General features: G+C 70.1%; 43 protein-coding genes, 12 pseudogenes and 1 riboswitch (2 of these 56 running past the window's edge). Of the genes and pseudogenes, 26 read left to right on the plus strand and 29 right to left on the minus strand.

Going from position 1 to position 57,671, the window contains the following annotated elements; all coding sequences use genetic code 11:
- The 4 genes from ACFXAE_RS05415 to ACFXAE_RS05430 form a co-directional block, all read left to right on the plus strand.
- Positions 1–968: the 3' portion of a 3-deoxy-7-phosphoheptulonate synthase gene (locus tag ACFXAE_RS05415; RefSeq protein WP_384708339.1), read on the plus strand. It extends 271 nt beyond the left edge of the window; the window shows 968 of its 1,239 coding nt (coding positions 272–1,239); its start codon lies off the left edge, out of view; the stop codon is at positions 966–968.
- A 62-nt stretch (positions 969–1,030) separates the two neighbouring features.
- Positions 1,031–1,378, plus strand: a complete 348-nt coding sequence (locus tag ACFXAE_RS05420; protein WP_384708342.1) for a hypothetical protein — start codon at positions 1,031–1,033, stop codon at positions 1,376–1,378.
- 131 nt (positions 1,379–1,509) lie between these two features.
- Positions 1,510–2,607 (plus strand): AMP-binding protein, encoded by a 1,098-nt coding sequence (locus tag ACFXAE_RS05425; RefSeq protein WP_384708345.1) that lies wholly within the window; start codon positions 1,510–1,512, stop codon positions 2,605–2,607.
- A 1-nt stretch (position 2,608) separates the two neighbouring features.
- Positions 2,609–3,976 carry an aldehyde dehydrogenase family protein gene (locus ACFXAE_RS05430; RefSeq protein WP_384708348.1) on the plus strand — a complete coding sequence of 456 codons (1,368 nt, stop codon included), beginning with the start codon at positions 2,609–2,611 and terminating at the stop codon, positions 3,974–3,976.
- Here the strand turns inward: ACFXAE_RS05430 and ACFXAE_RS05435 are convergent.
- Positions 3,963–4,922: a helix-turn-helix transcriptional regulator gene (locus ACFXAE_RS05435; RefSeq protein WP_384708351.1), complete on the minus strand. Its 960-nt coding sequence runs from the start codon at positions 4,920–4,922 to the stop codon at positions 3,963–3,965. The genes ACFXAE_RS05430 and ACFXAE_RS05435 overlap by 14 nt on opposite strands.
- 73 nt (positions 4,923–4,995) lie before the next feature.
- On the opposite strand from ACFXAE_RS05435, the gene ACFXAE_RS05440 reads away from it, so the two are divergent.
- The 7 genes from ACFXAE_RS05440 to ACFXAE_RS05470 all read left to right on the plus strand — a co-directional run bounded on the left by ACFXAE_RS05440 (position 4,996) and on the right by ACFXAE_RS05470 (position 13,409).
- Positions 4,996–6,384, plus strand: coding sequence for an FAD-binding oxidoreductase (locus ACFXAE_RS05440; protein WP_384708354.1), 1,389 nt, complete (start codon positions 4,996–4,998; stop codon positions 6,382–6,384).
- A 217-nt stretch (positions 6,385–6,601) separates the two neighbouring features.
- A complete protein-coding gene (locus ACFXAE_RS05445) occupies positions 6,602–7,042 on the plus strand; it encodes a phosphopantetheine-binding protein (protein ID WP_384708357.1) in 441 nt (146 codons plus the stop codon).
- Entirely contained in the window at positions 7,035–9,620 is a 2,586-nt protein-coding gene (locus ACFXAE_RS05450) for a type I polyketide synthase (RefSeq protein WP_384708360.1), read from the plus strand. The genes ACFXAE_RS05445 and ACFXAE_RS05450 overlap by 8 nt, the downstream gene beginning before the upstream one ends.
- On the plus strand, positions 9,617–10,387 hold the full coding sequence (locus ACFXAE_RS05455; RefSeq protein WP_384708363.1) for a thioesterase II family protein: 771 nt from the start codon (positions 9,617–9,619) through the stop codon (positions 10,385–10,387). The genes ACFXAE_RS05450 and ACFXAE_RS05455 overlap by 4 nt, the downstream gene beginning before the upstream one ends.
- A gap of 217 nt (positions 10,388–10,604) precedes the next feature.
- Entirely contained in the window at positions 10,605–11,651 is a 1,047-nt protein-coding gene (locus tag ACFXAE_RS05460; protein ID WP_384708366.1) for an aldo/keto reductase, read from the plus strand.
- A gap of 5 nt (positions 11,652–11,656) precedes the next feature.
- Positions 11,657–12,028, plus strand: coding sequence for a lipocalin-like domain-containing protein (locus tag ACFXAE_RS05465; RefSeq protein ID WP_384708369.1), 372 nt, complete (start codon positions 11,657–11,659; stop codon positions 12,026–12,028).
- A 34-nt stretch (positions 12,029–12,062) separates the two neighbouring features.
- Positions 12,063–13,409 (plus strand): FAD-binding oxidoreductase, encoded by a 1,347-nt coding sequence (locus tag ACFXAE_RS05470; protein ID WP_384708372.1) that lies wholly within the window; start codon positions 12,063–12,065, stop codon positions 13,407–13,409.
- A gap of 65 nt (positions 13,410–13,474) precedes the next feature.
- Here ACFXAE_RS05470 and ACFXAE_RS05475 read toward each other — a convergent pair whose 3' ends face one another.
- The 4 genes from ACFXAE_RS05475 to ACFXAE_RS05490 all read right to left on the minus strand — a co-directional run bounded on the left by ACFXAE_RS05475 (position 13,475) and on the right by ACFXAE_RS05490 (position 18,348).
- The gene (locus ACFXAE_RS05475; RefSeq protein ID WP_384708375.1) at positions 13,475–15,052 is read right to left on the minus strand and encodes an FAD-binding oxidoreductase; all 1,578 of its coding nucleotides are present in this window, start codon (positions 15,050–15,052) and stop codon (positions 13,475–13,477) included.
- Positions 15,053–15,110: 58 nt separating this feature from the next.
- Positions 15,111–16,034, minus strand: a complete 924-nt coding sequence (locus ACFXAE_RS05480) for an LLM class F420-dependent oxidoreductase (protein WP_384708378.1) — start codon at positions 16,032–16,034, stop codon at positions 15,111–15,113.
- 983 nt (positions 16,035–17,017) lie between these two features.
- Entirely contained in the window at positions 17,018–17,899 is an 882-nt protein-coding gene (locus ACFXAE_RS05485; protein WP_384708506.1) for an IS5 family transposase, read from the minus strand.
- A 44-nt stretch (positions 17,900–17,943) separates the two neighbouring features.
- On the minus strand, positions 17,944–18,348 hold the full coding sequence (locus ACFXAE_RS05490) for a type II toxin-antitoxin system PemK/MazF family toxin (RefSeq protein ID WP_384708381.1): 405 nt from the start codon (positions 18,346–18,348) through the stop codon (positions 17,944–17,946).
- A gap of 140 nt (positions 18,349–18,488) precedes the next feature.
- On the opposite strand from ACFXAE_RS05490, the pseudogene ACFXAE_RS05495 reads away from it, so the two are divergent.
- Positions 18,489–19,049, plus strand: a pseudogene (locus tag ACFXAE_RS05495) (IS701 family transposase); the annotation flags it as partial.
- 74 nt (positions 19,050–19,123) lie between these two features.
- Complete coding sequence (locus ACFXAE_RS05500) at positions 19,124–19,585, plus strand: pyridoxamine 5'-phosphate oxidase family protein (RefSeq protein ID WP_384006124.1); 462 nt, start codon at positions 19,124–19,126, stop codon at positions 19,583–19,585.
- A 76-nt stretch (positions 19,586–19,661) separates the two neighbouring features.
- Here ACFXAE_RS05500 and ACFXAE_RS05505 read toward each other — a convergent pair.
- Positions 19,662–20,496 (minus strand): IS5 family transposase gene (locus tag ACFXAE_RS05505; protein ID WP_384708509.1). Its coding sequence is split into 2 segments (ribosomal slippage): positions 19,662–19,980 and positions 19,979–20,496, totalling 837 coding nucleotides; the frame shifts between segments, so codons are not numbered across the junction.
- A 111-nt stretch (positions 20,497–20,607) separates the two neighbouring features.
- Here ACFXAE_RS05505 and ACFXAE_RS05510 point away from each other — a divergent pair.
- From ACFXAE_RS05510 to ACFXAE_RS05520, 3 genes and pseudogenes are all read left to right on the plus strand, one after another.
- Positions 20,608–20,846, plus strand: a pseudogene (locus ACFXAE_RS05510) (hemolysin III family protein); the annotation flags it as partial.
- 198 nt (positions 20,847–21,044) lie between these two features.
- Positions 21,045–22,268, plus strand: a pseudogene (locus ACFXAE_RS05515) (PP2C family protein-serine/threonine phosphatase); the annotation flags it as partial.
- A 270-nt stretch (positions 22,269–22,538) separates the two neighbouring features.
- On the plus strand, positions 22,539–23,120 hold the full coding sequence (locus ACFXAE_RS05520) for a hypothetical protein (protein ID WP_384708384.1): 582 nt from the start codon (positions 22,539–22,541) through the stop codon (positions 23,118–23,120).
- A gap of 201 nt (positions 23,121–23,321) precedes the next feature.
- On the opposite strand, the gene ACFXAE_RS05525 is transcribed toward ACFXAE_RS05520, so the two are convergent.
- Positions 23,322–23,477, minus strand: coding sequence for a hypothetical protein (locus tag ACFXAE_RS05525; RefSeq protein WP_093436216.1), 156 nt, complete (start codon positions 23,475–23,477; stop codon positions 23,322–23,324).
- Between the two features lie 172 nt (positions 23,478–23,649).
- Between ACFXAE_RS05525 and ACFXAE_RS05530 the strand changes: the two are divergent.
- Positions 23,650–24,065: pseudogene (locus ACFXAE_RS05530) on the plus strand (GTP-binding protein); the annotation flags it as partial.
- 112 nt (positions 24,066–24,177) lie between these two features.
- On the opposite strand, the gene ACFXAE_RS05535 reads toward ACFXAE_RS05530, so the two are convergent.
- The 5 genes from ACFXAE_RS05535 to ACFXAE_RS05555 all read right to left on the minus strand — a co-directional run bounded on the left by ACFXAE_RS05535 (position 24,178) and on the right by ACFXAE_RS05555 (position 31,375).
- Complete coding sequence (locus tag ACFXAE_RS05535) at positions 24,178–24,468, minus strand: transposase family protein (RefSeq protein ID WP_384708387.1); 291 nt, start codon at positions 24,466–24,468, stop codon at positions 24,178–24,180.
- Positions 24,469–24,670: 202 nt separating this feature from the next.
- Positions 24,671–25,366, minus strand: coding sequence for a response regulator (locus ACFXAE_RS05540; RefSeq protein ID WP_384708390.1), 696 nt, complete (start codon positions 25,364–25,366; stop codon positions 24,671–24,673).
- On the minus strand, positions 25,363–26,604 hold the full coding sequence (locus tag ACFXAE_RS05545) for a sensor histidine kinase (protein WP_384708393.1): 1,242 nt from the start codon (positions 26,602–26,604) through the stop codon (positions 25,363–25,365). The genes ACFXAE_RS05540 and ACFXAE_RS05545 overlap by 4 nt, the downstream gene beginning before the upstream one ends.
- Positions 26,605–26,700: 96 nt before the next feature.
- Entirely contained in the window at positions 26,701–28,914 is a 2,214-nt protein-coding gene (locus tag ACFXAE_RS05550) for an MMPL family transporter (RefSeq protein WP_384708396.1), read from the minus strand.
- An 814-nt stretch (positions 28,915–29,728) separates the two neighbouring features.
- Complete coding sequence (locus tag ACFXAE_RS05555; protein ID WP_384708399.1) at positions 29,729–31,375, minus strand: glycoside hydrolase family 27 protein; 1,647 nt, start codon at positions 31,373–31,375, stop codon at positions 29,729–29,731.
- 350 nt (positions 31,376–31,725) lie between these two features.
- On the opposite strand from ACFXAE_RS05555, the gene ACFXAE_RS05560 reads away from it, so the two are divergent.
- The gene (locus tag ACFXAE_RS05560; RefSeq protein ID WP_384708402.1) at positions 31,726–33,336 is read left to right on the plus strand and encodes a glycoside hydrolase 43 family protein; all 1,611 of its coding nucleotides are present in this window, start codon (positions 31,726–31,728) and stop codon (positions 33,334–33,336) included.
- Between the two features lie 337 nt (positions 33,337–33,673).
- Here the strand turns inward: ACFXAE_RS05560 and ACFXAE_RS05565 are convergent, their stop codons facing one another.
- A complete protein-coding gene (locus tag ACFXAE_RS05565; protein ID WP_384708405.1) occupies positions 33,674–34,687 on the minus strand; it encodes a LacI family DNA-binding transcriptional regulator in 1,014 nt (337 codons plus the stop codon).
- 208 nt (positions 34,688–34,895) lie between these two features.
- Between ACFXAE_RS05565 and ACFXAE_RS05570 the strand changes: the two genes are divergently transcribed.
- The gene (locus ACFXAE_RS05570; RefSeq protein ID WP_384708408.1) at positions 34,896–35,861 is read left to right on the plus strand and encodes a glycoside hydrolase family 6 protein; all 966 of its coding nucleotides are present in this window, start codon (positions 34,896–34,898) and stop codon (positions 35,859–35,861) included.
- A gap of 70 nt (positions 35,862–35,931) precedes the next feature.
- Here the strand turns inward: ACFXAE_RS05570 and ACFXAE_RS05575 are convergent.
- Positions 35,932–36,297, minus strand: a pseudogene (locus ACFXAE_RS05575) (transposase); the annotation flags it as partial.
- A 62-nt stretch (positions 36,298–36,359) separates the two neighbouring features.
- Here ACFXAE_RS05575 and ACFXAE_RS05580 point away from each other — a divergent pair.
- Positions 36,360–36,734 (plus strand): hypothetical protein, encoded by a 375-nt coding sequence (locus ACFXAE_RS05580; RefSeq protein ID WP_384708411.1) that lies wholly within the window; start codon positions 36,360–36,362, stop codon positions 36,732–36,734.
- A gap of 90 nt (positions 36,735–36,824) precedes the next feature.
- On the opposite strand, the pseudogene ACFXAE_RS05585 reads toward ACFXAE_RS05580, so the two are convergent.
- A pseudogene (locus tag ACFXAE_RS05585) lies at positions 36,825–36,995 on the minus strand (flavoprotein); the annotation flags it as partial.
- Between the two features lie 35 nt (positions 36,996–37,030).
- On the opposite strand from ACFXAE_RS05585, the pseudogene ACFXAE_RS05590 reads away from it, so the two are divergent.
- Positions 37,031–37,138, plus strand: a pseudogene (locus ACFXAE_RS05590) (NAD-binding protein); the annotation flags it as partial.
- Here the strand turns inward: ACFXAE_RS05590 and ACFXAE_RS05595 are convergent.
- Positions 37,133–37,240 (minus strand): annotated as a pseudogene (locus ACFXAE_RS05595) (Fe-Mn family superoxide dismutase); the annotation flags it as partial. The pseudogenes ACFXAE_RS05590 and ACFXAE_RS05595 sit on opposite strands and share 6 nt — an antisense overlap.
- Before the next feature lie 65 nt (positions 37,241–37,305).
- Complete coding sequence (locus ACFXAE_RS05600; protein WP_384708414.1) at positions 37,306–38,286, minus strand: ferric reductase-like transmembrane domain-containing protein; 981 nt, start codon at positions 38,284–38,286, stop codon at positions 37,306–37,308.
- Between the two features lie 528 nt (positions 38,287–38,814).
- Positions 38,815–38,936, plus strand: a riboswitch (cobalamin riboswitch).
- Between the two features lie 48 nt (positions 38,937–38,984).
- On the opposite strand from ACFXAE_RS05600, the gene ACFXAE_RS05605 reads away from it, so the two are divergent.
- The 3 genes from ACFXAE_RS05605 to ACFXAE_RS05615 are packed head-to-tail and all read left to right on the plus strand — an operon-like array spanning position 38,985 to position 41,904.
- Positions 38,985–40,010, plus strand: coding sequence for an ABC transporter substrate-binding protein (locus ACFXAE_RS05605; RefSeq protein ID WP_384708417.1), 1,026 nt, complete (start codon positions 38,985–38,987; stop codon positions 40,008–40,010).
- Positions 40,007–41,122, plus strand: a complete 1,116-nt coding sequence (locus tag ACFXAE_RS05610; protein ID WP_384708420.1) for a FecCD family ABC transporter permease — start codon at positions 40,007–40,009, stop codon at positions 41,120–41,122. The genes ACFXAE_RS05605 and ACFXAE_RS05610 overlap by 4 nt, the downstream gene beginning before the upstream one ends.
- Positions 41,119–41,904 carry an ABC transporter ATP-binding protein gene (locus ACFXAE_RS05615; RefSeq protein WP_384708423.1) on the plus strand — a complete coding sequence of 262 codons (786 nt, stop codon included), beginning with the start codon at positions 41,119–41,121 and terminating at the stop codon, positions 41,902–41,904. Before ACFXAE_RS05610 ends, ACFXAE_RS05615 begins: the two co-directional genes overlap by 4 nt.
- A gap of 588 nt (positions 41,905–42,492) precedes the next feature.
- Here ACFXAE_RS05615 and ACFXAE_RS05620 read toward each other — a convergent pair.
- From ACFXAE_RS05620 to ACFXAE_RS05675, 12 genes and pseudogenes are all read right to left on the minus strand, one after another.
- A complete protein-coding gene (locus ACFXAE_RS05620) occupies positions 42,493–43,485 on the minus strand; it encodes an Acg family FMN-binding oxidoreductase (RefSeq protein ID WP_384708426.1) in 993 nt (330 codons plus the stop codon).
- Between the two features lie 386 nt (positions 43,486–43,871).
- Positions 43,872–44,387: pseudogene (locus tag ACFXAE_RS05625) on the minus strand (radical SAM protein); the annotation flags it as partial.
- A gap of 5 nt (positions 44,388–44,392) precedes the next feature.
- Positions 44,393–44,653, minus strand: a pseudogene (locus ACFXAE_RS05630) (hypothetical protein); the annotation flags it as partial.
- Positions 44,654–44,793: 140 nt separating this feature from the next.
- Positions 44,794–45,114 (minus strand): universal stress protein, encoded by a 321-nt coding sequence (locus tag ACFXAE_RS05635; protein ID WP_384708429.1) that lies wholly within the window; start codon positions 45,112–45,114, stop codon positions 44,794–44,796.
- Positions 45,065–45,505: a pyridoxamine 5'-phosphate oxidase family protein gene (locus ACFXAE_RS05640; protein WP_384708432.1), complete on the minus strand. Its 441-nt coding sequence runs from the start codon at positions 45,503–45,505 to the stop codon at positions 45,065–45,067. The genes ACFXAE_RS05635 and ACFXAE_RS05640 overlap by 50 nt, the downstream gene beginning before the upstream one ends.
- Before the next feature lie 167 nt (positions 45,506–45,672).
- A pseudogene (locus tag ACFXAE_RS05645) lies at positions 45,673–46,014 on the minus strand (type I glyceraldehyde-3-phosphate dehydrogenase); the annotation flags it as partial.
- A 38-nt stretch (positions 46,015–46,052) separates the two neighbouring features.
- Entirely contained in the window at positions 46,053–46,748 is a 696-nt protein-coding gene (locus tag ACFXAE_RS05650; protein ID WP_384708435.1) for a response regulator, read from the minus strand.
- Positions 46,749–46,832: 84 nt separating this feature from the next.
- A pseudogene (locus tag ACFXAE_RS05655) lies at positions 46,833–47,075 on the minus strand (pyruvate formate-lyase 1-activating enzyme); the annotation flags it as partial.
- Positions 47,076–47,107: 32 nt separating this feature from the next.
- A complete protein-coding gene (locus tag ACFXAE_RS05660; protein WP_384708438.1) occupies positions 47,108–48,286 on the minus strand; it encodes a hypothetical protein in 1,179 nt (392 codons plus the stop codon).
- 62 nt (positions 48,287–48,348) lie between these two features.
- On the minus strand, positions 48,349–48,564 hold the full coding sequence (locus ACFXAE_RS05665) for a hypothetical protein (RefSeq protein ID WP_384708440.1): 216 nt from the start codon (positions 48,562–48,564) through the stop codon (positions 48,349–48,351).
- Positions 48,565–48,695: 131 nt separating this feature from the next.
- Complete coding sequence (locus tag ACFXAE_RS05670) at positions 48,696–49,781, minus strand: hypothetical protein (protein WP_384708443.1); 1,086 nt, start codon at positions 49,779–49,781, stop codon at positions 48,696–48,698.
- A complete protein-coding gene (locus ACFXAE_RS05675; protein ID WP_384708446.1) occupies positions 49,781–53,965 on the minus strand; it encodes a DEAD/DEAH box helicase in 4,185 nt (1,394 codons plus the stop codon). The genes ACFXAE_RS05670 and ACFXAE_RS05675 overlap by 1 nt, the downstream gene beginning before the upstream one ends.
- Positions 53,966–54,336: 371 nt before the next feature.
- On the opposite strand from ACFXAE_RS05675, the gene ACFXAE_RS05680 reads away from it, so the two are divergent.
- Entirely contained in the window at positions 54,337–56,163 is a 1,827-nt protein-coding gene (locus ACFXAE_RS05680; protein ID WP_384708449.1) for a glycoside hydrolase family 3 protein, read from the plus strand.
- A 260-nt stretch (positions 56,164–56,423) separates the two neighbouring features.
- Positions 56,424–57,671 carry the 5' portion of a sensor histidine kinase gene (locus ACFXAE_RS05685; protein WP_384708452.1) on the plus strand. The gene runs 414 nt beyond the window's last position, so 1,248 of the gene's 1,662 nt are visible here — the first part of the coding sequence; the start codon lies at positions 56,424–56,426; its stop codon lies off the right edge, out of view.

A 57,671-nucleotide genomic window follows, 5' to 3' on the forward strand; every position in this document is an offset into this window, starting at 1 on the left:
TGCTGGCGCGCGTCTCCTCCTTTCCCGTCGTCACAGTCGGCAGGCTCGCCGGGCAGTACGCCAAGCCGCGCTCGCGGCCGACCGAGGAACGTGACGGTGTGGTCCTGCCGGTCTACCGTGGTGACGCCGTGAACGGAGCGGTGTTCAACGCCGTGGAGCGCTCCCCGGATCCGCGGCGCATGCTGCGGGCGTACGACGAATCCGCCGCGGTGCTGCGCGGGCTGGGCGCGGACGGGGCGTCGGCCACCTGCTACACGAGCCACGAGGCACTGCTCCTCGATTACGAGAACGCCCTGGTCCGCACGGATCCCCGCACCGGGCGCACGCTGGCCGGCTCCGGGCACATGCTGTGGATCGGTGAACGCACCCGGCACGTCGACGGGGCGCACGTCCACTTCGCAAGGCGGGTCGACAATCCGTTCGCGGTCAAGATCGGCCCTTCGGCCACGGCCGACGACCTGCTGGAACTCATCGCCAGGACGAACCAGGAGCACACTCCGGGAAAGCTGACGCTGATCACCCGTCTCGGCGCGGACCGCATCGACGACATCCTCCCGGAACTCGTCGAGAAGGTCAGGCTCTGCGGGGCTCCCGTGCTATGGGTCTGCGATCCCATGCACGGCAACACGCGTACGGCCGGCGCGCTCAAGATCCGTCTGATGTCGGAGATCAAGGCTGAGATCCGTTCCTTCGTCGAGATTCACCGTCGGCTGGGGACGCATCCCGGAGGACTCCACCTGGAGATGACGGGGGATTACGTCACCGAGTGTGTGGACGGTACCGGCACGGTGGACGACATGGACCTGATGGAGCGTTACACGACCGCCTGCGACCCCCGCCTCAACCGGGATCAGGCCCTGGAGATCGCTTCGTTCGCCGCAGCGCTGTGGGCGTCGGTTCCCGAGCGGGGTCACTCGCCCGGCGCCCTTGGGGAGCGCTTTGCTCCGGGCGGCCCCGCGAACCGGTGAACTCGGCCGGTGCCAGTCACCCGGCGCACGTCACCCGTGACGAGAACGAAAGGTGTTTCCGTATGAGGGCCACGGTCGCCCACTGGGATCTCAGCAGGTCGGAACAGACCATCGACTCATTGCGTGCGTCCCTGCGGGAGGAGGGCGTGGCCGATTGGGCGAGCGTGCGCGGACTGCTCGTCAAGTTCTGGTTCTCCGACCGGAAGAACAACGTCTGGGGCGCGGTCATGCTGTGGGAGCCCGGTGCCGACCGCGATCAGTCGTTGCCCCCGAACCGGGCCGGCGCGCTCATCGGGTATCCGGCCACGCACCGGCTGGACGTCGAGGTCGAGGCCACCGTCGAAGGACTGCACCGCATCGAGGAACTGACCGGGCTCGGTGCGGTCTGGGAGCCGCCAGCGAACGGCTGAACGGCAGCCGCCTCCGCCGATTGGCGGCGCAGATCCCGTGGACGTGCGGGCGGCGGGTTCTTCCCCGCTTCCGCCCGGTCAACCTCCGCCCTCAGCCCCTGACCGGTCAATTCAGACGACGAAGGAAGCACATGCCGACGACACACCCCGTCCTTGATCTGCCAGCCCACGTCCAGCCCGATCCGGACGAGTTCATCCAGGCCGCCATGGAATGGCACTTCGGTCCGGAGACCGGGTCTCCCTTCTGGCTGCGCCGTGCGAAGAGTCTGGATTTTGATCCCCGCAAGGACGTCGAGACCCATGACGACCTCCGGCTCTTTCCCAATATCGTCAACGAACTGCGGGACGTTCCGGTCACCGACCTCATACCCCGTGGCTACGGTGCGCGGCCGGACATCGTCGGTGTCTTCGAGAGCGGTGGCACCACCGGGGTGCCCAAACGCGTCGTGTGCCTCGGCGACTGGCTGGAGCGTTTCGTGCACTGGTGCAACGCGAATCTCGACGCGCACGGCTTCCCCCGGAACGCACAGTGGCTCGGCGTCACGCCGTCGGGCCCGCACATCGTCGGCAAGCTCTTCGAGCGGTCCGCGTTCACCCACGGTTCCTTCGGCATGTTCGTCGATCTTGATCCGCGGTATGTGAAGAAGCTCATCGCGGCGGGGAAGACCGAGGAGGCCAGGGCCTACGGCGACCATGTGCTCGACCAGATGACGGATGTCCTGCGCGTCCAGGACATCCGCGTCATGGCGATCACACCCGCCCTGCTGGACCGTCTCCTCGAACGCGACGAGCTCGTGCAGCTGGTCAACGAGAAGGTGCGTGCGATCCGCTGGGGAGGTACCCACATGGACCCGGCGAGCCGGCGGTTGTACCGCACCGAGGTGTTCCCCGACAGCGTCCTGTACGGGCACTACGGCAGCACCATGGTGCTGGGAGTGGCCGGTGAGCGGCTGGGGCTCGCGGACGACGCGGACTGTGTGTTCGACCCTTTCTCCCCCTACAACACCTTCTCCGTCGTCGACCCGACGACGGGACACAGCGTCCGGTACGGGGAACGGGGACAGGTCGTCATGCACCACGTCACCAAGTCGCTCCTGCTGCCCAACAACCTGGAGCGCGACACGGCGGTCAGGACGGAACCGCCGAAGGGCACGGTCGGTGACGCGGTCGCCGACATCGCCCCGGTCGACGTCTTCGAGGACAGCACCGTGATCGAAGGGGTGTACTGAGATGGCCGACGTGATCCGGTTGCCCGCCCTGGGCCCCAGGGGCGCGTACGAGTCGGGAACACAGATCGCGGTACACGACGTCTCCGGGAACCGTGTCGCGGAGCTGGGACTGGTCCCCACCGCATTCGTCGCCCGCGCGTTGAGCAGCCTCCGCAAGGCCAGTCCGCTGCCGCTCGACGAGCGGCTCGGCGCGATCGCCGAGGCCGGCGAGCTCTTCGCCACGTCCACCGTCGCTGGGCTGTCACCCGGCGAGTACGAGCACGCGGTGTGCCGGGTGTCCGGGTTGCCGATCTCCGTGATCCGCGCGGCGACCGCGGCGACCGCGCACCGCGCGCTGCACCTGCGGCGGGCCGTCGACGCGGCCCGCCCGAAGGATGCCGTGCCCAGCTGGCGCGACCCTCTGACGCGGTTCGGCCGGGCGGTGTGGGCGCGCAAGGGGGAGGTGTTCGCCGTGCACGCCTCCGGGCTCCACCCCGGCGGCCACAGTCTCTGGCTGGAAGCGCTGGCGCTCGGCTACCGCGTGGCGGTCCGGCCGAACCCTCGCGAGCCCTTCACCGCCCACCGGCTCGTCGCCGCCCTTCGCATGGCGGGTCTTGGTGCCGACCACGTCGTGTGGTTGCCGACCGAGCACGAGGCGGGCTCGGCGCTCCTGCACGGCGCCGACCTCGCCTACGGAGGCGACGACGTGATCAGGCGGTTCAGCCCGTCGTCGAAGATCCTCGCCCAGGAGCCGGGGCGTTCGAAAATCCTCGTCACCGCCGACCACGACTGGCGTGAGCACCTAGACACGATCGTCGATTCGGTGAGCCACCACGGCGGAGCAGGGTGCGTGAACGCGACGGCCGTGTTCGTCGAGGGGGACGCCGGACCGCTGGCGTCGGCCCTCGCGGAGCGCCTCACGGCGCTGCCCTCGGCGAGGCCCGAGGACGACACCGCCGTCCTGCCGGTACAGGCCACCCGTTCCGCGCGGGCGCTGGAAAAGTTCCTGCAGGTGAAGGCAGGCAACGCCAAGCCGTGGCTGGGAGCCCAGCAGGTCGTCGACGACCTGGGCGACGGCAGCGCCGTGCTGCGTCCCGCCGTGCACGAGGTCGACCGGCCGGACGCGCCCCAGTTGGACGTGGAACTGCCCTTTCCCTGCGTGTGGGTCGCGCCCTGGTCGCGCCGGGGCGGGAGGGCGGCACTGCGGGACACGCTGACGCTGACGGTGTTGACGGGGGACGACGAGTTGTTCGACGACCTGGTCGGCGAGCCCACAATCGCCAACCTGCACCGCGGTGACTGGCCGACCTACTGGACGGACATCGGCCTGCCCCACGAGGACCACCTGGTCAGCTTCCTCATGCGCTGCAAGACCGTCATACGGAGCTGAGCCTCTCCCCCAGCGCCCGCATCCGCGCGTGGATCGCCTCGGAGGCGTCCAGCTCGAACGTCGGGGTCAGTGCGCCGACCGCGGCGACGTACTGGGCGACGACCTCGTCGCTCTCGGCGCTGATCCGCACGATGCACGCGTGCGGACCGTCGCTGGTGATCTCACCGGGGAGCGGGGCGAAAAGCTTGGCGCGCAACGTCTCGGCGGGCAACGGCACCGTGACCAGGGCGGTGTAACGGTAGGGAGCGTTCCGCAGCGATCGGGTGACGTATGTTTCGGGCCGTCCGGGCAGGTCCCGGGAGACGAACCGGTGACCCGTGGGCGCGAGGCGGTCGATCCGGTCGACCCGGAAGATGCGCCAGTCCTGCCGGTGGACGTCGAACCCCAGCAGGTACCACAGGCCCTCCAGCGTGATCAGGCTCTGCGGCTCGACGCGGCGCGCGCTGGTGTCACCGGCCCGGTTGCAGTAGTCGAAGGTGACACGCTCCTGTTCACCGCAGCAGATGGCGAGGCTGGCGATGACGGCCGGGTCGGTGCGGGCCGCCCCCTGAGCGGAGACGACCGCGGTGGCGCTGGTGATGGTGGCGAGCCGGGTACGCAGGCGGGTGGGGAGCAGCCGCGTCAGCTTCTCCAGCGCCCGCAGGGAACTGTCCTCCGCGATGGAGCCGCCCGCCCCGGTGACCAGCCCGGCCACCACCGCGAGGGCCTCCTCGTGGTCCAGCAGCAGGGGTGGCAACGTCTGCCCGGACACCAGGCGGTAGCCGCCCGAAACACCTCTGCTCGTCTCGACGGCGTAGTCGAGTCCTCTGAGCCGGTCGATGTCGCGGCGCACGGTGCGGGTGGTGACGCCGAGCTTCGCCGCCAGTTCGGGGCCCGGCCACTCGGGTCTGCTCTGAAGCAATGACAACAGCCGTAACAGCCGAGCGGGCATGTCCTGGGATGTCATTTTCCCACCACGCGTCCGACACCCTCCCTATTGCGGACAGCCCATGTCCGCTTTGCGTCCTACGGTGCTCAGCATGGCATACAACCGTAATTCAAGCTCTGCCGGGCAGGCACTGGACGACGTCATCAAGGGCAGCGTGAGCCGGCCGGGCACGAGTGGCTACGACGAGGAGCGCGGGGGGTTCCAACTGCTCGCGCAGCACCGACCGGAGGCGGTCGTCGCGGTCAAGAACAGTGAGGACGTCGTCGCGGCCGTGCAGCACGCCGCCGCGACGGGAGCGCCGCTCGCGGTGCAGGCGACCGGGCACGGACTGAACACGCCCCTGGACGGCTCCGGCATCCTGATCAGCACCCGCCAGATGAACGCGGTCCGGGTGGAGCCGGAGCGGGGCACGGCGTGGGTGGAGGCCGGCGCGCGGTGGCGGGACGTCATCGACGCCGCCGCGCCGCACGGGCTCGCCCCCTTGTCGGGGAGTCTGCCCGGGGTCGGTGCTGTCTCGTACGCGCTGGGCGGGGGCGTCGGTCTCATGGGGAGGCGGTACGGCTTCGCCGCCGACCACGTCCACCGTATCGACATCGTGACCGCCGACGGCCGGCTCCGCCACGTGACCCCCGACAGCGAGCCGGACCTCTTCTGGGCCCTGCGGGGCGGGGGCGGCAACTTCGGTGTCGTCACCGGAATCGAGATCGGCCTGATGCCGGTCGAGAGCCTCTACGGAGGTGGGCTGGTCTTCGACCTCGCGCAGGTTCCCGACCTGGCGGCGGCGTGGTACCGATGGACGGCGGACGTGCCGGAGGAGATGACCTCCGCGGTGTCCATGATGACCTTCCCGGACATCCCCGGGATGCCCGAGCCGATGCGGGGCCGTCACATCGGTTCGGTGCAGATCGCCTTCCTCGGCTCCGCGGCCGAGGGCGAGGAACTGGTGGCACCGCTGCGGGCGCTCGAACCCATGACGGACGGGCTCCAGGAGATCGCCTACGCCCGGTCGGAGGTCGTGTTCAACGACCCCGACCAGCCGCACGCCTATCAGGGGGACAACCTCCTCCTGCGGGACGTCGACCCCGGCAAACTGTCCGAACTCTTCGAACTGTCCTCTCCCGCCAACCCGACGATGTGCGTGGTCGGGGTGCGTCACCTCGGCGGCGCTCTCTCGCGTCCGCCGGAGATCCCGAACGCGCTCGGGCTCCGCTCCGCCGCCTACTCCCTGGGCGTGCTGTCCCCCACGGAGCCCGGCCAGGTGGAGGCGGTACGGACCATGCACGCACGGGCCCTGGAGTCCTGGTCCGAGCTGGCGGTCGGGCGTCTGCTCAACTTCACCTTCGGGCCCCTGTCGCAGGACGAGATCCGGACGGCGTTCACCGAAGAGGACCTCCAGCGGCTCACCAGGATCAAGGCCGAGGTCGACCCGGACGCGTTGATCCGGTCGAACTTCCCCCTTCCCGCGGGGACGGGCGCCTGAGCAACCCCGGGGGCAGCGCCCTCCCGCTCCCGCCCCGCCAGGTCCGGCCCCGGTGCCCAGCGCGCCGGGGCCGGACCCGCGGGAACGCCCGGGACGAGAACCCGGACCGCCGGAACGGCTCCCCCAAGGGCACCGCCGCCGGTGGACACTGTTCCTGTGTGCGGCGGGCTGGTAGAACCGAGATTGACATCCCGTGAAGCGCGCACAGGGGGGACTTGTGTCCACACCCGAACGAATATCCAATTCTCCAGGATTATCCGCCGCGGGCGAATTCCTTGCCGGTTCCGGAACGGAAACCGAACGCCGACTCGCCGCACTCTGGGCCGACGTTCTGCAACTTCCGGAAGTGGGAGTCGAGCAGAATTTCTTTGACCTCGGCGGGCATTCGTTACTGCTGCACGTGGTGCACGAACGCATCACCACCGAGTGGCACGCGACTCTGCCCCTCATGGACCTCTTCCGTTGTCCCACCGTACGTTCTCTGGCTCAACGCATCGACGAACTCGGCAGTCCGGCCGAGGCCGCCGACACGGAAGGGACCGCAGGAACACCACCGTCAGGACAGCAGGCCGAACACCGGACAGGACGACTGGCTCAGCGGCGTCGTTCTCAGCTCGGCCGCCGCAGGGAACGGACACGGGGGGACGAGCATGCATGAGCTTGCCCGTCGCGGGGACGGCCCCGCGACTTCGGGGGCGGCGAACGACGAGACCGACGAGAACGCCATCGCGGTGATCGGCATGGCCTGCCGCTTTCCGGGCGCCCGGAACCTGGAGGAGTACTGGGCCAACCTGGTGGGCGGCGTCGACTCCGTCACGAGGTCGGCCGAACGCACCGTCACGGGCGGACAGGACAGGTACGTTCCCGCCCGCGGGCTGCTCACCGATCCCGAGTGGTTCGACGCCGAGCACTTCGGCCTGTCGCCCCGCGAGGCGCGTCTCATCAGCCCGCAGCACCGCGTCTTCCTCGAGTGCGCCGCAGAGGCACTGGAGCACGCCAACTGTGACCCGCAACGCTATCCGGGGCCCATCGGCGTGTTCGGTGGCGGGGCGCACACCGGGTACGGGGAGGTACTGCGCGCGCAAAGAGCGCAGCTGCCCGGTGTCACGGAGTGGGAGATCCTGCTCGGCAGTGCGCAGGACTTCATGATCGCCCGGACCGCCTACAAACTGGGCCTGACCGGTCCCGCCGTGAACGTGCAAGCGGCGTGCGCGACGTCTCTGGTCGCCGTGCACACCGCGGTCCAGGCCCTGCTGGCGGGGGACTGCGATGCCGCGCTCGCCGGGGCGGCCTGCGTGCACCACCCCGAGAAGCACACTCCGTACACCCCGGGCGGGATCATCGCCAAGGACGGTGTCTGCCGGGCCTTCGACGCCCGGGCCAACGGGACCGTCGGCAGTGACGGGGCCGGTCTCGTGGTGCTGAAACGGCTCTCCGACGCCCTGGCCGACGGGGACACCGTGCACGCCGTGGTCAGGGGCACGGCCGTCAACAACGACGGCTCCCTGCGTCCCGGCTTCACCGCCCCCAGTGTCCAGGGGCAGACCGAGGTGATCCGGGCCGCTCATCACGTCTCGCAGATCGATCCCGGCACCGTGGGCTACGTCGAAGCGCACGGCACCGGCACACCGCTCGGCGACCCCATCGAGATCGAGGCGCTCACACAGGCGTTCCGCGAGGGCACCGACAGCACCGGCTTCTGCCACATCGGCTCGGTCAAGACCAACATCGGCCACACGGATGTCGCTGCCGGGATCGCTGGCCTCATCAAGTCGGTCCTCGCGCTGAGCCGCGGAGTCATCCCGCCCAGCATTCATTTCGAGACGCCGAATCCACACATCGACTTCGACAACGGCCCGTTCCGGGTGGTGACGGAGGCGCTGGAGTGGAAGACCGACGGCTCACCGCGCCGGGCGGGCGTCAGCTCCTTCGGGATCGGCGGCACGAACTCCCACGTGGTACTGGAGGAGGCCACCTCGCCGATGTCCACGGACGCGGGCCGGGCCGTCCACCTGCTGCCGGTCTCCGCCCGGACCCGTGCCGCGCTCGACGTGCTCACCCGTGACCTCACCGAGCACCTGCGCGAGCATCCTGCCGCGTCCCTCGCGGACATCGCCTGGACCCTCCAGACCGGCCGCGGAGAGATGCCCTGGCGCCGGTTCGCGCTCGTGCGCGAGGGAGAGGATCCGCAACAGGTGCTCGGCGGAGGCGACGGGCGGCGTCTTGTGTCGTCACAGCACGCGGCCGACCGTACGCCAGTGGCCTTCGCCTTCTCCGGCCGGCCGCCCAGTGAGGAGTCGGTGGCCCGGCTGCTCCGCGACGAGCCGGCCTTCCGCTGTGCCCTGGGCGAGGTCGCCGACGCCGCGTCACCCGGACTGGGCGCACTCGTGCGTACGGCCGAAGCACCCGCAGGCGACGGCCGGGTGGCCACGCTGCTGACGCTCGCGAACGGGGTGGGAGAAGCCCGCGTACTGGCCGCGCGGGGGCTCCAGCCCGCCGCGGTGACCGGCCACGGGGCCGGCGCCCTCGCCGCCGGGGTGGTGGCAGGAACGCTCCGGCTTACGGACGCGTGCGCGCTGGCCGAGCACCTCGGTGACGGCGAGGACCGTGTCGTGGAGCGGCTGGAGCGCATCGTCCTGTCCCCTCCCTCCGTCGAGATCGTGCGGAGTCCGGACGGCCGGACCATGACGGCCGAGGCGCGCGATCCCCGCACCTGGGCGGCTCTGCTGGCGAGCGTGACGCCCGAGGAACCGCTCACGGAGTACGACGGGCGTGTCGTCACGATTGGCGAGCCGCACGACGAGGACTTTCCGGAGTCGACACTGGGAAGGCTGTGGCTGGCCGGGGCCCGCATCCGGTGGCGGCCGGACGGCTCCCGGCGCAAGGTGCCGTTGCCGCACCACCCGTTCGACCGGCAGCGCCACATCGTCGACGCCGCGGCGCCGGCCGGACCGGAACCGGACGAGCCGGACACGGACCGCGTGGACGAGCGGGGCACCGACACGCTGACCACGGTGACCCGAGTGTTCGGCGAGACCCTTGGCATGCCGGACTTCGAGGCACGGCACGACTTCTTCGAGCACGGAGGTGACTCCCTGATCTCCGTGGACCTGCTGGAGCGCCTCCGCAGGATCTTCCAGGTCGACCTCGACCCGCTGTCCATATTCGACGCGCCGACCCCGGCCGAGATGGCCCGACTGATCGACGACGGGACCGACGCCGGGGAGCCGACGTGAGCAGCACCATGGCCCAGCGGCCGCCGCGTTGGCTCGTCCACAAGACGCGGCACCCCGACGCGCCGATCGACCTTTACTGCTTCCCCCATGCCGGAGGTTCCCCGGGCGAGTACGTGCGCTGGGCGGACGGCCTGCCGCACGTCCAGGTGTGGGGGGTGCAGCTCCCCGGCCGGGGCAGCCGCATGGCCGAGGCGGCGATCACCCGTATGCCCGCCCTGGTCGAACAGGTACTGGAAGGGATCGACTTCGGCAAGCGTTTCGCGTTGTTCGGGCACAGCCTCGGTTCGCTGGTCGCCTTCGAGGTGGCGCGGGGCCTTCAGGCCCGGGGCAGGCCGCTGCCGCGGCGGCTCCTCGTCTCGTCCGTGCCTGCGCCGTCCCGTCTGTCGCACCGGTCCCCCGCGCTGCACACCCTGCCCGACGGGGAGCTGCTCGACCAGGTGCAGGCCCTGTGGGGCGCCTTCCCTGAGGCCGTCACGGCCAGGCCCGACCTGCTGAGGGTCACTCTGGCCTCCTTCCGGGACGATCTCGCCCTCTTCGAGAACTACACCTACCTTCCCGGTGAGCCACTGCAGTGCCCGGTCACGGCGTTCGCCGGTTCCCAGGAGCCGGAGGCCATCCGCGACCTGCGCGGATGGCGGGCCCACACGGCGGGCGGATTCGCGGCCCACCTGCTGCCCGGGTACCACTTCTACCACCGCGAACAGCGGCCGGAACTGCTCCGCCTCATCGCCGACACGCTGCGCCAGGACGGCGACACGACGTCGTAGAGCCCGCCGGCGGCGACGGAGCTCCCGGAGCGGCGGCCCTCGTCACCGGACGAACGGGCCGCCAGGACCACTGACACGGGGTGCCCGTCCGGTGGACCCGAATGTCCCCGTCCGGAGCCGAACAGAGCCGTACGGAGCCGGACGAACCCAACAGTCCCAGTGAACCCATGGAGCAAGACATGGCCGCTCGCGGTGTGGAGGAGCAGGAATGCGCTACATGACGTTCGGGCGTCGGACCGGCCTGCGGGTGTCGGAGTTCGCTCTCGGTACGGCCAACTTCGGCTCGGCGTGGGGTGGGGGCGCCGAACGGTCACAGGCGCGGGCGATCTTCGAGCACTTCGCCGACTCGGGCGGCACCTTCGTCGACACGGCCGACTGCTACAACTACGGCGAAGCGGAGAGTATGGTCGGTGACTTCGTGCGCGCCGACCGCGACCACTTCGTCGTCTCTTCCAAGTTCGCCTACGGGGACTGCGAGCATCCACGCGTCTCCGACACCGGCAACAGCCGCAAGAACATGGTGCGGTCGGTCGAGGCCAGCCTCCGCAGACTGGGCACCGACCGCCTCGATCTCTACTGGGTGCACTTCGCCGACCCGCTCACCCCGATCGACGAGGTGATGGCCTCGCTGGACCTCCTGGTCCGCAGCGGCAAGGTCCTGTACATCGGGCTGTCGAACTTCCCGGCCTGGCGGGTCTCCAGGGCCGCCACCTTGGCCGAGCTGCGCGGATGGACGCCGCTCGCCGGAATCCAGCTCGAATACAGTCTGGTGGAGCGCACCGCCGAACGCGAGGCTCTCCCGATGGCACAGGCGCTGGGTCTGGGTGTCGCTGCGTGGTCCCCGCTGGGCGGCGGGCTGCTCACCGGCAAGTACCGGCGCGGGTCGAGCGGCCGGCTGACGGACTGGAAACGAGCGGTCCAGCAGGAGGACACCCCGCAGAAGACCGAGGTGCTCGACACCGTCCTCTCGGTGGCCGAGCAGGTCGGGCAGTCCCCGGCGAGCGTCGCCACCGCCTGGCTGCGCCACCGGCAGGCCGCTTCCACCACCGCGCTGATACCGATCGTCGGGCCCCGGGACACCACTCAGCTCGACGGCTACCTCCAGACCCTGGATCTGGAGCTCGACCTCGCCCACCTCGCACGGCTGGACGAGGTGAGCCGGCCCGACCCCGGGGTTCCGCACGGCATCAGCGCCAGTGTTCTCAGCAGAGTCGTCGGGGGCGACCCCGCGAAGACGGTGTTCCCGGCGGTTCCGGTGGAGTGAGAGCGATGAACGAACTGGTGGGTGTGTGGCGGCTGGTGTCCTTCCTGAGTGCCGAGGCGGACGCGGACCCGGACTCGGGCCCCCTCGGCGCCTCCCCCGACGGGCTTCTCGTGTACACCGCGACCGGTCATGTCACCGTGAACATGATGCGGACGGACGGGGAGGACGGCAGCCGGTACATGAGCTACGCAGGCACGTGGCGCCGGGAGCGGGACCGGGTGGTGCACACCATCTCGGTCGCCCCCGAGCGGACCTGGATCGGATCGGAGCAGGTCCGCGACCTGGAACTCAGCGGTGACCGCCTCCTCCTGTCAGGACGGGGGCCGAGCGGAAAGGCCGGGCGCAGCACGCTGGAGTGGCGGCGCGTCACGTCGTGAAGGACGAGGTATGGGCGAGGAACGACATTCTGCGGTGGCTGTTCCCACGGAGCTGGAGGGGGTGCGGGGCCCGGTCCTCTCCCCGGGAGAGGACCGTTACGAACAGGAACGCGACGCGTTCCAGACCGCTTTCCGTCATGAGCCCGCCCTGATCGTCGGCGCGGCGGATGCCGACGACGTGTGCGCGGCCGTCGCTCACGCGGCGGCGGCCGGGCTTCCGGTCGCCGTACAGGCCACCGGCCACGGGGTGACGGTCCCCCGGCGAGGAGGACTGCTGATCAGCACCCGCCGGATGACCGGTGTGCGGATCGATCCGGAACGGCGGGAGGCGCGGATCGAGGCCGGGGTGCGGTGGGGCCAGGTAGTGGCGGCGGCCGCCCGGCACCGACTCGCCCCGCTCAGCGGTTCGTCCCCTGACGTGGGCGCCGTCGGGTACGTCCTGGGCGGCGGTTTCGGCCTGCTGGCACGCGAGTTCGGTTTCGCGGCCGACCATGTGCACTCGATCGACGTGGTGACCGGGGACGCACGGCTGCGTACCGTGTCAGCGGCGCACGAGCCGGAGCTGTTCTGGGCGTTCCGCGGCGGCAAGGACCGGCTTGGGGTCGTCACGGCCATGACGGTCCGGCTGTTCCCGGTGGACCGCATCCAGGGCGGCGGACTCCTCTTCGACGTGTCGCGGGCCCGCGAAGTATTCGCGGCCTTCCGGAACCTGACGGACCACGCTCCGACGACGGTGACCGCCTCCCTCGGCATGCTGCGCCTCCCGCCGGTACCGCAGGTCCCCGACGCGCTGCGCGGCCGGCATGTACTGCACGTGCGGTTGGCCGGCACGTGCACCCCGCGGGCCGTGTCGGACCTGCTCGCGCCGTTGCGGCGGATCAGGCCGGTGCTCCGGGACGACGTCCGCGAGATGCCGTTCAGCGCATCGGCGTCGATCTACGACGACCCCCGTTCGCCGCACGCCTACCACGGCGACAACCTCCTGCTGGACGCCTTTCCCCCGGAGGCGGCCGAGGTGCTCAGGAGACTCTGCGGTCCGGCCGCACCGGTACCGATCGTCGTGGACGTCCGTCACCTCGGTGGTGCGTTGTCCCGTCCGCCCGCGCAGCCGAACGCCGTCGGGCACCGTGACGCCCGGTATCTCGTGCGGGTTCTGTCGCCGCTCGGGGGCGTGGAGTTCACGGACGTCCAGCGTGTGCACCGCCGCGTCCTGCGCGAGCTGGCGCCGTGGGCCGTCGGCCGCTCGGTCAATTTCGTCTACGGGCCCGTCCACCACGGCGCGTGGGAGACGGTCCACGAGAAGGGTGTCAGGGAGCGGCTGCGACAGCTGAAGCAGCAGTGTGACCCCCAGAACCTGTTCGGCTCCGTGCCGCTGGAGTGAGGGCGCCGCCGGACGCGTCCTGGCGTGCGGCCGTGGCCGGCGGGGCCTCTCCGGGGAAAGCGGCGCTACCGCTCGTCGGTGGCGGGCCGGATGGACAGGGCGTGCCGGAAGACGTTCAACGGGTCCCACCGCGCCTTGATCCGCTGGAGGCGGGGGTAGTTGTCCTTGTAGTACAGGTAGTGCCAGGGCACGCCGGAGGTGTTCCACTCCGGGTCCATGAGGTCGGTGTCCGGATAGTTGATGTACGAGCCGTCGTTGATCCCGTCGGGCACCGGGACGCCGCCGGTCTCGGCGTAGACGTCCCGGTAGAAGCGCCGCAGCCAGTCGATGTTCTTCTCGTCGTCCTTCGGGGACGGCCAGGCGGCCGTGTAGACGACCTTCAGGATGGAGTCGCGCTGCGCCATGGCGGTGGCCGCGGGATCGATCGCGTTGACCCTTCCCCCGTAGGAATTGAGCCAGACGCCGGCCAGGTCGATCTCGGCCGGGGGATCGACGAGGTAGTCGTAGATGGTGTCCACCTGGGCCGGGGTGAACGGGTTCCGCAGGTAGCCGGCTTTCCCCTTGTACCGGTCGTATTCGGGGATGCGCTGCATTTCGCCGTCGACCACGGGGGGCACCATGGCGTAGAGCCAGGGCTGGGCCGGCAGGAGGGCGCGGGCCGCCTCACCCCCCGGGTCGATCGCGTCGAGGAACTCGGACATCATCGCTTGCGCGTTCGGCAGGCCGCCGTCGACAAGACCGACGAGGGTCAGGCCCATCGCGTCGGGTCGTTTCGCCCGGCCCGGCAGCATGAACAACGAGGACAGGGCCGTGTACGGGCTGTCGGGTTCACTGTGCTTGCGGTGCCACTCGCCGTGATGGCGCACCAGCGCCTGGAACGCCTGACGGGTCATCCCCTCCCAGGGCCAGGCGAGCACTCCGCTGAGCAGCGTGGCAGGGGGCCGGGGCAGCGGAGTCTCGACAGAGCCCGGGGTGCGCATCCAGTAACGGGTCACGACACCGAAGTTGCCGCCACCGCCGCCGGTGTGTGCCCACCACAGGTCGTGGTGCGGATCCTGGGGATCGCGTGATGCCACCACGGACCTTGCCCTGCCGTGTTCGTCGACGACCACAACCTCCACCGCCAGCAGGTGGTCGACCGTGGAACCATGACGCCGGGAGAGGCCGCCGTAGCCGCCGCCCTGAATGTGGCCTCCCGCGCAGACGGTGTGTCCCCAGCCGCCGGGAATGGTCACGCCCCAGTTGAGGTACAACTGCCGGTAGACATCTCCCAGGGTCGCGCCGGCCTCGATCACGAACGCGTCCCGCTCGGGGTCGAAGTAGACCGCGTTCATGGCGCACATATCGATCACCGTGCCGCCTCTGGCTTCTCCGACGGAGTTCTCCATCGAGTGCCCGCCGCTGCGGACGGCTATGCGATCACCGGCCCGGAGCGCGTCGTTCACCGCGGTGACGACCTGCTCGGTGGTCCGCACGATTTGAAAGCGCCGGGGACGGTGCTCGAAACGTTCGTTGCGCCGGCGCAACGCGAGGTCCTCGTAGCGGGGATCGCCTGGCAGCACACTGGTCGGCAAGGCTGTCTCCGCCACGGTGTCGGGTCGCCGGGTCGCGTCCTTCTTCACCTTCCGGTATTCCTTCCTCATACCTCGAACAGTGTTTGTGCACAGGTCTCGTGGGCCGTGGCGCCGCCTCGACGGCGCGTCACAGTTGAGGTGCGACCTGGGAGGCGATGTACTCGACGTGATCGAAGTCGGTCATGTCGAGGATCTGTAGGTAGACGCGTTGCGCGCCTGCTTCCTTCCAGCGGCCGAGGGCGTCGACGACTTCGGCTGGAGTACCGGCGGCGCCGATGTGGCGGAGCACGTCCGGGGGGAAGCCGGTCGCGCCGGCCCGTCGGCCCACCGTCAGGTCGTCGGGGCCGACACAGGCCGGAAGCACGGCGGACAGCCGCAGGTCCTCCGGGTCGCGGCCGATGTCGGCGCACGCCGCACGGACTCTCCGGTACTGCTCGGTCGCGTCCTGCGGAGTTCCGAACGGAAGGTTGTACTCGTCGGCGAAGCGCGCGGCGAGTGCGGGTGTCCGCCTTTTCCCCTTTCCCCCGACGATCAGCGGTGGGTGAGGGGACTGAGCGGGCCTGGACAGCGCCGGGGAGTCCGTGAGGGTATAGTGCCGGCCCTTGAAGGAGTACGGCCCCTCGGACGTCCACAGCCCCGTGAGGATCTCAAGCTGTTCGGCCAGCCGGTCGAACCGTTCGGTGATGTCGGGATAGGGAATGCCATAGCTGATGTGCTCGGCTTCGTACCACCCCGCGCCCAGGCCGATTTCGACACGCCCGCCGGACATGCGGTCGACATTGGCGACCATAATGGCCAACGGACCCGGCAATCGGAAAGTGGCGGACGTGACCAGGGTTCCGAGCCGTATGCGGGATGTTTCCCGGGCGAGGCCGGCCAGACTGATCCAGGAATCGGTCAGTCCTGGTTCCGGGTCGTCCTCGCCCAGGTGCTGGTAGTGGTCGGAGCGGAAGAATCCTTTGAATCCCGCGTCCTCGGCACACCGGGCCAAATTGAGCAGGCCCGAGTATTCCGCTCCTTGCTGGGGTTCCGTCGCGATGCACAATTCCACAGGGCCAAGTTAGCCAGGGGGCCCGCAGGAGGCGAGTGTCCAACCTCCGGCGAGGAGTTGCCCGGTACCAGCGCTTCTTGGGCCGGCTCGTGTGACTCGTTCGGCCCTGGCACGTCCTCGCCTCCGGCCGGGGTCGGTTCATCCGGCGACTTCCCGACAGGGCCAGCCGGTCCCACAGCCCGGTGAAGGCGTCGACGACCGGGCCTGGTACTCCCTGTGTCAACTGCAGGAGGGCCTCTTCGTGTGCAGCGCCCACATCCTCTCCGCCCGGCGTCCCGGCCTGCCCATCGCCCCCCACACATTTCACGCCCTGCGCTCACCGCACGGCAGCCGAGAGAGACGACTCCGCATGACGTCCGCTGCCAGGACAGGCCGCGGTGGCATATGAGGGTCGCGGCGATGGCGAGGAAGCCTCAAGGACGCTCGGATCCTCACGAGCGTACGGGTACGGTCTGATCGGCAGCGGTCAGTTCCTGTGCCGGGCACTGCGCGTCGGACGTACGACGCGTGTCGCCACCGCGGCCCTGATCCGGGTGCCGGAGAGCCGGGAGCCCAAGCACAACGGTCCCCGAGCCCGATGCCGTCCAGTGCCGTGGTTCCGGCACGCAGAGGCCCCGCCGAAGTGTTCCTGGCGGACCCCTGGGTCCCACCGCGCCATCACGCCCGTGCCGCAAACCGGGCAAGCCTCCTCCGGCCCGGAGGACACCGAGTCGGCATTGCACGCCTGCAACGGACTGGCTTGGACCCCGGACACCTTCTACAACCTGTGCCATGTGGTACCGAGGGACGGTCCCAAGATCAGCACGGGGAGGTGTTCCGGCCCGTCAAAGCGGTATTGCAGCGTTTCGATCTTGGCTTCGGTCACGGGTTCACACCTTCATCTGTCACGATCTGTCACACGCCCCCTGCGAGACCTCCCCATGCCTCCGCCGCTGGAAGCAGGTCCGCCACGTCCGGCTTCACGTACCACTTCTTCGTCGTCCTCACGTTGGTGTGCCCGGCCCACATGGCGAGCAGGTGATCCGGCACCCCGTTGTTGGCCAGGTACGTGAGGCAAGACGCCTGAGCATCGTACAGACGGGCCCTGCGAGGGCCGTTTGCATCCATTGGATCATCGCCCGGGACCTCTGCGGGAGGGCTTCGTAGTCCCGCGCCAGGCGGCGGTGCTGCATCAGCCAGCCGAAGGTCCGCTCGATCATCCACCGTTTCGGCAACGGTTCGAACCCCTTCGTCCGTGGCCGCTGCACGACCTCCACATCGATCCCCAGACCGGCGCCGTGGTTGAGGACGCTGCTCTGGTAGCCGCCGTCGGCCCAGACCTTCGACACGGTGGGGTGGGCTGCCGCCAGGTCGTCGAGCAGGAGCTTGCCGCCGGTGGTGTCGTGCACGGACGCGGCAGTGACCAGCACGGCCAGGACCAGACCGAGGGTGTCGGTGATGACGTGCCGTTTGCGTCCCTTGATCTTCTTGCCGGCGTCGATGCGCTGACTGGTCTCGGCCACGTTTGCCGAGGTCTTCACGCTCTGCGCGTCGATCACGGCCGCGGTCGGCTGGGTGCTGCGGCCATGGGATCGACGGGTCTTGTTCCGTAACAGGTCGTGGACCTGCTGGGTGGTGCCGTCGGCTTCCCACTTGGCGTAGTAGTCGTAGACGGTCTTGTACGGCGGGAAGTCGTGGGGCAGGTACTCCCACGGGATGCCGGTGCGGTTGACGTACAGGATGGCGTTGACGATCTCCCGCAGGTCGTGCACCCGGGCCGCTGTGCCAGGTCCGGTTCTCCTGGCACGCCAGGCGGTGAAGACCGGTTCGATCAAGGCCCAGTGGGCGTCGGAGACATCACTGCGGTACGGACGACGAGCACTCACACCTCGCCCAACGACCGCCAACGCCAGCAGTCACAAAACCATCCCTAACTACCAACTACATAGATCAGATGCCCTCTTAATGCGCTGACCTTCTCGGTCGTCGCCGGGGTCCGCTCCTTCGCCTGTCCAGCGAGTCGGAGGGCATCCTCAATCTCGTTGAGTTTCGCGTAGGGCAGGGCGCCCGCCCGCTCGATCAGGTCGTCCCGGGACACGGTGGTCAGCCACGTGCAAGGGGTAAAGCCCGGACATGGGAACGCGAACCGCAGCACGCCTTCAAAGGGCAGTCCTTCCATGGCGCCTACTGCCACTTCGACGCCCAGACCGCTGATGTCGACGCCCGCCGGAGCCACGACCTGCATCACCCGGATCCCGGACGCGTCACCTTCCGACAGCAGTACGACCGGCCGCCGCTCGTCGAACTCGACCCACCAGACTTCGCCACGTTGCACATGTCCTCCTGACACAGGACCGCATGCGGACGCTGCGCGACCCTGACGCGCTGTGGAGACGGGTGCGGCCACGTTGATCATCGGTGTGTGAAAACAAACGATCACGCGGTGGCCGCAGATCACAGCGTAGACCCTGACGCGGCGCGAAGGGACAGCGGTTCTACGACTGGGCCGTCATCGACCTCGCCGAGGCGGCACCGGGCCACCACCAGTTGCTGATCCGTCGCAACCGCACCACCGGTGAACTCGCCTATTACCGCTGTCACTCCACCACGTCGGCATCCCTGGCCACCCTGGTCAAGGTCGCAGGTTCCAGATGGCGGGTGGAGGAAACCTTCCAAAGTGAGAAGGGGCTGGCCGTACTGGATGAGCACCAGGTCCGCCGCTACGCGTCCTGGGCCCGCTGGGTCACCCTCGCGATGCTGGCCCATGCATTCCTCGCCGTCGTCCGCGCCGACGAACACGCACACCGCCCCACGCCGGCCAACCTGATCCCGCTGACCTGTAACGAGATCCAGCGCCTGTTCATCGGTGTTGTTGTCCGGCCCGCTCACGGCCCGGTCCACCGGCTCAGCTGGTCCGCCTGGCGACGCAGCCACCAGGCGCGATCACGAGCCAGCCACTACCGGAGACAAGCGTGCCTGAACACTTCAGCTGGCCACCCTGAGCACCGTGGTCGGTCGCCCCCAGCCAAAAGCTGAGGGGTTCATCGGTCGCTGGGAGTAGGTCCTGCGCCTCAGGCGCGCTTCGCCCCTGCTGGCTAGGGTCGGTCCGCATGGAGACCACGGGAATCGTTCGCCGCCAGACGGCGGAGCGTATGCGCGACGCTCTGGAGCGGCTCGTTACCGAGCGGGATGTATGGGTGTCGACGGCTCACCCTGATCACGGGCCGCACCAGGTGCCGCTGTGGTTCTTGTGGGATGGACGAGCAGTGTGGATGTGCACCAGCGCCACTTCCGTGACTGCGCGGAACGTCCGCAAAGAGCCGCGCGTGCGCCTGGCGCTACCGGACACCTTCGACGTGGTGCTCCTCCAAGGGGAGGCGGAGTGCTTCCCGGACCAGGAGGTGCCCGGAAGCGCAGCGGAGGCCTTCGCCGACAAGTTCGGGTGGGATCCACGCGTGGAAGAGGGTTCCTTTCTGTATGTACGCGTGGCCCCGAGAACTGTGCGCGCTTGGCGCGGCGAGCCGGAACTACGCGGGAGAGTCATCATGCGCGACGGAATGTGGCTGGAATAACGGCCGTCCCTCGCCGACGCGCCTCTCTCGGATCACGATCTACAGCTGGAGTATTAGAGGGCGTCTGAAAAGCCTCTCAGCGGGCTGATCTTGCGAGGCGACGCACCAGGAGCATGGCCATGGCGAGATAGATGGCATTCTCCGAGCAGACACGTAGGTACTCGTAGTCCTTTGACAAGCGGCGGCACCGTCCCAGCCAGGCGAACGTCCGCTCCACCACCCAACAACGCGGGACCACCGCGAACGGGGGCACTGCCGGCGGCGGTGTCCCCACCCGGGCCCAGGTCGAGCGAAAACCACCGTCACGGCGCTGCACGATCTCCACGGTGGTACCAGTGGCCTCCAGAGCCCAGGCATGGAGGTCAACACCGCGATAGCCCTGGTCCGCCCACATGCCGCAGGCGCGGGAAGGCATCGGCAGCCCGGGCGAACAACACCACGGCGTCATCGCGGTCACCCACACCGGCCGGGCTCACGCACGTCACCAGGACGGTGCCGCGGGTGTCGACGAGCAGGTGCCGCTTGATACCGCTGACCTTCTTGCCGCCGTCGTAACCGTGCAGACCGCCACGTTCACTGGCCCGGACACTCTGGCTGTCCACGACGGCCGCGCTGGGAGTGGGATCCCGGCCGAGCTGCACCCGCTCACGTTCACGCAGCGCCGTCAGCATCTCCTCCCACACGCCGTCCTTCTGCCAGCGCCGCCAGTAGTGGTAGACCGTCTGCCAGGGCGGTAAGTCATGCGGCAGGAGTCTCCAGGCGCAACCGGCCCGCAGCCAGTACACCAACGCGTTGAGGATCTCCCGCCGCGCATGCTTCGCCGGTCGCCCACCAGGCTTGACCGCCGGAACCAGCGGACAGGGGATCTCCCACTCCTGATCGGACAGATCCGTCGAGTAACGGGTACGCAGCCCGCATACCCCAGCCCCCGAAAGTGCGTCACCACCCCGCTACCAGGGACGTGCCCGCTGAGAGGCTTTTCAGACGCCCTCTGGCAGCCGGCGCGTCCCCCTCGGCTCCACTACATCGCGTCGGACTGGGTGGCCGTCTTCGATCTGTCCGACTTCGCGCACCGGCGGTACCGCCACCATCGTCCTCGTCATCGCCGGCCGTCTGCTCTGCACCGCGGGCGCCGTCGTCTGACGGACTCAAGCGCCCCGACCCCTCACCCTCACGGTGCGGCTTCCACGAGGTGTTTCACGCCCTGCCCATCGCCGCTTTCACCGCGCACCACACCGCCATCCTCCTCGCAGCCGCCTGACGGTGTCAGCGGGAAAGCAGTCGCGTCCGATGGTGCAATGTGACCTGCCCGGGTACCGGGCTCGGGACAGGTCTTCCGCGTCTTCATGGGCGAAGTCCTGGGCGATCGAGCAATGGAGGAGTCGCTGTGACCGTTGGAGGGGCGGATGGTGGGCGGGCCGCTAGTCTTCCCCGAGGCGGAAGTGGCCGGGGCCGGGAGATGACGTTGGCGGGGACGTTGAAGGCGGCGGAGGCCGCGGCGCCGGTGGAGTCGCTCGATGTGGTCGCGCGCATGCTCAAGGAGCGTCTCGGGGCGGTGTCGGTGTCGTTCCTGATCACCGATTTCACCGGCAGTTCGGTCGTCCGGCTAGGGGCGGCGGGCAGCGTTGACACCGATGAACCCGCCCGGCGCATCACACTGCGGGGCACCCTGTACGACGATGTGATCCGTACCCAGCGGCCGGGCGTGGAGGACGGCGGCGAGGGCACGCTGGTGCGGATCGTGGCTCCGGTGACCAACCGCGGAGACGCCATCGGGCTCCTCGAACTGTTCCTGCCGGCAGCGCCGGACGCGGAGGCGATGCGGGAGATCAGCGAGACCGCGCACGCGCTGGCATACCTCGTCATCGCCAACCGCTCCTACACCGACGTCTATCAGTGGGGCCGCCGCACCAGCCCGCTGAGCCTGGCCGCGGAGATCCAGCACCGGCTGCTTCCGGCGTCACTGGCGTGTGAGGCGGCGCAGTTCGCGGTGGCCGGGGCGCTGGAGCCGGCCGACCACGTCGGGGGTGACACCTTCGACTATGTGATCGACAGGGACACGGTCCAGCTCTCTGTCACCGATGCCATGGGGCACGACGTCGAGGCCGCGCTGCTGGCCACCCTCGCGGTGGGCGCCCTGCGCCGGGCACGGCGGGCGGGCGGCGACCTCGCCGAGCAGGCCCGCCAGGCCGACCAGGCCATGCGCGAGCACGGCCACAAGGGCTACGTCACCGGTCAGCTCCTGCGCATCAGCCTGCTCGACGGCACAACCGAGTTCGTCAACGCCGGGCACCCCTGGCCGCTGCGGATGCGGAACGGACAGGTCAAGGAGATCACTCCGAAGATCGATACGCCGTTCGGCTTCCCTGCCCCTCATACGTACCGGGTCCAGTCGCTGGACCTGCGTCCGGGCGACCGGCTGGTGATGCTGACCGACGGCATGCTGGAGCGCAACGCAGGCAGCCTCAACTTGTTCGACCTGATCGTGCGCACCCGCGATCTGCATCCCCGCGAGGCGGCCCGCACCCTCATCGCGGCCGTCATCGACGCCGGCAACGGCCACCTGCAGGACGACGCGACCGTCATGTGCCTGGACTGGCACGGCACCAACCAATCCGAGCGTGACGCCGCCACTGGAGCCGACCTCACCGACGCCTCCCAACCGTCAAGGACGGCACGCACCGTCCTGGAAAGGGCCGAGAAGCGTCCTGGGCCCGGAACCAGCCGTCCAGGCGGTGCCCGTCATGATCGGGAGGGTGACATGAGCCTGGGCAGCAGCGCTGTCCCGGTCTCGGCAGCCGCCGATTCGCGAACGGACTTCTCTGGCGTCTCGCTCCGGGGACTTGCATCCGTCCGGGTCAATCCTGATGGCGGCGGGAGCAGGCTCCAGTGAGGGTGGAGTGGTGCTCGACGCTCCCGTCGGCACGTGTCCCCTGTCCCAAGGAGTGCTGTCATGTCCGATCGCAATACCTTCATCCGCAGCCTGCACGATGTGGGTCTGGCAGCCTGGTTCGGCGGCTCCCTCATGGGCGCGGTCGGTCTCAACGGGGCAGCGAAGGATCAAGGCGAGACGTCCCAGGTCAGGGCGCGGATCGCCTCGTCGGGGTGGGCGAAGTGGACGCCGGTCAACGCCGCGGCCATCGGAGCGCACCTGTTCGGCGGCGGCGGACTGCTTGCGGTGAACGCTCACCGGGTCGCCGCCCAGCAAGGCGTGGGGGCCTCCACCACGGCCAAGACCCTCGTCACCGCTGCGGCCCTGGCCGCCACTGCCTACGCTCGGGTCCTGGGCAAGAAAGTCGAGCTGGCCTCCTCCTCCGACCCGCAGGACGCCGAAGAGGCCGCCCGGCACCCCATCGACCTCGACAGCACCCAGCGGCAGCTGGCCGTCGCGCAGTGGGCGGTGCCGGCCCTGACCGGCTGCCTGGTGGTGCTCAACGCCCTGCACGGTGAGCAGCAGCGTCCCGAGGAGCAGCTGCCCGGCATGTGGGAGCGAGCCCGCTCGGCCGCCACCCCCTTCATCCCGCAGCACTCTTGAGCGGGCAAACTCATCGCCAACGAGACAGGGCGGGGTCGGCGCATGGCTCCGCCCACGGGGTTCCCAACTGTCTCTCTGGCCGGGCTCTCACCTCGTCCCGGCCTCGAGTGGTCCAGAAGCTCCTCACGGTGTGGACCTTCCGACGCGGGGGAAGCCATGGACACGTCACTCATCGCAGAGAGTCGGTGAGGCGCCCCGACTTTAGAAGAAGTGCTTGCGTCCACCGACCGCGCGACCGGTCGCACCCAGGATCCACAGGATGGCACCAACCAGAATGAGGATGCCACCGATCGTCGTCAGCAGACCCATGCCGACAAGCATGCCGATGATCAGCAGAATAAGCCCAAGAATGATCATTTTGAACCCCATCGTCAATTCCGGCTCAGGCGCGTGTGCGTATGAGCTTCACAAGGGCCTGAGTTCCGTCCCTTGGTGGGTGGATCTCGACCCGCTCCGAATGCCAGGACCTCGGTGCAATAGCCCTTGTGCCCCGCGACACGGTGTTCACGCCCTCCTTGGAAACTTCGTTCAGCACGCCATCTCAGCGACCTTCCTTTGCTCCGGCAGGTCATTCCACCCCGGACGGTTTGGACGTTGGTGACGGAGACACCGGGCAGCAGCGCCTACAGGCAGGTCCTCAGGTCCAAGGGCTTCTTCACCCTCGCCGGCCGCCCCTGGGTGACGGGACTGTGGCCGCAGGCCGGTTCGGTGGCTCGCTTCGAGCCTTCCTCTGCTCGTGACACCGCCAGCCCTTATGCGCAGGAACTCGTCTTCATCGGCCCCAGGTGGACGCGGAGCTGCTGCGGGCCGACCTGAACGGCTGCCTCATGCAGGAAGGCGTAGCTCTGCCCGCTTCCGATCCCTTTCCCTGCCTGGGACACCTACGGCTCCTGCGAGAGATGCGCGCATGAGCACGGCCCCCTCACCACGGTGACGGGGCACTGAAACTCCGGGTCCAGTCGGTGGTCGCAGCCACGGCGGAGCTTCAAGGCTGCGCCCTGGGAAGTGATGCGCCGACAGCTGATCTCGACCTCCACCGCCCTGCGCACCAGCGGTCTCAGCTCGGCTCGGTGAGCCCCTCCACCTGCTCGACGAACGTGCGGCGTCCGCACTCCGACGCCCGGCACCTGAACCGCCGCACCGCCAGGTCGATCACGACCCTCCGACCGGCGATGGCCAGGTCGGCCAGGCGCCGCCGGCACCCGCCGTGAACGCGTGCGGACACCCTGCCACGGCCTGGGCAGGCCGCCTCCCGGGTCACCGTCCGCGCGGCGAAGGCCGCGGCATCGTCCACCACAACCTCCTCGACCACCACGGATGACAGATGGCCAAAGACCGTCGAGAGCACGTCGCCATCACACGAACGGCCATCCTTCCAGCAGTCTGCGACTGGCCGTCACCGGACCACAAGAAGTGGATCAGAACCGAACGAAGTGGCCGTTGACAGCTATCCGCGGGAAGACCTCGGACAGGTCCGGCCGCCGACGGTCCGCCAGCCGTCCACCAGGGTCGACCGAGGCTTGGCGCCGGTTTTCGTTCCGTCGGAATTCCTATACCGCGGCGGGGGCCCCGTTCGCCCCTCCCGTCTGGACCAGGCCCGTCTGGTACGCGATGACGACGAGCTGTGCCCGGTCGCGGGCGTTGAGCTTCGTCATCGCGCGGTGGATGTGCGTCCGTGCCGTCAGTGGGCTGACCACCAGCAGCTCGGCGATCTCCGCGTTGGACTTGCCCTCGGCCGCCAGCGCCATCACTTGCCGTTCCCGTCCGGTGAGGTCGGCGAGCCGTTCCGGGGGCACCAGGTGGGTGCCGGGGGCCGGGGAGGTGAGGAAGCGGGTGATCAGGGTGCGGGTGGCCCCGGGGGAGAGCAGCGCCTCCCCGGAGGCCACCGTGCGGATGCCGGCCAGCAGGGCGTCCGCGGTGACGTCCTTGCCGAGGAAGCCGCTGGCCCCGGCTTTCAGCGCCTGGGCGACGTAGTCCTCGGTCTCGAAGGTGGTCAGGATCAGCACGCGGGTGGTCGCCAGCTCCGGATCGGCGCAGATCGCCGCGGTGCCGGACAGGCCGTCCGTCCCGGGCATGCGGATGTCCATGAGCACCACGTCCGGATGGTGGGTACGGGCCAGCTCCAGCGCCTCCGCCCCGTCGGACGCCTCCCCGACGACCTCCATGTCCGGACAGGAGTCGATCAGGATGCGGAACGTGGCCCGCAGCAGGGCCTGGTCGTCCGCGAGCAGCACCTTCACGGTCATGGAGACTCTCCTTCGACGGCGGCGGACGGTTGCAGCGGCAGCGCGGTGGCGACCTCGAAGCCACCCTCGGGGCGGGGGCCCGCGCACAGGTCGCCACCGATGGACTGGGCGCGCTCCCGCATGCCCCGCAGCCCGAAGCCGCCGGACGTCCCGTTGACGGCGGTGGCGGTGGCCGGGCCGTCGTTGCTGACGGTGATGAGCAGCCGGGAGTCGGCGTAGGTGAAGCTGACGTGGGCGGCGCGTTCGGGGGCGTGCTTGGCGACGTTGGTGAGGGCTTCCTGCACGATCCGGTACGCGGTCAGGTCCACGCCCGGCGTCAGCGGGCGGCGCACGCCCTCCTGGTGGACGACGACTTCCAGGCCCGCCGAACGGTAGGAGTCGATCAGCTCGGGAAGGCGGGCGAGCCCCGGCGCCGGTTCCAGGCCCTCGCCCTTGGGCCGGTCGTCCTGGCGCAGCAGGCCCAGGGTGGCCTTGAGCTCGCGCAGCGCCGAGGAGGTGGTGCCGGTGAGGTCGTCGAGGATCTTCCGGCTCTGCTCGGGGTTGCTGCGCGAGAGGTGGGCGGCGGTGCCGGCCTGGGCGTTGGCGAGGGCCAGGTGGTGGGCCACGACGTCGTGCAGCTCACGGGCGATGCGCATGCGCTCCTCGGTGACCCGCAGCCGGGCCTCCTCCTCCCGGGTGCGCTCGGCGTGCTCGGCGCGGGCCTTGACCGCTTCCAGGTAGTCGCCGCGCAGCCGGGCCAGGCTGCCGCCGACGAGCGGCAGGGCCATCCAGAACACCGGGCCGATCACGGTCAGGACCGGGGAAAGGTCGCGCATGCCGTCGGAGAACAGGTGCACGGTCAGCAGGGCCACCGTGACGACGAGCGCGTACAGGCGGACGGTCCGGCGGTCGCACAGGACGGCCAGCCAGTACATCGCGGCGAGCAGCGGGGCCAGCAGCATCGGGGTGAGCAGGTAGCCGCGCGCGATCGCGGCGATGGTGACCCCGGCGACCACGACCACGACCGTGCGGGTGTGGGTGCGGTACTTCAGCAGGACGAAGCAGGACAGGCCGAGCATGACCTCCAGCGACTTCCCCGCGTCCGGGCGGCTGACGCCGGGGAGGCTGAGCTGGGTGCCGAAGGAGGCACAGCCGATGAGGGCCAGCACCACCATCACGTCCAGGAAGCGGGGGAGGCGCGGGAAGCGCGACGCGTACTGCTCCACGCGCTCGGTGTAGCGCTCCAGGCTGCTGCTCATGGTCGGCTCTCTCGACGAGGGGACTGGCATCCATGGTGGACGATGCGAAGCCGCCCGGGTCGCTGGGACGACCCCGGGCGGCTCCTGCGCACCCGGTCAGGCGCGGGCGAGGTCCTTCTCGGCCGGTTCCGCCTCGGGCTCGGTCGGGCGGGTCAGCGCCTCGCCCTCCACATCGACCCGGGGCAGGATCCGGTCCAGCCACTTCGGCAGCCACCAGGCCCGCTCGCCGAGCAGGGCGAGGACGGCCGGGACGATCGCCATCCGGACCACGAAGGCGTCGAGCAGGACGGCCGCGGCGAGGCCGAAGCCGATCATCTTGATCATGGCGTCGCTCTCCCCGATGAACCCGGAGAACACCGCGATCATGATCAGCGCGGCGGCCACGACGACCCGGGCGCTGTGCTGGAACCCGGAGGTCACGGCCTGGGCGGGCCGCTCGCCGTGGACGTACGCCTCGCGCATCCGCGAGACCAGGAAGACCTCGTAGTCCATGGCGAGGCCGAAGACGATGCCCACCAGGAAGATCGGCATCAGGCTCATGATGGGGCCGGTGGTCTCCACGCCCAGCAGGTCGGCGCCGTGGCCCTGCTGGAAGACCACGACCACCGCGCCGAGCGAGGCGAGCACCGAGAGCAGGAAGCCGGCGGCCGCCTTCAACGGGACCAGGATCGAGCGGAAGACCACCAGCAGCAGGATCACGGCGAGCCCGACCACCACGAGCAGGTACGGCACCAGCGCGGACTGCACCTTCTCGGAGATGTCGATGTTCATCGCGGTAGCGCCGGTGACCTCGAAGGTCACCCCGGCCTCGGACTCGATGCCGGGCCGGTCGCCGCGGATGATGGTGACCAGGTCCTTGGTCTCCTGGTCGGTCGGCGCGGTGGTGGGGACGACGGAGAAGACGGCCGTGTCACCGGATTCGTTGAACTGGGCCGGCGACACCGACACCACGCCCTCGGTGCCGCCGATCCGCTCGGAGACGGTCTCGGCCGCGGCCTTCGGGTCGTCGGCGTCCTCGGCGTCCACGACCACGGTCAGCGGTCCGTTGAAGCCAGGCCCGAAGCCCTCGGCGAGCGCATCGTAGGCCCGCCGCTGGGTGGTCTCCGTGGACTTGGCCTCGTCGCCGGGCATACCGAGCTGGAGGTCGGTCATCGGCAGCGCCAGGGCGCCGAGGCCCGCGACGGCGGCGAGCAGCACGGGCAGCGGGCGGCGCAGTACGAAGCTCGCCCAGCGGGTGCCGCCGTTGACCTTGCGCGTCTCCCGCGGCGTACCGCCCGCTCGGCGGGCCTTGCGGTCCTTGCGGGTCAGTACGGCGTTGGGCCAGAAGCCGAGCAAGGCCGGGACCAGGGTCAGCGCGATGAGGACGCCGACGACGACCGCGCCCGCCGCGCCCAGGCCCATCTCGGTCAGCATCGGGATGCCGACGACGGAGAGACCGGCGAGCGCGATGACGACGGTGAGCCCGGCAAAGACCACGGCGGAGCCCGCGGTGCCGGTGGCGAGGGCGACGGCCTCCTGGGGCGCCCGCCCCTTGGCGCGCTCCTCGCGGTAGCGGGAGACGATGAACAGGGCGTAGTCGATGCCGACGGCCAGGCCCAGCATGATCGCCAGGGTGCTGGTGGTGTCGGTCAGGCCCAGCGGACCGGCCAGGGCCGTGATGGCGAACAGGCTGATGCCGACGCCGATGAGCGCGGTGAGCAGCGGGAGTCCGGCGGCGGCCAGTGAGCCGAAGGTGATCAGCAGGACGACCGCGGCGACGGAGATGCCGATCGCCTCGGCGGCGCCGCTGGGTCCGCCCGTGTCCTCCATGGCGTCGCCGCCTGCCTCGACGGTGAGCCCGGAGTCACGGGCGCGCTCGAGCGACTCGTCCAGGTGGCTGCGGCTGGCGTCGGTGAGTCCGGAGGCGTCGACCTTGTAGGTCACGGTCGTGTACGCGGTGGAGCCGTCCTCGCTGACCGCGCCGGACTCGTACGGGTCGACGGTGCTCGCGACCTGCGTGCCGTCCCCGAGTTCGGCTATCGCGGCCTCGACGGCCTTCTTGTTCTCGGTGGCGGTGACCTTCTCGCCGTTCGGCGAGACGAAGACGACGCGGGCGGTCGCACCGTCGGCGGCGGCGCCGGGGAACCGCTCCTCCATCAGGTCGAAGGCTTCCTGCGATTCGATCCCCGGCATGGAGAAGGGTTCCTCCTCCGCCTCCGGCGCGGTCATGCCGGCGAGTCCTACGGCGGCCAGCACGGCGGCCCAGACAAGGGCGACGGTCCAGCGTCGCCTGAAGGCCAAGCGGCCCATTCGATACAGAAAAGCAGCCACGGGGAGGTCTCCACATCCGGGTTTCGAAGGTGCCTCCAGACTCCTGAAGAGGGGGGTGTCCTGTCGTCGTCCGGCTGCCGACACTGTGCGGTACTGAATCCGCAGTACTACGCCCTCCGCGGGTCCCACCCGGGGACGAGAGCGGGTCGGCCTCAGGTCGCGGGGTTGAGTTCCTCAACCCTGAGAACGGCACCGGCGGTCATCCCGCTACAGCGTCCGGACGGCAAGGGTCGCGCGTCTCCGTCCACCGGTGCCGCCTTCCCCCGTCTCTCTGTCTTTCCGGGAGTACACCCATGCCGGCGCGCGGCAGCGAGTACGGCATGGACGACGGGGAGGCAGCCCAGCGGATCGCTGCCTGGACCGGCGACTGCGACGGCGAATCCGCCATGTACGCCACCGCATGTGGCCTTCGCCAAGGAGACAGCCCGGACCGAAGTGACCCCTCAGGTCCCGACACCTTGCGTCAAGAGTGCGGCTGGAGCGCTGCGCCGACGGTCACGGGCTGCTCGACGACGCACTGCCCCACCGCGTCGGGAACCACGGTGACGGGCACGACGTCCTGAGCCGGGACCGTGCCCGCCCGGAGATCTCCCGGGCGGGCACGGCGCTCAGCCGCAGGCGGTGCCGTGCAGGGTGCAGGTGCTCGGCGGGGAGGTGCTGCCGGTGTGGGTGGCCGGCCCAAAAGCCGATGCTCCGACGCCCGGGGTCCCGCCGCAGCCGGAGCCGGGGGCGGCCGTACCGGCGGATGCGGCAGCCGTGCGGGAGGCCGTGGCCGGGGTGTTGTCGCTCCGGCCGTGACCCGGTGCCGTGTCGCTCACGCGCGGGTCCACTTCTGGTTGGCCTGGCCGTTGCAGGTCCACAGCACCAGCGGGGTCCCGTTGGCGGTGCCGGCCCCGTTGGCGTCGAGGCACAGTCCGGAGCGGACGTTGCGGATCGAGCCGTCGGAGCCGACGGTCCACTTCTGGTTGTTCTGGCCGTTGCAGGGCCAGGTGATGACACGGGTGCCGTTGGTGGTGCCCTGGTTGTAGGCGTCCAGGCACTTGTCGCCGTAGACGCGGATCTCGCCGCCCGCCCATGTGGTCCACAGCTGGTTGGCGGCCGTGTGGCAGTCCCACAGCAGAGTCGCGGCGCCGGCGGCCGTGGAGGCGTTGTCCACGTCCACGCAGCGGCCGGAGGCGTTGCCCCGCAGGCGTGAGGTGGTGGCGGCCAGCGGGCTGCCGCCGCTCACCCGGTACGCGGCGACGCCGTGCGCGGGGACGCTCGCCGAGATCTGCCCGGACGTGCTCGACGTGCCGCCGGTCCACAGGTCGGTGAGGGTGAACGGTCCTCCGCTCAGGCCGATCTGGGCGGCCGTCGTGGTGACCGTCGCCGCGCTCCCGCCCCGGTTGAACAGTCCCACCGCGACCGAACCGTCCGCCAGGGGCTTGGCGAACACCTCGATGTCGCCGTCGTCGCGCACCCTGCGTCCGCCCGCGCCCTGGGAGTCCTGGTTCACCGCCAGCAGGCGCGGGTTGCGCAGGATCGCGCTGACGTCGGCGGACATCGTGCGGATGTCGTTGCCGGCCATCAGCGGGGCACTCATCAGCGCCCACAGGGCGAAGTGGGAGCGGGACTCGGTCAGCGACAGGCCGGGGCGGCCGACGACCAGCATGTCGGGGTCGTTCCAGTGCCCCGGGCCGGACTGTGCGGCCAGCGGCGCATTGACGTCCAGGACGTTGCCGACGCCCATCGGGTAGCTGTTGGTGTTGCCGTTCTGCCAGATGTCGAGCAGGTCCTCGGTCGTCCGCCACAGGTCGGCGACCTCGCCCCAGTCGTACGTGGACCCCGTGATGGCGTGGAAGCTGTTGGGGTTGATGCTGTAGACGATCGGCCGACCGGTGGCGCGCAGGGCATCACGCATCAGCTTGAACCGCGCGACCTGCTCGTCACGCGTGCCGCTCGAGGAACACCAGTCGTACTTGAGGTAGTCGACCCCCCACGCGGCGAACGTGGCGGCGTCCTGGACCTCGTGGCCCCTGCTGCCCGTGGCGCCCGGGTAAGTGCCCACGGTCTGCGCGCAGGTGCGCTCGCCCGGCACCTGGTAGATGCCGAACTTCAGGCCCTTGCCGTGGATGTAGTCCCCGAGGGCCTTCATCCCGCTCGGGAACTTCGTCGGGTTGGCCCGCAGGTTGCCCTGCGCGTCACGCTGCGGGTCGAACCAGCAGTCGTCGACCACCACGTACCGGTAGCCGGCGTCCCGCATGCCCGAGGACACCATCGCGTCGGCGGCCTGGCGGACCTGGGCCTCGGTGATTCCGCACCCGAAGCTGTTCCAGCTGTTCCACCCCAGCGGTGGGGTGAGCGCCGGACTGCCCGGCGCGGCCGTGGCGGTGGACTGCGCTGAGGCCGTCACGGACGCGGTCACCGTCAGCGCGGCGGCCGTGAGGAGGCGGACCAGTCGTCCGCCTGATCGTCTGGGCACCCGGAACTCCTTCGGCAGGAAAGAGAGAGGAGAGGAGAGGAGAAGTTCGAAATTTCGATTGACGTTCGGAAACTTCAGATGTCCCACGGATACTAGAGAGGCGTCCGGTCATGTCAACACCTCCTGGAGGAACAGGATTTGTCGCGTAATCAGCAAGAGAGCAAGGCCGAGGCGCACCGTCCCCGCACCAGCCGCTTCGAACATTTCGAAGCGGCGCACGACTTATGCGAGAAGGGTTGACGGGGTACGCCGACCCCCTATCATCCAGAATGCTCGACAAGTCGCACCACGTTCGACACTTCGAACGCGACAGAGCCGCTCCGACCGATGAACTCGAGGTGAACACCTCCATGGATCTGTCATGGCCGCATCAACCCCTCACTCGTCGCCGCACGCTCGCGGCCGCCACCGGCCTGGCCGCCGGCGCCCTCCTCCCCGCCGGGCCCGCCCTCGCGACCGCGGCGCAGTACACGAACCCGGTGATCTGGCAGGACTTCGCGGACATCGACATCATCCGCGTCGGCGACACCTACTACGCCTCGGCCTCGACGATGCACTACTCGCCGGGCGCGCCCGTTCTGCGGTCGTACGACCTGGTGAACTGGGAGATCGCCGGCCATTCGGTACCCGTCCTCGACTTCGGCGCCAAGTACGACCTGAACGGCGCCCGCGGCTATGTCAGAGGAATCTGGGCATCGTCACTGGCCTACCGGCCCAGCAACAGGACCTTCTACTGGCTCGGTCAGATCGACTTCGCCCGGACGTACCTCTACACCGCCACCGCGGTGGAGGGGCCGTGGAACAGACTGGCGACGATCAGCACCCCCTACTACGACGCCGGCCTGCTCGTCGACACCGACGACACCCTCTACGTGGCGTACGGCAACACCACCATCAGCGTGGCCCAGCTCTCGCCCGACGGCCGCAACCAGGTCCGTACGCAGGAGGTGTTCAGGACACCGTCCAGCGTCGGCACCTTGGAGGGCGCCCGGTTCTACAAGATCAACGGGCAGTACTACATCTTCCTGACCCGCCCCGCGAACGGCCAGTACATCCTCAGGTCCTCGAGCGGCCCCTTCGGCCCGTACACGATGCGGCAGGTCCTCCTCGACCTGCGCGGACCAATCCCCGGCGGCGGCGTCCCCCACCAGGGCGGGCTGGTGCGGACGCAGAGCGGCGCCTGGTACTACATGGCCTTCGTCGACGCCTACCCCGGCGGCCGCATGCCCGCCCTGGCACCGGTCACCTGGACCACGGACGGCTGGCCCGTCGTACAGCTCGTCAACGGCGCGTGGGGCACCACGTATCCCAGTCCGTCCGTACCCACTCCGCCCCGCCAGGTCACCCCGATGACCGGCGTCGACACCTTCGACGGTACGACCCTGAAACCGGGATGGGAGTGGAACCACAACCCCGACAACACCAAGTGGTCGGTCGGCAACGGCCTGACGCTGCGGACCGCGACCGTCACCCACGACCTCTACTGGGCCCGCAACACCCTCACGCACCGCGTCCAGGGCCCCACCTCCACCGCCACGGTCCAGCTCGACCACTCCGCGATGCGGGACGGCGACCGGGCCGGGCTTGCGCTGCTGCGTGACTCCTCCGCCTGGATCGGCCTCAAGCGCGACGGCGGTGCGACACGGGTGGTGATGGTCACCGGGCTGACCATGGACAGCAACTGGAACACCACCGGCACCGGCACCGAGATCGCGAGCGCGCCCGTCTCCGGCGGCCGCATCCGGCTGCGCGCGAACGCGGACATCCGCCCTGGCGCACCGCGCCCCGGGACCTTCTCCTACAGCACCGACGGCATCACGTTCACCCGTCTCGGACCCGCCTTCTCCATGGGCAACGACTGGCGGTTCTTCATGGGCTACCGGTTCGCCCTCTTCAACCACGCCACTCAGGCCCTCGGCGGCGCGGTCCGCGTCACGCGGTTCGAGGTGTCCACGCCCTGAACCGCTGAACCGATCCATCGACCGCACCGCCCGGCCCCCGGCCCCGGCCCCGGCCCCGGCCCCGACCAGGAGAACCATGAGCCCGCTGAAACAGCTCGGTCTTCGCCGGGCATCCGCCCTGAGCATGCCGGCAGCGACCACCCTGATGAACCCGGCACCGCGACCGGCATCAGCAAAAGGGGCAGGCTGCAACCAGTACCCAAGCCATCGGATCGGACGGCAGTCGCTGCTTCCGGCGCTGGACCTCGGCCACCCCGGCCGGCTCCCTGGACGCCCCGCGCCGCGTCCGGGAGCAACCCGTTCGGACCGGGGCCCGCCCCTCCCGGACCGTGACGAGTCAGGCGCTGGCCCGGACGGCCAGGCGGGTGGGGAGGACCAGCGGGGTGGGGTCCTGCCCGTTGACGAGCGCGACGAGCATGCGCGCCATCTCCCGTCCGAGAGCCTCTACGGGCTGATGGACGGTGGTGAGCGGCGGATCGGCGATCTGGGCGACCGTCAGGTCGTCGAAGCCGACCACGGCGACGTCGGCGGGGACCCGTCGGCCGGCCTCCCGCACGGTGCGCAGCGCTCCCGCCGCCATGTTGTCGTTGGCGGCGAACACTCCGTCCACGTCGGGGTGTTCCGCCAGCAGCGCGGCCATGGCGGCGGCTCCGCTGCGCTCCGTGAAGTCCCCCTCCAGCGGCGGGAACGGATCGAGACCGGCGCCCAGCATGGCGTCCCGGTAGCCGCGGTACCGGGCGCGCCCGGCCTCGGTGTCCAGACGCCCGCAGATCACGGCCACGCGCCTCCGGCCGAGTGAGACCAGATGCTCGGTCGCCTCGCGCGCTCCGCCGACGTTGTCCACGTCCACGTACCACCGGGGAGCAGAACCGACCGGGCGCCCGCCGAACACGACGGGCATCTGCGCCTCGTCGGCCATCCGGGTCAGCGGATCGTCCTCGCGCAGCGCCATCAGCATCACACCGTCCGCGCCCCTGGACCGCAGGAGCTCCTCGACCCGCTTGCGGCCCCGGTCGGAAGCGGCCAGGCACAGCATCAGATGCAGGTCCGCCTCGTCCAGGGCGGCCGACGCCCCCACGATCACGCGGGCGAAGAACGGATCGGCGAAGATCGACGGATCCTCTCCCGAGATGACCAGGGCGGCCGCTCCCGTCTGACGGGTGGCCAGCGCGCGGGCGGTCGGATTGGGTACGTAACCGAGTTGCCGCACGGCCCGTTCGACAGCCTCGCGCTTGGCGCGGCTGACGTGCGGGGCGTTGTTGAGGGCGCGGGAGGCCACGGAGCGGGAAACACCGGCGCGTTCGGCCACCTCGTCGAGCGTCGGATGCCGACGCGGCGCTGCTTCTGCCATGGCTCGTGAGTCTTTCACAGGCGGGGAGCACTCAGGGACGCATGACCTGGGACCGCTTCCAGTGCAGTGGGCTACAGGACTTACGTCCCGCTGTGAAAGTCCAATGCTGCGCCGACTATTGACAGCTCAACCGCCCACCCACACGATTGGGACCGCTTCCAGTGGGAGCGCTCCCAAAGCGCACATCCTCTGAAACCGAGGTACTGTCTTGAGCCGCAGACTCCGCACCCTGATGGCAGCGCTCTGTGCTCTGCCGCTGGCGTTCGCCGCCGCACCCTCCGCCCACGCGGCCGACCCCACCACCATGACCAACGGGTTCTACGTGGACCCCGACTCGAGCGCGAGGCGGTGGGCGGCCGCCAACCCCGGCGACGGCCGGGCCGCCGCGATCAACGCCTCCATCGCCAACACGCCGATGGCCCGCTGGTTCGGCTCCTGGAGCGGCACCATCGGCACCGCGACAGGCGCCTACGCCGGAGCGGCGGACCAGCAGGACAAGCTGCCCATCCTCGTCGCCTACAACGTCTACCACCGTGACTACTGCGGCGGGCACTCCGCCGGCGGAGCCGCCTCGCCGTCCGCCTACGCCAACTGGATCGCCCAGTTCGCCGGAGGCATCGCGGCCCGCCCCGCCGTCGTCATCCTCGAACCGGACTCCCTCGGAGACTACGGCTGCATGACCCAGGCCCAGATCGACGAACGCGAGGCCATGCTCACCGGTGCCCTCGCCGAGTTCAACCGCCAAGCCCCCAACACCTGGGTCTACATGGACGCCGGCAACCCGCGCTGGGCCGACGCGGCGACCATGGCCCGGCGCCTCCACGAAGCCGGCCTCCGACAGGCCCACGGCTTCTCGCTCAACGTCTCCAACTACATCACCACCGCCGAGAACACCGCCTACGGCAACGCCGTCAACAACGAACTGGCCGCCCGCTACGGCTACACCAAGCCGTTCGTCGTGGACACCAGCCGCAACGGCAACGGCTCCAACGGCCAGTGGTGCAACCCCTCCGGCCGCCGCATCGGCACGCCCACCCGGACGGGCGGAGGCGCCGAGATGCTCCTGTGGATCAAGACCCCGGGCGAGTCCGACGGCAACTGCGGTGTCGGAACCGGCTCCACGGCCGGCCAGTTCCTCCCCGAGGTCGCCTACAAGATGATCTACGGCTACTGATCCAGGACTCCCGCCGCCCGCACCGGCGACCGGCAGTCCGCCGGGGCGGCGGGCACTCCCCCGACCATCTCACCGGAGAGGGGCCGACGTGATCCCCCCTTGAGGGCCTGGACGTGCGATCCGTCCATAGAGCAGTCGTCCGGTTCCAGCAGGTCGGCGCGACGCATCCCGGTCAGCGGGGCTGACTGCAGGCGCGGCCGGACTCCGGCCACGGTCCGGTCCCGCAGTCCGCGCCAGGCCGTCACCCCGGACCGGCCCACTACTTCTCTTGGCACGTCGCACCAGGCCACGCCCTTGCGCAGGACGTGAACGATGCCCGCCGGTGCGACCCTTCCGGCACCGGGAGCCGTCCGGGATGGCGGTGCCGGCGTGGGCGCACCGGCAGCAGCGGGGCCATCCGGTCCCAGGGATCATCGAGGACAAGCTTCACGTTCACGAGGCTGCGGCTTGCCGGAGAACCCGGTTGAGCACGCCGAGCCGGATCGACATACTCCCCGGATGACCAACACCGGGGGCAAGGCCACTGAGCAGTGTGGGGATGAACCTTGGTACCGCGTGCGCACAGATCTGTTCGAGGCGTCATTCCTGCCCAGCGCCGGCGAGGATCTGGATGCCGTCTGCAACGTCGACGTAGAGGTGCAGCTGGCAGCGGACGGCTCCCGATGGAGCGCGACCGTGTTCACGCTCGCCGAGGTCGAGCGCCTCATGAAGAGGTGGTCCCGAACTGGCGAGGAGTTGGGCGGCCGCTACTTCTGGTGCTCTGACGGACTGATAGTCCGGGACCCTGGCATCGACAACATGACCCGGGTACTCGCCGGCCTGCTCGAAACCGGTGACTTCACGCAGGTTCTTCAGCGACTCGACGACGAGTAGCCAGCGCCCTCGTTCTGCAACGATCAGTAAGGCGCGTGCCACTCCCGTTTGCCGAAACCCGGAAGAAATGTGGAGCTCACAAAGCCTGACGTAGCCGGTCATGGCCAGGAACGTGGGGGCGCGGCCGTAGGACTTCATGCCGACCAGGTGGACGCCCTGTTCGGGGTGGGAGAGCGCGCGGTGCCCGTGCGGGTGGACGGTGCCGCAGGAGTGCTGGCTGGGGTCGATCAACGGGGCGAGTTCCACCGGGGCCTGGAGGCGAACATGCGCGCGCAGGCCGAGAGGTCCGGCGCGGAGAGGAAGCCGCCTTCCTCACCCGCTTCGCCCGCTCGGTGACCGTCGTCCACCGCCGCTCCACGCTGCGCGCCTCGCGGGTCACGCAGAACCGGGCCCTCGCAGTTGACGACGGCCCGCGTCGCGTCGACGAAGCCGACCTTCTGGTTCCTGTGCTGGAGGCAGAAAGCGTGCTCCCAGGCGTCGAAGACCAGGATCGGGACCGAGTTCCGCCGTCGCCCTGTCGCCGGCCGTCATCCCGTCCCGGGACGCCGTCCCGCCCGCCCGGTACCGGCCGTCAGTCCGTCTCCTGGGCGTGCGGGGCCGTCGCGGGCGGATGGGTCGGACGGTCCCGTCCGCCGTCACGGCCCGACACCGCCACGACGACCAGCCCGACGACAATGGCTCCGACCGCGACTCGCCCTGCCGCCCGCGCCCACCAGGCCGGACGGGTCGCGCCCCCGCCGGGAGGGCCCAGCCGTCCGGCCCGCCGGGCAGGCCTGAGCAGACGAAGCAACAGCAGTGCGGCGACCGGGAGTTGCAGCAGCCACAACACGGTGCGCGGCCACTCCCCGTACCAGACGTTGGTTCCGTACAGCAACGTGTGCCACACGCTCAGCACGTACACGACGATCACGAAACGGTGCAGCCGGCGCCAGGCGTTCGCTCCGATGCGGTGCCGGACGTAGAACAACAGCCCCAGCGGAATCGCCAGGTACAGGGCTCCCTGTCCGATCGGGATGGCGATCTTTCCGGTTCCGGAGTCGTACCAGCCCGGCACGAAGGTGTCCGCGAAGGCCACCCACAACCGCTCCGCCCACGCCACCTTCGTCTCGTAGCGCACGAGTTCGGCGGCGAACATCAGCGCGTGGGCGAACATCAGCGCCATCGTCGTCAGGCTCGTGGTGCGGTGCCAGCGCTCCAGCACCTGCCGGGAGACCGGCAGCCGGGCGGGGCGCGGCCCCGACAGCAGCAGACCGAGCGTGACCGTGCCCCAGGCCCACAGCAGTCCCGACCACCCGAACGCCTGGCTGAGCAAGTACATCCAGTAGGTGCCGGGGTCGTCCATGAACGGCATGACCGCGACCGTGTCCGACTCGCCCGACTCCATGCGCGCCCACAGGAACGCGAACACGAGCGCCGTGACCACCACCGCCGCGGTGGCATCGGGCAGGGCGGACCGCAGGTCGCCGCGCAGCGCGACGCGATCGCCGGGAGGCCGTCGCCGCCCGGGAAGGGCTGCCGCCCCGTCCTCGTCCGGCCTCGTGTCTGACGTCATCGGGGGCCTCCCGGGCACGGACCACCGCAGCAGCGGTGCGCAAGTGGCGTGAGGCAACAAGTCTGACTGAGGGGGCGGCGATCCCCGAGGCGGTATCCGGCCAGAGTCGCCGTGCGGCTCGGCACGGTCGGCGTCGTCCTGACCGCGGCATCGCTCGTGCGGTTCTCCGGCGGCATCGCCGGCGGGGCCCTCGCGGACCGGACCGGGCCGCGCGGCACGATGCTGCGGGCACTCGTCGTACGCACCGCCGGTTTCGCCGGGCTCCTGCCCGGCCCTGCGCCGGCTGCCCCTCGCGATCCGGGCACTGGTCGTGACGTGCTGCGGTGCCGCGCTCCACCTGCCCGCGAACAAGGTGTATTCGGGGCTTCGGCGGATTCGACGGGCACCCTTACGACGAGAACGCCGAGCGGCTCGTCCTTCGGGCTGTCCGCGAAGCGTGAGGGGCGCGGGCGTGCGGCCGGGTCCGCACGCCCTTTTGCCGTCGGCTCGGGGAAACGTAGGATCACCTGGTCATCGCCGCGACGGGAGACAGGAAGCCGGTGCGAATCCGGCACGGTCCCGCCACTGTGACCGGGGAGCGCCCCTCCGACATGCCACTGCGCACCGCGCGGGAAGGCGGAGGGAACGTCGATCCGGGAGTCAGGACACTGGTCCGTCGCGGGCCCGATCCGAGGAGCGCGGACTCCAGGAGGCTTCACGTGTCCCAGCTGTTCACCCCTGCCCGCACGCGCGGGTTCCTTCGTGCCACGGCCGCTGCCGTGGCTCTTTCGTCGGTACTGCCGGCCACCGGCTGCGGTGCGTCCGACGGGAGCGGCGGGGACGCGAAGGCCACCGCTCCCGTGACCGCGGGCTTCCCGGTCACCGTCGACAACTGCGGTGTGAAGACGACGTACGACAGGCCGCCGTCGCGGGTGGTCACCATCCACCAGCACCCGGCGGAACTCATGCTCGCCCTCGGCCTGAAGGACCACATGGCCGGCACGGCCTTCCCCGACTCCGCCGTCCTGCCCGAGCTGAAGGAGGACTACGAGGCGATCCCCGAACTGGCGCGGAAGGAACCGTCGTTCGAGACCGTCCTGGAGGCCGAGCCGGATCTCGTCTACGGCGGCTACGGCAGCGCCTTCGCCGAGAGTGAGGGCCGCTCCCGCGAGGCGTTCGCCGACGCCGGTATCGCCACCCACCTCAACCGCGAGTACTGCGGCAAGAAGCAGGTGACGATGGAGGACACCTACGACGAGATCCGCACCATCGGCACGATCTTCGGTGTCCCGGACCGGGCCGACAAGCTGGTCGCCGACCTCGAGGGCCGCGTCGGCAGGGCCGCCGCCGAGGTCGAGGGCGAGCCCGAACCATCCGTCTTCGTCTACGACAGCGGCGACAAGAGCGCCTTCACCGCGGGCGGCAAGAGCCTGGGCACCGAGCTGATCCGGCTGGCCGGCGGCGAGAACGTCTTCGCCGACCTCGACGACGTCTTCGGCGACGTCTCCTGGGAGCAGGTCGTCGAGCGCGGGCCGGAGGTCATCGCCGTCTACGACTACGCGGGCGCCGGAAGCGTGGAGGAGAAGAAGGAGTTCCTGCTCTCCCAGCCCGCGCTCGCCGACGTACCCGCCGTCAGGAACAAGCGGTTCGTCGTCCTGCCGCTGACCGCCACCCTGGTCGGCATCCGTTCGGCCTACGCGGTCGAGGACCTGGCCCGCGGGCTGCACCCCGAGAGCTTCCGGTGACCCGGGCCGCCACCGACACGTCCACCGAGCGGACGGTTCGACGGTGGAAGGGCGAGGAGGCAGGAGCGTGCCGTACACGGTTGGCCGTCACGCTGCTCGTGCTCACCGCCCTGCTCACGGTCTCCGCCACGGCGGGCCTCGCGATCGGCTCCGTCCGGGTGCCGCCCGGCCAGGTGTGGGGCATCGTGACGCACGCGCTGGGTGCCGACTGGCAGGAGCCGGACTGGTCGCGGGCCAGGGAGACCATCGTGGTGGACGTGCGGGCACCGCGGGTGCTGCTCGGTGCGGTCACCGGCGCCGGCCTGGCGGTGATCGGCACCGCGCTGCAGGCCCTGGTGCGCAACCCCCTCGCCGAGCCCTACCTGCTCGGTGTCTCCTCCGGTGCGTCCCTCGGCGCGGTCTCCGTGATCGTGTTCGGGGTGACCCTCTTCGGGCCGGTCTCCCTGTCGGTGGCCGCCTTCGTGGGCGCCCTGGGCGCGCTCCTGCTCGTGTACGCCACCGCGCGCACCGGCGGACGCATCACCTCATCTCGGCTGGTGCTGTCCGGGGTGGCGATCGCGGCGGTGCTCACCGCGGTCCTCGATCTGCTGCTGCTCACCACCGACCGGGGCAACGAGGCCCGCGCGGTGCTCGCCTGGACCCTCGGCGGCCTCGGCGGCGTCAACTGGGGCACGCTGTGGCTGCCGAGCACGGCCCTGCTGCTCGGTGTCGGCGTCCTCATGGCGCAGGCCCGCAACCTGAACCTGCTGCTGGCCGGCGAGGAGGCGGCGACCACGATGGGGCTGGACGTGGCCCGCTTCCGCGCCCGGCTGTTCGTGCTGGTCTCCCTCGTCACGGGCGTACTGGTCGCGGCGGCCGGACCGATCGGCTTCGTCGGCCTGATGATGCCCCACATCGTGCGCCTGTTCGTCGGCGGCGACCACCGCCGGGTCCTGCCGACGGCGGCACTCGGCGGAGCGGTCTTCCTCATCTGGGCCGACATCGCCGCCCGGACGATCGCCGCGCCCATGGAAGTACCCGTCGGCGTCCTCACGGCCCTGTGCGGCGGGCCGTTCTTCCTGTGGCTGATGCGCCGGGACGCCCGGCGCGGCACCGACCGAGGAGTGGCATGACCGCGGCCGAGCTGAGCGTCGACGGCGTCACGCTCACCGCCGGAGCCCGCCACCTGGTGCGCGACGTCTCCCTGACCGCCCGACCGGGCGAGACGATCGGGCTCGTCGGGCCCAACGGCAGCGGCAAGTCCAGCCTCCTGCGCACCGTTTACCGGGTCCTGCGCCCGGACACCGGTCGGGTGCGCGTCGACGGAGACGACGCCTGGTCACTGCCGGTGCGGCAACTGGCCCGCACCGTGGCGGCGGTGGTCCAGGACTCGGCAGCCGACTTCGACCTCGCCGTCCGCGAGGTCGTCGCCATGGGTCGCACCCCGCACAAACGGCTCCTCGCCGGTGACACCCCCGAGGACGCGGAACTCATCGACTCCGCACTCCTGGCGGTCGACGCCGTCCACCTGGCCGACCGCCCCTTCGACCGGCTCTCGGGTGGCGAGCGCCAGCGCGTCCTGATCGCGCGCGCCCTGGCCCAGCAGCCCACCCTCCTGGTCCTCGACGAACCCACCAACCACCTCGACATCCGGCACCAACTGTCCGTGCTCGGCACCCTGCGCCGCCTGCCCGCGACCGTGCTGCTCGCCCTGCACGACCTCAACCTGGCCGCCTACTACTGCGACCGCCTCTACGTCCTGCACGACGGTGAGGTCACCGCGAGCGGGCCACCCGCAGAGATACTCACCCCTCAGCTCCTGGCCGAGGTCTACGGAGTGGCCGCGGAAGTCGCCGCCCATCCGCGCACGGGCGCCCCGCAGGTGACGTTCCTCCCCGAAGAGCCACGCAGCTGAAGGGCTCCACCCGATATCGTCCTGTGTCCATACGCGCCACCGGGGACGAAACGGGGAGCGTGACCGACGCCTCCAGGGCATCAGGGTCCCCAGAAGACGTGGGGCTCTGTGGGAGCGAATGGCGTGCCTCGGCCGGCCGCGAAGAGTTCCGGGTCGCATGTCGCGCACCGGTCGTGGGAGTCGTGTCGTCGCCGCGTCCTTGTTCCGGGTACTCGTGAGAGGGGAACCCGAGTGCGACGGTGCCCACGACGGACACTCGAACCCACCTCCTCGGCAGCCCCTGCCCGGCCGCCCCTGCAAGGCTTCTCGTCGAACGCCGCTGTCACAGGGATCACATGCGCACGGCAGGCCGTTCATCTGCCCAACGGCGTCCCGGAACCACTGTCCGCCTCCGGGCTCACCAGCGGCATGGGTCATCAGGCCCTGCAGAGGGCCGGACAGACCCCGGGGCGTGTGCGTGCTGGTGGCAGGCATCCGGTGGGCCGTCCGGGCACGGCTGGATGTGGGTCGCGGGGCGCAGGCCGAGCATGGCTCCCGACGAGACCACCGGCTCGCGCAGGACACCACCGCGTAGCCGGGGCAGTCCGGTTACACGATCTCCAGAACGTCCCGTACCGGGCGGCGGGGCGTGGCCGGTCCCCTCGGGCCATACCCGAGGCGCAACACCATCTGCACCTGGCCCGTGCCCGACGCGGGGTCGCGGGCCAGCAGGCGCAGCGCGCGGTCCTCCAGCGCGTGCGACGTCAGGGAGGTGGCCAGGTCGGCCAGGGTCGCCTCCAGCAGGACACGCTCCAGCGCCTGCCCTGCGCTCAGCCAGTCGGCCGGCCCGTCATCAGGGGTGCTCAGCAGGGCCAGGTGCGGGTTGTGCTCGAACGTGGTGGTTCCGCGGTCCGCGACACGCCGGCGCCCGGCGAAGTCCCGCACGGGGGCCTTGCCGTCCCGCTTGCGTGGGCCGAACGCGTACTCGGGAACGCCGTCGACGGCCGTGTCCGCCTCCAGTCCGAGCCGGGTCCAGCGGACCAGGTCCTCGCTCGTCTCCGGGTCCAGGGTGTCCCGGCTCTCGGCGTCGTGGATCAGGTCGAGCACGGTCTCGGCGTGCCAGGATCCGGGGAAGAGGAGCGCTGCCCCTTCCAGCTCGGCGGCGTCCCGCAGGGTGGCCCGCACGTTCTCGGGGATGTCCTTCTCGGCGAAGGGATGGCGGCTGGTGTGCCGCCGGCGGATCGCCGGGTGCAACCGCACCAGCTCCTCGTCCCGCTGGCGCCCCACCTCGTCGGCCAGATGAACGGCAGCGAGCAGGAGCGGGTCCTGCGGGTCGGGCAGCAGCCGGACCTCCGGGAGAAGGTCCGCGTGCGCGGCGGTGACGCGCAGGTTCATCAGCGCGGCGCCGCAGCCGAGGTGGAGGGCACGGCCGCGGGGGTCGGTATGCGGTACGGCACGCTGGGGATCCGAGCGCACATGAAGGGTTCGGCTGCCGAGGAAGCAGCGGAACCGCCACGGCTGCGCGTTGTGCAGAGACGGTGCAGCTGTGGCGTCGTGGACCAAGGCAGTCACCGTCTCCCTGGTGAGCGGTTGCGCCGACACCGCGTCCTCCACTCCGGAACTCCCCCGGGCTCCTGGGCAAGCCCGCCTCCGGGCCCTTACACCTCCAGGCTGCCACCGCCGCACGCCCGGACGTACATGGGCCGACCGGCCCGAGCCGACAAGCCGATGGTCCCGATCGGTGGCGGACCAGGCCGACAGGGCCGAGCGGTCCCTCACCGCCCAGGGCCGAAGGCTCCGGCCCGGTCCGAAGCCGGTGGTTGGTGATCGACCCGGGCTGTCGACGACAGGCCCGTCGGCGTATGCTCCGCCGCTCGGGACATCAGCGGCCGAAAGCGGGCGGGGAGCGTCCCCGACGCCCGGTCGGATCGCTCCGTCCAGGGCGCTTCAGGGTGGTTCAGCTCACCCGCCCGTCATGTTCCGTTCGTTCAGAGCGCCCGCAGGCCGTGTTCCCGGAACTGCTCGCACACCCGTTCCGTCAGCTCCGGATCCGGTGCGGGTGTGTCGTGCAGGGGGAAGGGGATGCCCGGTGCGTCGTACTCGTGGGCACCGAGTTTGTGGAACGGCAGGACGTCCACCCGGTCGATGTTGCCCAGGCCGGCGAGGAAGCCCCCGAGGCCGTCGACGGCGGCCGGGGCGTCGGTCCAGCCGGGCACCAGGACGTAGCGGATCCACACCGGGACGCCGAGCCGGTCCAGGCGGGTGGCGAAGTTCAGCGTCGGGGCGAGGTCGCCGCCGGTCAGCTTCCGGTAGGCCCGGACGCCGAAGGACTTGACGTCCAGCAGGACCAGGTCGGTGTCGGCGAGCAGTGCGTCGCTCGCGCGGGCGCCGAGGAAGCCGGAGGTGTCCAGGGCGGTGTGCAGACCGAGCTCCTTGCAGCGGCGGAGGACCGCGGCCGTGAACGCGGGCTGCAGCAGGTCCTCGCCGCCGGTGAGGGTCACTCCCGGTCGTGGAAGGTGGACTCCATCGGGCCGACCGTCACACCGCTGAGGAAGCCCTTCGTCGGCGAGCCGCCGTCGAACCAGCCCTTGCCGGACTGCGTGGCGCAGCCGAAGCCGAACGTCTTGTCGAGGAACGCCCAGCCGAACGGCCTTCTCCGTCCGGGCCCGGTCGGCATCGGCCGACTGGCCCGGAACCAGTCGGCGACTTCTGACAGGTCGGTGCCGTGGGTTCGGATCCAGCCGTGGTGGCGCAGCCGGGCGTCCTCCATGCGCCGCCGTGCGGCCGCGGCACGCACCGCACGACCCGGGCATGTCGGAGGTGCATGCGGATCCGTGTCTCCCCGCCGTCCCGGTCCACCGGGCACCCGACAGGGCCGACCGGGCCGTCCCGGAAGCGCGGTGCCCGTCATCAGGTCGTCGGCACCAGCACCACAGGACAGTGGGAGTGGTGCAGCAGGACGTGCGCGACCGGGCCGACCGGTGGACCGACCCGGCCCGCGCGCCGGCGCCTGCCGATGACCACGAGCCGACAAGGCGCGGGCCGGTCCGGTGCGGCTGCCGGGGGCGGGGCCGATGGAACCCGTCGGCCCGCCGAGCGGCCCGTCCCATCGGGACGAAAGGGTTCGGGCAGACCCCGCCCAGCCGGACGAGGGGCCCCTGGGGGAGGGGCGATGAGACGTTCAAGCGGTGAGGTCCACCCCGTACAGGGTGCGTCCGCCGATGAGCTCACGCCCGGTGACCAGTCCCGGCTCGATGCGGACGAAGACCTCCTGCGGCGCGGGCACCCAGGAGACCGGGCCGGTGCGGGCCAGGCGTTCGTGCTCGGCGGGGTCGGTCACCACCGTGGCCGAGCCGGTGACGACGACGCTCCAGCCGGAGTGCCGGGCCGCGTCGACGTCGTCCGCCTCGAAGGCGACCACCACACCGTCGATCGCGCGGACCAGACCCGACGTCGCGGAGGTTCGCAGCAGGACCGCGTCATCGTCGTCGAGACCGAAGTTGACCGGCAGCACGGCGGGCAGGGCCTGACGCGTGAAGACGATGCGGCCGACGGACACCTTGGTCATCAGCCACAGACACTCCTGCCGCCCGAGTTCGCGGAAACCGTCGTTGGGATACATCGTCCAGCCTGTCCTTCGCCTGGTACTGCGGTGTTGCGTCCTGTCCAGCCTGAGCCGCGTGAGACGCGGAAGGAGGGGACCATCGGTCCCTGCCCTGCCGGAGAACGACCCGTGTCACACCCCGATCGATCCCCTGTCGGGCCCGGCCTTCCGGGGAGGTGCCGGTACAGGCTGTCGGTGCGGCCCCCCTCGTTGTCGTACCGGCCGAAGACCTTGACCAGGTCGCCGTGAGTCCGGGTGAGCGGGGCGTCCAGGACGCAGGAGGCAGGGTCACCGACCACGTCCCGCGAGACGATCGGTGCGTCGGACACCCTCGGCACGTCCTCCGGCGGTCCCTCGGCGGCCTCGCGGTCGGCGGCGTTGGTCTCCTCCGCGCTCACCGCCCGGTCGAGGACCACGGTCAGGCCGGTCGGCGAGCCGTCCTCGACCGGTACGCGCACGGCGCTGCCGTCCGGCGTGCCCGCAGACTCCGGCAGGACCGGGCCGACAGCGCGGGCGACGCCGGTGGTGGGGGACGGGTGCGTCGCCGGCCGGCGGACCGCACCCTCTATCGGCCTTCGGACCGCGTCCGGTCGCGTGCCTGGGTGGCGATGACGGCGGCCTGGACGCGGCGCTCCACGCCGAGCTTGGCGAGCAGCCGGGAGATGTGGTTCTTGACCGTCTTCTCGGCCAGATACAGCCGCTGACCGATCTGCCGGTTGGTCAGCCCCTCGCCGATCAGGTCCAGGATCTCGCGTTCCCGGTCGGTCAGGCCCGGCAGCACCTCCGGCTCCTCGGCCGGCTGCTGTCCGCCCCGCAGCCGGGCCATCAGCCTGGCCGTGGCGCTGGCGTCCAGCAGCGACTGGCCGCGGGCCACCGTCCGCACGGCCGAGACCAGGTCCGAGCCCCGGATCTGCTTCAGCACGTACCCCGCCGCGCCCGCCATGATCGAGTCCAGCAGCGCCTCCTCGTCGTCGAAGGAGGTCAGCATCAGGCAGGCCAGATCCGGCATCTGCGACCGCAGCTCACGGCAGACGGTCACTCCGTCCCCGTCGGGCAGGCGCACGTCGAGGACGGCCACGTCGGGGCGCAGGGCGGGGACCCGGACCAGTGCCTGCTCCACCGTCGCCGCTTCTCCGACCACCGTGATGTCCGGTTCGTCGTTCAGCAGGTCGTGCACTCCTCGCCGTACCACCTCGTGGTCGTCCAGGAGGAAGACCTTGATCGGGCTTCCCGTGCTGTCGTCCTGCTCGCGGTGCGCCATCGCATGCTCCTCGTGATGCCTCGGTCTCCTCATCTTTCCAGGACGGCCGAAGTCCGGGGCCGGTCCGCCCCGCTCCCGGCCGCGTCAGTGGGCCGCGAGGCCGCGTCCGCGGAACTGGCCCCGTACCCGGTCCACGAGCGCCGTGTCGGGGACCGGTGTGTCCCGCAGGGGGAAGGGAACGCCCAGCGCGTCGTACTTGTGGGCGCCGAGCTTGTGGAACGGCAGGATGTCGATCCGCTCGACGCTGCCGAGGCCGGAGAGGAACCCGGCGAGTCCCTCGACGGCGTCCTCGTCGTCGGTCCAGCCGGGCCGGCGTGCCGGTCGAATTCCACCCGCACCCCGGCGCCCCAGCAGTGTCCTCACTCGGACCGGTCCGCCGCCGCACCGGTGTCCCGGGCCGCCCTCTCCTGTTCGCCGACGATGCGATCGGTCAGGTTGATGACGCTCAGGAAGAGGTAGAAGACCCACTCCAGGTAGAGGCCCGGGTCGTACGCGGTCCGCTGATCGGCCTTCTGGTGCCGGATGCCGAAATTGTTGGCGATGTGGAAGAGCATCCCCGCGTCCTTGGTGAGCAGCTTCTCGGACACCAGGCCGCGACGGCGCTCCAGTATTCCGGCCAGGGCGATGACGGCGTGCCGCCGGTCCAGATCCGTGGCCCCACGGGCGCGGAACCGCTCGACGGCGTGGGAGAGTTCCCGCGCGTCCGCGACGTTGACCGAAGGGCCGGTCAGCGTGCCGTCGACGAGTTCCCGCAGACCGGGCGGAACGACCGGCTGGAGTCTGCCGTTCTCCGCGAGCTCGAGCCCCATGTCGCTTCTCCCGAGCACCGCGTTGATCCTCACCCGGTAGACCTGCAGTCCGCGCTCCGCGTCGAAGCCGTTGAAGTGGGTACCGCAGTCCGCGTAGTCATGCAGGTACGACGAGGTCGGCCGGCGCACGTGATCGGCCAGGAACTCCACCACGTCCGCCAGGTCGTTCAGCGAGTAGGACACGTGGCAGGCCGTGATCGGCCAGAGTCCGGAACGGCCCAGCACCTGGTGCACCCTGCCGGCCGGATCGGCACCCAACTCGCCTTCCATGAAGAGGTCCACGCAGTCCTGGCCGAACGCCCACACCAGATAACCCAGCCTCTGGAGCTCCGCCACGACGTCCGCCACCGCCGCCGCGGTCTCCCTCAGCCCCAGCGGACGGACCTGAGCATCGGCGCTCCGCCGCGTCCAGTAGGCCGGGCGGGACGGTCGCTGCGGCACGGCGACAACGGCTTCACGCAGGTCGCGTAACCACTCCACCTGCGCGTCGGGGGAGACAGCCTCGTCGCCCCATGTGCCGCCGGCGCACACGGCCGTCCATTCCCGGCGCACCGCTTCGCTCCCGAAGACCTCCTGCAGGAAGAGCGTGACCTCCTGCACCCACGGATCCGGAGTCCTTGACGGTGCGGTCCCGTGCGCCGTCCCCTCGATCAGCCTGGTCAGTTCCACCACGACCAGATCTTCCGGCCAGCGCAGCAGGAGATCACCGGTTCCGAAAAGGCGAGGCATCACTGTTCTCAGCTCCTTTCAAAGCGTCCGGGGGCGGCGCCGCCAGCCGCCCCCGGACGAGGTCACAACAGGCGCAACGCCATATCGACGACGCGTACGACCACATCCAGCACCCGCAGCCACATCGGCAGGAAGTCCGTACCCGGTGGCTGCCCGGTATCAGCCGTGGCGTGGCGTGCCCTGCGGGCACCGTCGTTGATCGCGTCACCCTGCGCGCTGCCCGCGACCACCGTGGCGGCGTCCGGCCGGGCCGTGCGACGGCGCTTGTTCTTGCTCATGGCAGTTCTCCGTTTCCGCCGGACCCTTTCCGGCTGTCGTCCACACTGGGTGGGGGAAACGGGGAACGCGACGCGATACCGGGCCCGGATCGGGGAACGCGCCCGGGAATCACAGCCGCGGCCGAACCACGCTACGTCTGCCCGGTGGAAGGTCCGCCCGTCAACCGCAGTCGGATCTGCGCCGGGTTGGCCTCGCTCTGCTCCACCCTCCACACGGAGCCGGCGACCGCTTGACGGCACAGGTCGAGGGTCTTGTGACCGAGCGACGTGTATCCGTCGGCGACGACGCGGAGGCCCGCGCACACCACCTGGATGGTGAGCCCTTCCTTCATGGCCGCGTCCCGTAGCTGCTGCCGCTCGGACGCGAGGTCCAGCACCGAGCGCAGGGCCTTCACCACGGATGCCTCATCGGTGGGCGGGATCGGGGGAAGGACCTGAGCGGCCTGCTGCAGGGCTTTCGTCAGCGACGGCGTGGAGCCGGCGTCATTGCCGGTCCCGGCACCCGTGCCGTTCTGTATCTCGCGCCGGACAGTGCCTGCGGCGGCCCCCGGTTTCAACACGATGCGGTCGGGTTCGACGAACTGGTACTCCGGCCCGGCCAGTTGCTGCACCAGCTTCGTCAACGACACACCGTAGGCACTGGCGACGAAGCCGGGCTGCAGCGCGCGCAGGATGCCCGCGAACTCGTGCACCTGCACCTCCTCCTTGTGGGTCGCGCGGATGCTCGCGACCGCCTGGTGCATGAGGGGGCGAAGGCCTTCCCGGTCCAGAGCGAGGACAATCACATGGTCCACGGCCTGGACGTCCTGAGCTTCTCCCGCCACGCAGCCGATCAACGCCCTTCCGGCCCGGTGCAGGGAGTCGGCGACGGACAGCGGCACCCCCCGGTCCGCGACGACGGCGACCGTACGCAGCTCCTCCCGGCCGGCCGTGGCCTCGACGATTTCCGCCGTCAGCACATTGGCCCTGTTCAGCAGCGCTCCCTCCGGCACGTGCCGGATGACGAATCCGTACCGTCCGAAGTCCTCGGCGATGTTCCTCGCGCGGGGGTTCGAACAGTCGGCTACGACGAGCCGGTCGGCGATGCCGAACGACATGCACTGTTCCTCGGCCGCAGCCGCGATCCGGTCCAGTACGACGGAGGCATTCCGCTCGTGCGCCCGGACGCCCAGAAGGTAATGGGCGTCCACGAAGACTCCCAGGTCGAACCGGCCCATCAGTTCTCCCCCCGAATCATCGGCTCGGCGTCCTGGTCGTCCGGGGGCGGTGCCACCTGGAGTCCGGCGACCAACCGGGTGAGTTCACTGCGGCCCAGCATGGGAGGAGCGGCCGTCAGCAGTCTCAGCAGCCGGTGCCCGACCGTGCGCATCCCGTCGTCCGGCCCGGTCGACGCGGGCGACGAGGAGAACCACTCGTCCGTCGCTTCTTCGAAACCCTCCCAGTCCTCCTCGTCCTCGGCTCCGTTCCATTCCGCCCGTTGGCCGAGGATGTCGTCGATGGCGGAGCCGGCTTCCGCCGGAGAGGCCACGGGATCGTCGATCAGCCCGTCCGCGTGGGCCAGTTGCATGATGCGGCCCAATGTCTCCAGAAGGATGACCGGCTGCACCACCACCGGATTTCTGGTGGAGTCCGGGAAGGCCAGCCGCACACCCGACGTGACGCCTCCGCACGCCACCACGACGTCCGCGTATCCCCTCGCCTCCACCAACTGCCGCACCCCGAAGTCCTCCGTGTGCACGGCGACCGTGCACCTCAGCCGGGGGTCCAGTGGCGAGGACACGATGAGCGGGTCGGGCGGATCCAGCCGGACCTCGAGTCCGAAGGCCGACAGCAGGGCGGCGACGTTCTGGGGTGCGCCGTCGGCGTTGTCGCGGGACAAGTCGTCCAGTACGTCCGAGAACAGGTGGTTGCTGTATCCGGGGACTCGGAACTTGCCGAACCCGGGGGGCAGCCGCAGACCACGTCTGCGGCTCCGTTCCCCGTTGTCCAGCATGTTCCTGATCTCGGCCCGTTCCTTCTCGCTCAGGAAGAACTCGCGGATCGCCTCTGCCTGGTGTTCGTTCTGCGGCTTCCTGCGAGGCGGGCTCAGAAAGCGGTCGACGACGTCGCCCAGGTGATCGATGCCCTTGGCGGTGACCGCCGGCAGATGGGGAACGAGCCGCACGATGCGCTCGCGGTGCGTGGTCGGCAGGGACAGTCTCACCAGTGGGCCGAGAACGCTCGGCACACCCAGTTCCACAGCCTCGCCCATCGCCTCGAAGTGGCGGAAGAGCGTTCCTTGGGGTCGTACCCCGGACAACTCGCGGGCGGCGTCGAAGAGATAGCTTGCGTTCTCTCCCAAGTTCCGCACGTCGGCGGCGTGCACAGCCACCATGCGGGGCCCCTTGGTCCGGACAGTGGTGACCCGGGTGTTGCTCTCGACGGCTGCCGCGATCTTGCTGAGCGGGCAGCCCGTCATCCAGAGCAGCATCACGCACGCACGCAACAGAGCCGTGACGGCGTCCAGCTCCGGGTTCTCGGCGGGTCCCGTCAACAGGCGCCGCAGCTGATCGGCCACCACTCCCTTGCCGATCAGGTCACGTCCGTCGAGGTACTTCACGAAGTCGCTTTCGGACAGATAACCGGCCCTCTTCCTGCGCTCGTCGGGGTCCGAAGCGCCCAGGGCGGCCGTCAGCATCAGCACGCGCCGGCACTGTTCCCGCTCGCGCTCGTCGTCCCCCGTGGCCGGGACGACGGAAAGCCAGCTCATGGTGTCCCTGACGTGCTGTGAGCGCGCGGCGATCCACAGCAGGGTCAGGTCCCCGGCTCCGAATCCCGCTTCGGACACGAGTTGTTGCACGACCTCGGCGTCGGCGAAGGGCAGTCCGGAGGTGCTGACCGCCCGGCCCAGGCCGGTGACCACCCAGTATGCGGACTCCGTGGCACCGGGCGGGCCTTGGGCGGGCCCGATCAGCCGGTTGTCCCGCAGCATGCCCACGACGGCCGTCCGGTCGGGCGACGCGGCCCCGTTGACGGCGCCCAGCGAGGCCCTGTACAGCGCCTCGAGCCGGGTACTGAGAGCCTCCTCGGTGAACGGCATCCGCTGCTGGACCGCCCAGTGCAGCAGTTCGGCGGCGAACCAGCGGTCGTCCACCTGCGAGGTGATCGTCGCGCCTTCCGAGGTGTAGTCGACGTAGTGCTTGTACACGGCGGGTACGTCGGACAGCGCACGCAGCGCACGGTCGACCTCGGGCTCGCCCTCGTACGTAGCCTTGACATGGCTCGCCAGGCCGAGCAGGTCCGTCTCCTGAAAGTCGACGGCGCTCTTCATCAGGCGGGCATGGGGGATCACCAGATAGCCGTAACCGCGAGGGCTCGGTCCGGTGCCGAGGCCGAGACGGCCCGCGCGACCGAGCCGCTGTGCCACCGTGTCCCGGTTGAGGACCTGGCTCGTGCGCCCGCCGGTGGGCGTGGTCAGTGAGCCGACCACCACCGCGTCGGCCGGCAGATTGATACCGAGTTTCAGAGTGTCGGTGGCGAACAGGAGGCGTATCAGGCCGTCCCGGAACGCCTTCTCCACGACGCTGCGCAGCCCTTGTTCCAGCCGGGCGGAGTGATAGCCGACGCCCGTGCGCACCGACTTCTCGACCGAATCCCGCACCGTGGTCTGCGGAAACCTGAAGAAGGCCCGGTGACGTTCACGCACGTCCTTCTCGTCGAGAGTGCCGAAGCGGCCGGCGAAGGGACTGGCCGCCGGATCCACCGGCCCCATGTCCGGATCACGGCTGAGCAACGCCTGTGCCACTTCGGCGAGTTCCTGGGCGTGCTGCCGGGAACCCACGAAGCAGAGCACGCTGCGGACGTCACGTCGGTCGTCCTTCAGCAGCTTCACGGCCACGGCCAGCGCTCGCTCATAGGCACGCGCACGGTCGAGCTGTGCACGAAGCACGGGGTCTGCCCGCCACTGCTGCAGTACGGCACCGAGGTTCTCGGAGTGCTCCTCGAGTTGACCGTTCTCGGCCTGCTGCTCCCAGACCTGCCGGTCGTCGCGGACAATGACGTTGAGGGGGACCGGTCGCCTCGTCACCCGTACGACAGCGTCCGCGCCGATCTCCAGCCAGGCCCGCACATGTTCGGCCGCCGCGGGGGTCAGAGTCGCCGACAGGCCCAGGATCGGCATCTGGTAGGACGCGCGGATGGCGGTCAACAGCATCTCCAGCCGGGGCCCACGGTCCGGATCCGCCAGGTTCTGCAGCTCATCGACGACGATGAGGTCGCAGCCGTCCAAGGTCATACCGCCGGCCATCAGGCCGGCCAGCTTCTCCGGGATGATGACGGCGACATCGAACTCGCCCCGGACGATGGCCTCGTCGTAGTGCGGATAGTCACGGGAGCCCGGCACGATGCGCCAATGCTCGAATTCCGTGCGCTCGAGGAATTCCTTCCACTCGTCGACGGCCTGACTGACCAGGGCCTTGGTCGGCATCAGCACGATGGCCCGGCCGTGGCGTCGGCGTGCCCGGGTGATCGCGTGGCACACGGCGATCCGGCCGATACGGCTCTTGCCACTCGACGTGGGCCCCAGCAGGAGCATCGACTGCTGCTTCGCGATGCATTCGAGGAGTCGGGGCAGCGCCTCGGCCATCAGGTCCGTCTGACCCTGTTCGTTGATGCCGAGGTTCTCCAGTACGGCCGGCGGGTACTGGGCGCGTTTCTCCGCGAGTTCCCTGGACGCGTTGCCGACCTTCTCGGCGATCGAGGTCGGAAGCAGCCGCGACAGCAGCTCGGTCCCTTCCGACACCCTGTCCCGCACGTAGGGGCTCAGTATGTCGTCCAGCCGCTCCGTGATGAGACGCAACCCGGGCGCCGCGAGCGGGGGAAAGGCGCCGGGATCGGCCAGCCCCTCCGCCCACATCCGCTCCTTGATCGTCCGTTCGGGCTGGCGCCACGTATGTCCCCTGCGGATGGCCGCCTGCCATTTGCGGGCCGCCTCTCTCCAGGACCGGCGGGCCTCGATCGCCCAGTACCAGGCATAGATCGCCTCGAGCGAGTTGTCCCGCGCCCGAGTCGGCCCGTCCGCCGGCAGCACGGTGTCCGTCTCGTCGTACAGTTTGGTCAGAACCGGCCGGATCACGGAGTCGAGCAGAAACCTGCCCCGTTCCCTGGGGGACGGCTCCAGGAGGTGCGGCGAGATCAGGTCCTGGTAGATCCTCAAGTGGGGGTCACCGAGGATCTCGTACACGTCCTCGTCCTGGCCCCAGTGCTCGGCGGCCACGTTCATCAGCTGCGCATAACAGCTCCAACGGCGCACCCACTCGGCCTCACCGTCGTACCGGTCCCGAGCCGAGCTGGAGGAACCCTCGCCTCTTCCCAACGGGATCGCCGCCCAGTCGGCATTCAGGTACCACGCTTCGTCGCTCACTGGCCCCCCGATCACGCAACGCACCCAGCACCCCGCGCACGGCGACAGTCCTCCCGTCGCGCCCATTGTCAGCGTTGCACAACTTGCTCATCACCGCCCTAACTTCGCGAGAGGTCATATGTGGCACGCTCCTCTCCCCCTCTCGCCCGCGCCACTCGCGGCCGAGGCGTATGGGCGTTTCCGCGGCGGAGGCCGATCGGCGGCAGCACGCCCCGTCCGTGCCACCGAGCCTCCGGAGGGTGCGGGAGAGCCCTCATTTTGTCTAGACCTCTTGTCCTGCCCGTGAGCCGCGGGCTACGTTTCCCACTGCTCGGAGTCTTCACGTTTCTTTCAATTCCCTTGCTGGGCAAGGCTGGAAGGGGCATGTCCGCATGCAGGACCGGAGTCCGTCCAGACGAACCGTTCTCGCCTCCGCGACCGTGGTCGCCGCGAGCGCGACGTGTGTCATGGGTGTGACGGCCACCCCCGCGGCCGCGCACAAACGCGACAGCCGACTCAAGAAGATCATCTCCAGGATGAGCATCGAGGCGAAGGTCGGCCAACTGTTCGTGCCGTACTTCTACGGTACGTCGGCGACTTCCCCCAGCCAGTTCGACCAGGACCGCAACCTCAGGGAACTCGGCGTCCGCACCGTGGCCGAGCTGATCGCCAAGTACCACATCGGCGGTGTCATCTGCTTCTCCGGCTGGGCGAACAACATCCAGGACCCCCGCCAGATCGCGGACCTGACGAACGGCGTGCAGCGGGCCTCGCTCGCCCTGCCCACCCCCGTCCCGTCCCTGATCTCCATCGACCAGGAGCACGGGGCCAACGTCCGCATCGGCAGCGGCGCCACCCAGCTGCCGGGCGCGATGGCGCTCGGCGCGGGCCGCTCGCTCTCCGACGCGCGCACCGCCGGACGGATATCGGGCACCGAACTCGCCGCCCTGGGCATCCACCAGAACTTCGCCCCGGTCGCCGACGTCAACGTCAATCCGGCCAACCCCGTCATCAACGTCCGCTCCTTCGGCGCCGACGCCCGCGAGGTCGGTCGCATGGTGGCGGCCCAGGTGACGGGATATCAGCAGGCCGGCGTCGTGGCCTGTGCCAAGCACTTCCCGGGCCACGGGGACACCGGGGAGGACAGCCACACCGGGCTGCCCGTGATCACCCACACCCGTGAGGAGTGGGAGCGCGTCGACGCCCCGCCCTTCAGGGCCGCGATCGCCGCCGGCGTCGACTCGATCATGACCGCGCACCTCCAGGTCCCCGCGCTCGACCCCGGCAACGAGCCGGCCACCCTGTCGCCCAGGATCCTCCAGGGCGTGCTGCGCGACGAACTCGGTTTCGACGGCGTGATCGTCACCGACGCCCTCAACATGCGGGGTGTGCGCACCAAGTACGGCGACGACCGCGTGCCCGTCCTCGCCCTCAAGGCCGGCGCCGACCAACTGCTGTTCCCGCCGGACATCGACGTCGCCTACCACGGCGTCCTGGCCGCCGTCCGCAGCGGAGAGATCACCGAGGGCCGGCTCGACGAGTCGGTCCTGCGCATCCTGCGGGTCAAGGACAAGGCCGGTCTGCTCAGCGGCAGCCCCTACGTCTCCCCGAGGGAGGTCGACCGGGTCGTCGGCGCCCGCGGGCACCGGCTCGCCGCCGCCCGGATCGCCGAGCGGACCACCACCCTGCTGGTCAACAAGGACGAGGCGCTCCCGCTGCGCCGCGGGCAGAAGAAGCTGCTCGTGGTCGGCGCCGGCCCGGCCTTCCCGACCGACGACACCCGCACCACGGTGCCCGAACTGGCCAAGGCGTTCGACGAGCTGGGCTACAGCACCACCCACCTCGCCACCGGCCGGGCGCCCGACGCGGCGAAGATCGACGAGGCCGTGGCCGCCGCACGGGGACGGGACGCGGTGGTGGTCACCACCGACAACGTCGGCGCCACCAGCGCCCAGCGCACCCTGGTGTCCCGGCTGCTCGCGACGGGCGTCCCCGTCGTCCACCTCGCGGTGCGCAACCCCTACGACATCGCCCACCTCGGCGACGTCCCGGCCTCGCTGGTCTCCTACTGCTGGACCGAGGTCGAACTGCGCGCCGCCGCCCGGGTGATCGCCGGCCGGGTCGGGCCGCGCGGCAAACTGCCCGTACCCGTCCAGCGGGCCGACGACCCGGCCGAGGTCCTCTTCCGCTCCGGGCACGGCCTGTCGTACGCCGGCTGACGGCCTCGTCCCCGCACAGCTTTCCGCCCCGGTGCTCCCTGAAGGGGGAGCACCGGGTGTCCACGGCCATGACGGGTGCGACGCCCATCGGCGTAGGTGACGGTGGCACGGAGGCGGCCGACGAGATTCTGGCCGAAGTCGAGCAGGTACCGGCCGTCGGTCCTACGGGTGACGGTGGTCGGCGTGGTGCGGGCCGCGGCCTGCGGCCTCCTGACCTTCGTCAGTACCGACGGCTGCCCAAAGTAATTAGCCTTGCCGTCGTGAAAGGATCAGTCACCGTCCCCACCCCTGTCCGGCCCGGCACTCCCCCCTCCGGACAGAAGCGGCCCGCGAGACGCGCGCTGGTCCCCTCCCTGCTCATCTGGACCGGTCTCAACGTCCCGGCCCTCCTGCTGTCCTCGGGTTTCCCGGCGGGCCTGAACCGATGGTGGCAGATCCTGATCGGGGCCGTGGTCACCGGTGCCGCCGTCGCGCTGCACCGGCGGCAGCCCCTGGCCTCGTTCGTGCTGTGCCTGGCCCTGTGGTGGGCCCTCGGCACGCTGGACAACGACCTCGGGTCCACGGTTCTCTCCCCGTATCTGCCCGCCGTCTTCGTCATCAGCTTCACGGTGGGACGGCTCCCGGTGCCCACCACATCGGTGCTGATGGCCGTCGGCGGCACGATCGTCGTCGGCTCGGTGCTCGCGGTCGTGGTCCATCTGTCCCTGCCGGTGTGGTTCCTCCTGCTGACCGTGCTGATCTTCGCCTGTCTGCTGCCGTGGCTGACGGGCCGCTACTGGCAGCAGCGGCACGAACTCCAGCTCGCCGGCTGGGAACACGCCCGCCAGATGGAGTTGCAGCAGCGCATCCTGATCGACCAGGCCCGGCTGCGGGAGCGGACCCGGATCGCCGAGGACATGCACGACTCACTGGGTCACGAACTCAGCCTGATCGCCCTGCGCGCCGGGGCGCTCCAGGTCGCTCCCGGCGTGGACGAAACCTTCCGGAACGCGGCCGGTGAGCTGCGGGAGAGCACCGCGCGGGCGATGGAGCACCTGCGCGAGATCATCGGCGTCCTGCGCGAGGACGACACGGACTCCCCGCTGGATCCCTCGCAGTCCGGCATCGGCACGCTGATCGAGCGGACCCGGGCGTCCGGCGTGCAGGTGACCCTGGAACCCGTGGGTGAGCCGGAGCCGTTGCCCGCCATGACGGACAAGGCACTTTACCGGGTGGTGCAGGAGTCACTGACCAACGCGATCAAGCACGCCCCCGGTGCGCCGGTCACCGTGCGTCTGGAGTACTGGCCGACCGGGGTCATGGTGACGGTGCGCAACGCTCCGCCGCGGAAGCCGCCGGCGGACGACCGGCCCAGCGGGCGGCGCGGGCTGATCGGGCTCCAGGAGCGGGCGAGACTGGCGGGCGGACGGCTGCACGCCGCCCCGCTGCCGGACGGTGGTTTCGAGGTGACGGCCCGGCTGCCCCGGGTGCCCGAGGCGATCGGACCCGACGAGGATCCCGCGTGGCTG

This window comes from Streptomyces sp. NPDC059454 (assembly GCF_042749965.1).
In the GTDB taxonomy this organism is placed as follows: Bacteria; Actinomycetota; Actinomycetes; order Streptomycetales; family Streptomycetaceae; genus Streptomyces.

Coding starts and splice junctions, on each gene's coding strand:
- ACFXAE_RS05435 (WP_384708351.1), bottom strand. CDS start 4,922: ATGACATCCCAGGACATGCCCGCTCGGCTGTTACGGCTGTTGTCATTG.
- ACFXAE_RS05580 (WP_384708411.1), top strand. CDS start 36,360: ATGACCAACACCGGGGGCAAGGCCACTGAGCAGTGTGGGGATGAACCT.
- ACFXAE_RS05615 (WP_384708423.1), top strand. CDS start 41,119: ATGACCGCGGCCGAGCTGAGCGTCGACGGCGTCACGCTCACCGCCGGA.
- ACFXAE_RS05545 (WP_384708393.1), bottom strand. CDS start 26,604: ATGAGCAGCAGCCTGGAGCGCTACACCGAGCGCGTGGAGCAGTACGCG.
- ACFXAE_RS05650 (WP_384708435.1), bottom strand. CDS start 46,748: ATGGCGCACCGCGAGCAGGACGACAGCACGGGAAGCCCGATCAAGGTC.
- ACFXAE_RS05465 (WP_384708369.1), top strand. CDS start 11,657: ATGAACGAACTGGTGGGTGTGTGGCGGCTGGTGTCCTTCCTGAGTGCC.
- ACFXAE_RS05670 (WP_384708443.1), bottom strand. CDS start 49,781: ATGGGCCGGTTCGACCTGGGAGTCTTCGTGGACGCCCATTACCTTCTG.
- ACFXAE_RS05660 (WP_384708438.1), bottom strand. CDS start 48,286: ATGCCTCGCCTTTTCGGAACCGGTGATCTCCTGCTGCGCTGGCCGGAA.
- ACFXAE_RS05460 (WP_384708366.1), top strand. CDS start 10,605: ATGACGTTCGGGCGTCGGACCGGCCTGCGGGTGTCGGAGTTCGCTCTC.
- ACFXAE_RS05475 (WP_384708375.1), bottom strand. CDS start 15,052: ATGAGGAAGGAATACCGGAAGGTGAAGAAGGACGCGACCCGGCGACCC.
- ACFXAE_RS05450 (WP_384708360.1), top strand. CDS start 7,035: ATGCATGAGCTTGCCCGTCGCGGGGACGGCCCCGCGACTTCGGGGGCG.
- ACFXAE_RS05600 (WP_384708414.1), bottom strand. CDS start 38,286: ATGACGTCAGACACGAGGCCGGACGAGGACGGGGCGGCAGCCCTTCCC.
- ACFXAE_RS05640 (WP_384708432.1), bottom strand. CDS start 45,505: ATGTATCCCAACGACGGTTTCCGCGAACTCGGGCGGCAGGAGTGTCTG.
- ACFXAE_RS05525 (WP_093436216.1), bottom strand. CDS start 23,477: ATGATCATTCTTGGGCTTATTCTGCTGATCATCGGCATGCTTGTCGGC.
- ACFXAE_RS05430 (WP_384708348.1), top strand. CDS start 2,609: ATGGCCGACGTGATCCGGTTGCCCGCCCTGGGCCCCAGGGGCGCGTAC.
- ACFXAE_RS05540 (WP_384708390.1), bottom strand. CDS start 25,366: ATGACCGTGAAGGTGCTGCTCGCGGACGACCAGGCCCTGCTGCGGGCC.
- ACFXAE_RS05520 (WP_384708384.1), top strand. CDS start 22,539: ATGTCCGATCGCAATACCTTCATCCGCAGCCTGCACGATGTGGGTCTG.
- ACFXAE_RS05680 (WP_384708449.1), top strand. CDS start 54,337: ATGCAGGACCGGAGTCCGTCCAGACGAACCGTTCTCGCCTCCGCGACC.
- ACFXAE_RS05565 (WP_384708405.1), bottom strand. CDS start 34,687: ATGGCAGAAGCAGCGCCGCGTCGGCATCCGACGCTCGACGAGGTGGCC.
- ACFXAE_RS05425 (WP_384708345.1), top strand. CDS start 1,510: ATGCCGACGACACACCCCGTCCTTGATCTGCCAGCCCACGTCCAGCCC.
- ACFXAE_RS05665 (WP_384708440.1), bottom strand. CDS start 48,564: ATGAGCAAGAACAAGCGCCGTCGCACGGCCCGGCCGGACGCCGCCACG.
- ACFXAE_RS05500 (WP_384006124.1), top strand. CDS start 19,124: ATGGAGACCACGGGAATCGTTCGCCGCCAGACGGCGGAGCGTATGCGC.
- ACFXAE_RS05420 (WP_384708342.1), top strand. CDS start 1,031: ATGAGGGCCACGGTCGCCCACTGGGATCTCAGCAGGTCGGAACAGACC.
- ACFXAE_RS05560 (WP_384708402.1), top strand. CDS start 31,726: ATGGATCTGTCATGGCCGCATCAACCCCTCACTCGTCGCCGCACGCTC.
- ACFXAE_RS05440 (WP_384708354.1), top strand. CDS start 4,996: ATGGCATACAACCGTAATTCAAGCTCTGCCGGGCAGGCACTGGACGAC.